42 protein-coding genes, 5 pseudogenes and 1 riboswitch are annotated in these 47,728 nt (G+C 70.7%); of the genes and pseudogenes, 17 read left to right on the top strand and 30 right to left on the bottom strand.

Features of this window, described 5'->3' with window-relative positions; genetic code table 11:
- Positions 1-354 precede the first annotated feature (354 nt).
- The gene (locus AB0P35_RS19595) at positions 355-1,413 is read left to right on the top strand and encodes a DUF3048 domain-containing protein (RefSeq protein WP_363512123.1); all 1,059 of its coding nucleotides are present in this window, start codon (positions 355-357) and stop codon (positions 1,411-1,413) included.
- A 48-nt stretch (positions 1,414-1,461) separates the two neighbouring features.
- Here the strand turns inward: AB0P35_RS19595 and AB0P35_RS19590 are convergent.
- The 3 genes and pseudogenes from AB0P35_RS19590 to AB0P35_RS19580 form a co-directional block, all read right to left on the bottom strand.
- Positions 1,462-1,572, bottom strand: a pseudogene (locus tag AB0P35_RS19590) (VOC family protein); the annotation flags it as partial.
- 54 nt (positions 1,573-1,626) lie between these two features.
- Positions 1,627-1,746, bottom strand: a pseudogene (locus AB0P35_RS19585) (family 1 glycosylhydrolase); the annotation flags it as partial.
- Between the two features lie 44 nt (positions 1,747-1,790).
- Positions 1,791-2,342, bottom strand: coding sequence for a very short patch repair endonuclease (locus AB0P35_RS19580; RefSeq protein WP_363512141.1), 552 nt, complete (start codon positions 2,340-2,342; stop codon positions 1,791-1,793).
- A gap of 437 nt (positions 2,343-2,779) precedes the next feature.
- Here AB0P35_RS19580 and AB0P35_RS19575 point away from each other — a divergent pair, with 437 nt between their 5' ends.
- Entirely contained in the window at positions 2,780-3,784 is a 1,005-nt protein-coding gene (locus AB0P35_RS19575) for a hypothetical protein (RefSeq protein ID WP_363512121.1), read from the top strand.
- Positions 3,785-3,800: 16 nt separating this feature from the next.
- Here AB0P35_RS19575 and AB0P35_RS19570 read toward each other — a convergent pair whose 3' ends face one another.
- Positions 3,801-4,409 (bottom strand): hypothetical protein, encoded by a 609-nt coding sequence (locus AB0P35_RS19570; RefSeq protein ID WP_363512119.1) that lies wholly within the window; start codon positions 4,407-4,409, stop codon positions 3,801-3,803.
- Positions 4,410-4,868: 459 nt separating this feature from the next.
- On the opposite strand from AB0P35_RS19570, the gene AB0P35_RS19565 reads away from it, so the two are divergent.
- The 3 genes from AB0P35_RS19565 to AB0P35_RS19555 all read left to right on the top strand — a co-directional run bounded on the left by AB0P35_RS19565 (position 4,869) and on the right by AB0P35_RS19555 (position 9,330).
- Entirely contained in the window at positions 4,869-5,075 is a 207-nt protein-coding gene (locus tag AB0P35_RS19565; protein WP_363512117.1) for a hypothetical protein, read from the top strand.
- 317 nt (positions 5,076-5,392) lie between these two features.
- Positions 5,393-7,501: an FAD-dependent oxidoreductase gene (locus AB0P35_RS19560; RefSeq protein WP_363512115.1), complete on the top strand. Its 2,109-nt coding sequence runs from the start codon at positions 5,393-5,395 to the stop codon at positions 7,499-7,501.
- Positions 7,498-9,330 carry a thiamine pyrophosphate-binding protein gene (locus AB0P35_RS19555; RefSeq protein WP_363512113.1) on the top strand — a complete coding sequence of 611 codons (1,833 nt, stop codon included), beginning with the start codon at positions 7,498-7,500 and terminating at the stop codon, positions 9,328-9,330. The genes AB0P35_RS19560 and AB0P35_RS19555 overlap by 4 nt, the downstream gene beginning before the upstream one ends.
- Here the strand turns inward: AB0P35_RS19555 and AB0P35_RS19550 are convergent.
- From AB0P35_RS19550 to AB0P35_RS19530, 5 genes and pseudogenes are all read right to left on the bottom strand, one after another.
- A pseudogene (locus AB0P35_RS19550) lies at positions 9,285-9,557 on the bottom strand (family 1 glycosylhydrolase); the annotation flags it as partial. The gene AB0P35_RS19555 and the pseudogene AB0P35_RS19550 sit on opposite strands and share 46 nt — an antisense overlap.
- The gene (locus AB0P35_RS19545; protein ID WP_363512139.1) at positions 9,553-9,894 is read right to left on the bottom strand and encodes a DUF3050 domain-containing protein; all 342 of its coding nucleotides are present in this window, start codon (positions 9,892-9,894) and stop codon (positions 9,553-9,555) included. The gene AB0P35_RS19545 and the pseudogene AB0P35_RS19550, both read right to left, overlap by 5 nt.
- Positions 9,895-9,957: 63 nt before the next feature.
- On the bottom strand, positions 9,958-10,617 hold the full coding sequence (locus tag AB0P35_RS19540) for a response regulator transcription factor (protein ID WP_363512111.1): 660 nt from the start codon (positions 10,615-10,617) through the stop codon (positions 9,958-9,960).
- The gene (locus AB0P35_RS19535) at positions 10,614-11,801 is read right to left on the bottom strand and encodes a histidine kinase (protein WP_363512109.1); all 1,188 of its coding nucleotides are present in this window, start codon (positions 11,799-11,801) and stop codon (positions 10,614-10,616) included. Before AB0P35_RS19535 ends, AB0P35_RS19540 begins: the two co-directional genes overlap by 4 nt.
- Positions 11,801-12,634, bottom strand: coding sequence for a CPBP family intramembrane glutamic endopeptidase (locus tag AB0P35_RS19530; RefSeq protein WP_363512107.1), 834 nt, complete (start codon positions 12,632-12,634; stop codon positions 11,801-11,803). The genes AB0P35_RS19535 and AB0P35_RS19530 overlap by 1 nt, the downstream gene beginning before the upstream one ends.
- A 181-nt stretch (positions 12,635-12,815) precedes the next feature.
- Here AB0P35_RS19530 and AB0P35_RS19525 point away from each other — a divergent pair, with 181 nt between their 5' ends.
- A complete protein-coding gene (locus tag AB0P35_RS19525) occupies positions 12,816-13,481 on the top strand; it encodes a DUF899 family protein (protein WP_363512105.1) in 666 nt (221 codons plus the stop codon).
- Here the strand turns inward: AB0P35_RS19525 and AB0P35_RS19520 are convergent.
- The 3 genes from AB0P35_RS19520 to AB0P35_RS19510 all read right to left on the bottom strand — a co-directional run bounded on the left by AB0P35_RS19520 (position 13,418) and on the right by AB0P35_RS19510 (position 16,840).
- On the bottom strand, positions 13,418-14,314 hold the full coding sequence (locus AB0P35_RS19520) for a hypothetical protein (protein ID WP_363512103.1): 897 nt from the start codon (positions 14,312-14,314) through the stop codon (positions 13,418-13,420). The two genes, AB0P35_RS19525 and AB0P35_RS19520, sit on opposite strands and share 64 nt — an antisense overlap.
- A 59-nt stretch (positions 14,315-14,373) precedes the next feature.
- Complete coding sequence (locus AB0P35_RS19515) at positions 14,374-15,495, bottom strand: Gfo/Idh/MocA family oxidoreductase (protein WP_363512101.1); 1,122 nt, start codon at positions 15,493-15,495, stop codon at positions 14,374-14,376.
- Positions 15,496-15,808: 313 nt separating this feature from the next.
- Positions 15,809-16,840: an aldo/keto reductase gene (locus AB0P35_RS19510; RefSeq protein ID WP_363512099.1), complete on the bottom strand. Its 1,032-nt coding sequence runs from the start codon at positions 16,838-16,840 to the stop codon at positions 15,809-15,811.
- A gap of 149 nt (positions 16,841-16,989) precedes the next feature.
- On the opposite strand from AB0P35_RS19510, the gene AB0P35_RS19505 reads away from it, so the two are divergent.
- Complete coding sequence (locus AB0P35_RS19505) at positions 16,990-17,403, top strand: MarR family winged helix-turn-helix transcriptional regulator (RefSeq protein WP_363512137.1); 414 nt, start codon at positions 16,990-16,992, stop codon at positions 17,401-17,403.
- 37 nt (positions 17,404-17,440) lie between these two features.
- Here the strand turns inward: AB0P35_RS19505 and AB0P35_RS19500 are convergent, their stop codons facing one another.
- From AB0P35_RS19500 to kdpF, 8 genes are all read right to left on the bottom strand, one after another.
- Complete coding sequence (locus AB0P35_RS19500; protein WP_363512097.1) at positions 17,441-17,734, bottom strand: hypothetical protein; 294 nt, start codon at positions 17,732-17,734, stop codon at positions 17,441-17,443.
- Between the two features lie 416 nt (positions 17,735-18,150).
- On the bottom strand, positions 18,151-19,506 hold the full coding sequence (locus AB0P35_RS19495; RefSeq protein WP_363512095.1) for a GH1 family beta-glucosidase: 1,356 nt from the start codon (positions 19,504-19,506) through the stop codon (positions 18,151-18,153).
- A gap of 104 nt (positions 19,507-19,610) precedes the next feature.
- Positions 19,611-20,018 carry a response regulator gene (locus tag AB0P35_RS19490; protein ID WP_363512093.1) on the bottom strand — a complete coding sequence of 136 codons (408 nt, stop codon included), beginning with the start codon at positions 20,016-20,018 and terminating at the stop codon, positions 19,611-19,613.
- Positions 20,015-22,594, bottom strand: coding sequence for an ATP-binding protein (locus tag AB0P35_RS19485; protein WP_363512091.1), 2,580 nt, complete (start codon positions 22,592-22,594; stop codon positions 20,015-20,017). Before AB0P35_RS19485 ends, AB0P35_RS19490 begins: the two co-directional genes overlap by 4 nt.
- 170 nt (positions 22,595-22,764) lie before the next feature.
- On the bottom strand, positions 22,765-23,373 hold the full coding sequence (gene kdpC / locus AB0P35_RS19480) for a potassium-transporting ATPase subunit KdpC (protein WP_363512089.1): 609 nt from the start codon (positions 23,371-23,373) through the stop codon (positions 22,765-22,767).
- A gap of 16 nt (positions 23,374-23,389) precedes the next feature.
- The gene (gene kdpB, locus AB0P35_RS19475; protein WP_363512087.1) at positions 23,390-25,501 is read right to left on the bottom strand and encodes a potassium-transporting ATPase subunit KdpB; all 2,112 of its coding nucleotides are present in this window, start codon (positions 25,499-25,501) and stop codon (positions 23,390-23,392) included.
- A complete protein-coding gene (gene kdpA / locus AB0P35_RS19470; protein ID WP_363512085.1) occupies positions 25,501-27,162 on the bottom strand; it encodes a potassium-transporting ATPase subunit KdpA in 1,662 nt (553 codons plus the stop codon). Before kdpA ends, kdpB begins: the two co-directional genes overlap by 1 nt.
- A gap of 2 nt (positions 27,163-27,164) precedes the next feature.
- Entirely contained in the window at positions 27,165-27,254 is a 90-nt protein-coding gene (kdpF, locus tag AB0P35_RS19465) for a K(+)-transporting ATPase subunit F (RefSeq protein WP_363512083.1), read from the bottom strand.
- A 483-nt stretch (positions 27,255-27,737) separates the two neighbouring features.
- On the opposite strand from kdpF, the gene AB0P35_RS19460 reads away from it, so the two are divergent.
- Complete coding sequence (locus tag AB0P35_RS19460; protein WP_363512081.1) at positions 27,738-28,742, top strand: magnesium and cobalt transport protein CorA; 1,005 nt, start codon at positions 27,738-27,740, stop codon at positions 28,740-28,742.
- A 159-nt stretch (positions 28,743-28,901) separates the two neighbouring features.
- On the opposite strand, the gene AB0P35_RS19455 is transcribed toward AB0P35_RS19460, so the two are convergent.
- From AB0P35_RS19455 to AB0P35_RS19445, 3 genes are all read right to left on the bottom strand, one after another.
- Positions 28,902-30,227, bottom strand: coding sequence for a divalent metal cation transporter (locus tag AB0P35_RS19455; protein WP_363512079.1), 1,326 nt, complete (start codon positions 30,225-30,227; stop codon positions 28,902-28,904).
- The gene (locus tag AB0P35_RS19450) at positions 30,224-31,591 is read right to left on the bottom strand and encodes a CBS domain-containing protein (RefSeq protein ID WP_363512077.1); all 1,368 of its coding nucleotides are present in this window, start codon (positions 31,589-31,591) and stop codon (positions 30,224-30,226) included. Before AB0P35_RS19450 ends, AB0P35_RS19455 begins: the two co-directional genes overlap by 4 nt.
- Before the next feature lie 306 nt (positions 31,592-31,897).
- A riboswitch (M-box (ykoK) riboswitch) is annotated at positions 31,898-32,073 on the bottom strand.
- Positions 32,074-32,185: 112 nt separating this feature from the next.
- A complete protein-coding gene (locus AB0P35_RS19445) occupies positions 32,186-32,536 on the bottom strand; it encodes a hypothetical protein (RefSeq protein ID WP_363512075.1) in 351 nt (116 codons plus the stop codon).
- A 64-nt stretch (positions 32,537-32,600) separates the two neighbouring features.
- On the opposite strand from AB0P35_RS19445, the gene AB0P35_RS19440 reads away from it, so the two are divergent.
- Together AB0P35_RS19440 and AB0P35_RS19435 are read left to right on the top strand one after the other, a co-directional pair.
- The gene (locus tag AB0P35_RS19440) at positions 32,601-32,813 is read left to right on the top strand and encodes a hypothetical protein (protein ID WP_363512145.1); all 213 of its coding nucleotides are present in this window, start codon (positions 32,601-32,603) and stop codon (positions 32,811-32,813) included.
- Positions 32,814-33,056: 243 nt separating this feature from the next.
- Positions 33,057-35,042, top strand: coding sequence for an APC family permease (locus AB0P35_RS19435; RefSeq protein ID WP_363512135.1), 1,986 nt, complete (start codon positions 33,057-33,059; stop codon positions 35,040-35,042).
- Positions 35,043-35,087: 45 nt separating this feature from the next.
- Here AB0P35_RS19435 and AB0P35_RS19430 read toward each other — a convergent pair whose 3' ends face one another.
- From AB0P35_RS19430 to AB0P35_RS19420, 3 genes are all read right to left on the bottom strand, one after another.
- Complete coding sequence (locus AB0P35_RS19430; protein WP_363512073.1) at positions 35,088-35,504, bottom strand: DUF3592 domain-containing protein; 417 nt, start codon at positions 35,502-35,504, stop codon at positions 35,088-35,090.
- A gap of 181 nt (positions 35,505-35,685) precedes the next feature.
- Positions 35,686-37,623: a potassium transporter Kup gene (locus tag AB0P35_RS19425; RefSeq protein WP_363512071.1), complete on the bottom strand. Its 1,938-nt coding sequence runs from the start codon at positions 37,621-37,623 to the stop codon at positions 35,686-35,688.
- Between the two features lie 494 nt (positions 37,624-38,117).
- On the bottom strand, positions 38,118-39,044 hold the full coding sequence (locus AB0P35_RS19420; RefSeq protein WP_363512069.1) for a helix-turn-helix transcriptional regulator: 927 nt from the start codon (positions 39,042-39,044) through the stop codon (positions 38,118-38,120).
- 258 nt (positions 39,045-39,302) lie between these two features.
- Between AB0P35_RS19420 and AB0P35_RS19415 the strand changes: the two genes are divergently transcribed.
- Both AB0P35_RS19415 and AB0P35_RS19410 read left to right on the top strand, forming a co-directional pair.
- Positions 39,303-40,280 (top strand): aldo/keto reductase, encoded by a 978-nt coding sequence (locus AB0P35_RS19415; protein ID WP_363512067.1) that lies wholly within the window; start codon positions 39,303-39,305, stop codon positions 40,278-40,280.
- Positions 40,281-40,355: 75 nt separating this feature from the next.
- A complete protein-coding gene (locus tag AB0P35_RS19410) occupies positions 40,356-41,207 on the top strand; it encodes an aldo/keto reductase (RefSeq protein ID WP_363512065.1) in 852 nt (283 codons plus the stop codon).
- A 425-nt stretch (positions 41,208-41,632) separates the two neighbouring features.
- Here the strand turns inward: AB0P35_RS19410 and AB0P35_RS19405 are convergent, their stop codons facing one another.
- Both AB0P35_RS19405 and AB0P35_RS19400 read right to left on the bottom strand, forming a co-directional pair.
- The gene (locus AB0P35_RS19405) at positions 41,633-42,262 is read right to left on the bottom strand and encodes a class I SAM-dependent methyltransferase (RefSeq protein WP_363512133.1); all 630 of its coding nucleotides are present in this window, start codon (positions 42,260-42,262) and stop codon (positions 41,633-41,635) included.
- A gap of 924 nt (positions 42,263-43,186) precedes the next feature.
- Positions 43,187-43,336: a hypothetical protein gene (locus tag AB0P35_RS19400; RefSeq protein ID WP_363512143.1), complete on the bottom strand. Its 150-nt coding sequence runs from the start codon at positions 43,334-43,336 to the stop codon at positions 43,187-43,189.
- Between AB0P35_RS19400 and AB0P35_RS19395 the strand changes: the two are divergent.
- Positions 43,319-43,429 (top strand): annotated as a pseudogene (locus tag AB0P35_RS19395) (DNA-binding response regulator); the annotation flags it as partial. The gene AB0P35_RS19400 and the pseudogene AB0P35_RS19395 sit on opposite strands and share 18 nt — an antisense overlap.
- A gap of 181 nt (positions 43,430-43,610) precedes the next feature.
- Here the strand turns inward: AB0P35_RS19395 and AB0P35_RS19390 are convergent.
- Positions 43,611-44,207, bottom strand: coding sequence for a hypothetical protein (locus tag AB0P35_RS19390; protein ID WP_363512063.1), 597 nt, complete (start codon positions 44,205-44,207; stop codon positions 43,611-43,613).
- Positions 44,208-44,473: 266 nt separating this feature from the next.
- Positions 44,474-45,178: a hypothetical protein gene (locus AB0P35_RS19385; protein ID WP_363512061.1), complete on the bottom strand. Its 705-nt coding sequence runs from the start codon at positions 45,176-45,178 to the stop codon at positions 44,474-44,476.
- Positions 45,179-45,398: 220 nt separating this feature from the next.
- On the opposite strand from AB0P35_RS19385, the gene AB0P35_RS19380 reads away from it, so the two are divergent.
- The 4 genes and pseudogenes from AB0P35_RS19380 to AB0P35_RS19365 all read left to right on the top strand — a co-directional run.
- Positions 45,399-45,773 (top strand): hypothetical protein, encoded by a 375-nt coding sequence (locus AB0P35_RS19380; RefSeq protein WP_363512059.1) that lies wholly within the window; start codon positions 45,399-45,401, stop codon positions 45,771-45,773.
- A gap of 286 nt (positions 45,774-46,059) precedes the next feature.
- Positions 46,060-46,296 carry a hypothetical protein gene (locus AB0P35_RS19375; protein WP_363512057.1) on the top strand — a complete coding sequence of 79 codons (237 nt, stop codon included), beginning with the start codon at positions 46,060-46,062 and terminating at the stop codon, positions 46,294-46,296.
- A 92-nt stretch (positions 46,297-46,388) separates the two neighbouring features.
- Positions 46,389-46,601 (top strand): hypothetical protein, encoded by a 213-nt coding sequence (locus tag AB0P35_RS19370; RefSeq protein WP_363512055.1) that lies wholly within the window; start codon positions 46,389-46,391, stop codon positions 46,599-46,601.
- Positions 46,602-47,109: 508 nt separating this feature from the next.
- Positions 47,110-47,728, top strand: a pseudogene (locus AB0P35_RS19365) (hypothetical protein); the annotation flags it as partial.

The following is a 47,728-nucleotide window of genomic DNA, read 5'->3' as shown; positions in this document are numbered from 1 at the left end:
ACGAGAACACCGCCTTCCCCACGCAGACCAAACTCACCCTGGCGGTCGCAGCTTGACCCGCTAACCGCATCGGATGTCTTCGTCGCCGCCCTGGAATCCGGCTGCACCTCCTGGACCGGCCTGCTGGACGCGGTCCGGCTGGGACCGGCCGACGACGTCCTGTTCTGGCTGCTGCCACCGACCGCGTGGCGGGACGGCGGACCGGCGGGCAGCCCTGAGCGCACCCCCTGGGCCGGTGCCGGGAGTGGGGGGAAGGCTCGGGTTTCAGCGGGGCGGCGGAACTGCGCGGGCCGACCGACTCGTCTTCGTAGGTGCCGGAGTCTCTGATGCCCGGCTGCGCGGAGGTGAGCTCGGATGAAGACCTTCGAGCGTGAGCTGGGCTGGTGGAGGTCCCTACCTCCAGCCGCCCGCCGGATCGCCGCCGTCGCTGTCAGCGGCGGCGCCGTGCTGCTCGCGGCGCTGTTGGCGGTCGTGCTCACCATCGGCGGCGGGGGCTCGCCCGGTCGTACGGGGGCCGGCCCGCAGCCCACCCCGACCAGTCCCGGCAGCACGGGTGCTGTGTCGCCGCTCACCGGGCTCCCGGGGGAGGCGGGCAGGATCATCGCCGTCAAGGTCGACAACGCGGCCGCTGCCCGACCGCAGACGGGCGTGAACGCGGCCGACGTGGTCTACGCGATCGAGGTCGAGGGCGGCATCTCGCGGTTCCTGGCGATCTACGACTCGAACCACCTTCCCGCCGGCGACCGGATCGGCCCGGTGCGCAGCGCCCGGGAGAGCGATCTGCCGATCCTGCAGCAGTACGGGCGCGTGGACTTCGCCTACTCCGGGGCGCAGACCCGGTTCCTGCCGGTGCTCGCCCAGGCCGATGTGTTCAACTGCTCGCCGCAGCAGGACAATTCGTTCATCCGCGGGCAGTGGAACGTGCCGCCGTTCAACCTGTACGTGGTGCCGTCCGGGATTCTGCGCCACTTCCCGGACGCGGCCGCGGCCCGCGACGTCGGCTTCCGCTTCGGCGACGCGCCGACCGGGGGTGTGCCGACGGCCTCGTTCACCGCGCGGATGCCCGCGGCCTCGTTCACATTCACCTGGTCCGCCGCGGAGGGGAGGTACCTGGTGGCAGTGGACGGCAGGCCGGCCATGACGACGGACGCCGGGCAGATGGGTGCGCCGACGATCGTGGTGCAGAAGGTCGCCGAGACCACCTCGCCCCGCAGGCTCGTCGACTCCTCCGGTGCGCTTCTGCCCTTCGCGCCGACGGTCGGCAGCGGCGAGGCGGTGTTCCTTCGGGACGGCATGGCGTACCGGGGCAGCTGGTCGCGGCCCAGCGCTGCCGGCGGCACGGAGTTCAGCTACGCGGGGCAGCGGATGGCGTTCCACCCCGGGCAGGTCTGGGTCGTCCTCGAACCCGCCTGACGCCGGCCGTCGGGTCGCGGGCGGCCCCGCGACCACCGGCGCCCAGGGTCAGGCCGCGGGCGGGGTCTCGACCGGGGTGAGCAGGACGAAGTCCGCGCCGTTCGGGTCGACGCAGACGGCGAAGCGGCCGACGCCCTCGGCGTCCACGGGGCCCATCTGCCGAAGTGCCTCTGCAAGGCCGTGATGAGCCTGGACCCGACTGGTCAATGCCAACTACGCCTTCCGGATGGCTCGCTGATTGGCAATCATGTCGCGGTACCAGGCGTACGAGGCCTTGGGTGTCCGCCGCTGCGTCTCGAAGTCGACGTGGACGAGGCCGAAGCGCTGGTGGTAGCCCTCAGCTCGTCGAACAGGGTGTCATCGTGCGGGCCAGTGGGTCACTCCTGCCGGGACCGCGCCTCTTCTCGGGAACCATGCTCCCTGGGGCTGCACGGACCCGTTGCATTCAGCGCTACCGCGGTGCTTCGCCCAGAACTCCGATGCAGCCGCCGTGCGCGGGGATGCCCCTGATGGGCGAGCAACTCCACCACCTTGTCGACCGCGGCCCCGACGACCTCGTGCTCCCAGACCCTCAACGGAAGCCAACCCAGCCGAACGAGGCGTGCATCGGTGTCCTTGTCGCGGCGTACGTTGTCGTCGAGCTTCCGCCACCACCACTCGGCATTGTGCTTCGGCGCGTGCAGGTGCTCGGGGCACGCATGCCAGAAGCAACCCTGCACGAACACTGCGGTGCGCCAGCGCACGAACGTGATGTCCGCCCTCCGGCGCCTCATGCTGGGAAGAGGCATGTTCACTCGGTAACGGAAGCCCAGTGCATGCAGTGCCCGCCGGAGGGCGAGTTCGGGTCTCGTGTTCACGCCGCGCTGCGCCCGCATCACCCGGCGGGCATGGGCGTCCCTCGGTCGCGGGAACGCCCTCCTGACACCCATCTCTTCCATGCTCCGATCAACTCCGGTCGAGGCACGGTGGTCACTGGGACCGGGTCACCCATCTGGCTGGCGGTCAACACGACGCGCCTCCGAGACCTCGGGCATCGAGCCCCTGCGCCCGCCGAGCATGGTGTGCTCCTGGCCAACTCCCGCCTCCTCGCACGTGATTGTCGCCACCAGGAGTGTCGGTCCGCTCCGTACACTGGAGTCGCGAGTACGTCGTCGAGTGTTTCCGCCGATTCGAAGGCGAGGCCATGTCCGACTCCTCCAGCCCGCTCCCCCCTCCCCGCACATCCGCCCGACGTCCGACGGCCCGTGCCACCTCCCAAGCCCGTTTCGACCAGCCCGAGTTGCTCACCGACCGGTTGCTGATCCAGGTGGACGCCTCCCGAGTGGGGTTCGTACGGGACCAGCTCGATCCCGTCCGGAGCGGGCTCGTGATCAGTGGGCCGAAGGCCCTCAGGAAGGCATCGGAGCTCCGGTACGAGGACTTCTCGGGTGTGCTCATCGCCGACCCGGCGCTCTACGAGGACGGCGTCGCGACGGCGGAGGAGCCCTTCCTGTCGCGCTCCGACGAGCTGCCCGCCGCAGATCCCCTCGGCCAGGCGGTCCAGGACCAACTCGCCGTCGGCGCGACGGCGGCACTCACGCCGACCGGGTACCTCCGCGCCGGGGACACGGCCGCGGTACGAGCTGCTGTGCGCGACGTGGCGGCGCGCGAGGACCTCCGGATCGTGCTCGCTCTCCCGATCGACGTCGGCTGGCTGCGCAGCGACCTGGTCGGCCGTCTCGTCGAAGAACTGGGCCCGGCACCCGGCATGAAGGCCATCATGCTCGGCGGCCAGCTGGACCCACTGGCGAGCTTCCCCGAGGCCCTCACCGGGCTGGCGCGGGTACTGGCCCAGGTGCCCGGAACCGCGCTGCTGCGGGCCGATCTCGCGGCGTTCGGCGCGCTGGCACGGGGTGCGGCGTTCGCCGCCTACGGGCTGTCCGGGCGCTTCCGGCACGTCGTGCCGCCCGGTGAGCCCGCGAAGAGCTCGGGGTTCGCCGACTCCCCGGCCGTGCTGTTCCCCGAGCTGATGGCCCTGTTCCTCGGCAAGACCCTCGCACGCCGCTTCGCCGCGGCGCACGCACCCGTGTGCGAATGCGCTGCCTGCGGACGCCGGACGTTGGACAGCTTCCCGAGCAACCGCGACGTCCGGCCGGCAGCGCAGCACAACACGGCGGTACTGATGTCCTGGCAGCAGACGTTGCAGTCCCTGGCGGCCGGGCCCGCCCGCCAGCGGCGGTGGCAGGAGTGCTGCCGTGCCGCAGTGGAGCGGTACGCGCTGGTCAATGCCGCCATCCGGCAGCCGAACGGCTTCAAGGTACAGCCACAGCTGCTGAGATGGTCCCTCCTCGACGCGGCCGACTCGGCACCGGCCGGCGCGGGAGCCGACTGACGGGCGGACCGGCGGCTCAGACCAGTCGTCCGTACAGCTCCTCGACGAAGTGCCAGGCCGCGGCGGTGTGCCGCTGCGGCCGGTACGCCTCGGGTTCCAGGGCGATCCGGATCCCGTCCGGCTCATCGACGAGCACGCCGATGCCGTAGAAGGAGGCCTCCGCCAAGGTTTCGTCCCATCCTGCGCGCGGGACCTCGTCGAGCAGGACGGCCCGGCGGCAGAAGGGTGCGAACCGGCCGGCGCGCTCCAGACCCGTCCGCCATCCGGCGGCCCGCACGACCGCGAGGTCAACGGCGAGCGGCCGAACCGCCCGGCGCGTCACCAGATCCGCGTCCCACTCGACCGCTCCTCGCGGGAGGTCACGGACCTCGGCCTGCTCCGGCAAGGAACCAACCGGAACCGGAAGGCCGACCGGAAGGCCGAGCAGGCGCTCCAGCGCCGGGATGCTGTCCAGCCGCTCGGAACCGGCCGCCTGCCGCCTGCGGTGCTCGGTCTCATCGACCCGGTACAGCAGGAGGGCACGGGTACCCAGGACCGAGAGCATGACGCCTTCGCTCTCCGACGACACCTGCGGCAGCACCTCGCGCACCGAGCGCCACGCCACGGGATTCGCCACAGTCGCCACGGGCCTACCCTGCCCTACCGGCCGGCGCGACGGCCAGGCGCCCCTCCGCCCGCGCCCCGTACGAGTCCGCCAGTGGACGTCGCTGACGGGCCGGCACCCGGAGGCCGGATCCCGGGAGCCGTGGGGCCCCTCCGGGCTGACCAGCAGTGGCCCTGAACCGCGCCCTCATGCATGACACTCACCGAGGTCCGCGTTGTGGAACACCCTGCCTCGTCACCTCCGCCAGCGCGGCGCCTTCGGCGTGCGCACCCGGGTCTCGGAGTCGAGGTGCACCGGGCCGAAGCGCCTCGGTCGGAGTCGTCCGTGTCCCCGCCCGGCCGAAGGTCCGACGGTCGGGCCGTCGCCTGTCGAACCCGCCCGGTGACACTGCGTGAGCCTGCTGGGAGGCCCGCCTCCGGTTGACAGGACACTCGACGACGAGGCTACGTTGGGTGTCGAGGCAGTCTCACTTTGTGATCGGTGCTGCCTGTCACCCACCGTGAGGAACCCGAGCGTGACCACGGCCCCCACCCGTCCCCCCGGATCGCCCACCTCCGCCGCACCCACCCGCGCACCTTCGCCGGCATCGTCGACGACAAGCCGAAGAGCCACCGTCTGATGCGCCGGGGCATCCCGTACGGCCGGAGTTCTTGCGCGGAGCGGACGACGGCAAGGGCCGCGGGCTGAGGTTCGGCCGCCGCGGCGCCTCACTGGAGGAGCAGTTCTGGCCGGTCCGACAGCACTGGTCCAACCCCCGAGTCCAGCGCCGGAGACCCGAAGTCCCCCGCACACGTCCCCAACGGCTTCGACAGGGCCGGGACCGGACTCGCGGACGGCACCTCCGGCACCGTCGACATGAAGCCCTTCGTCCGCACGACGGGGGCGTCTACGCCTCGACCGCCTCGACCCCCCTCGATCACCACGCTGCGAGCCCTCGCCGAGGGCGAGGACCCTCCCCAACGAGCCGGCCGGTTCCCGACCGCCGAGCGCCCCGAGGAGACACCATGGAGAACCCTGTCATCGAAGGAACGGCTGGCGACCGCGCCCGCTGGCAGACCTGCCGCCAGCTGGCGCGCGAGCTGCTGCTGGTCGGTCCGGACGACAAGGACCTGAAGCTCCGCTACCTCGATGTTCTGATCAAGGACGGCATCCCGGAGACCGACGAGCCCAAGGACGTGCTGATCATCGGCGCGGGCATCGCGGGCCTGGTCGCCGGCAAGCTGCTCAAGGACGCCGGACACAACGTCACCATTCTGGAGGCCAACGCCAGCCGGGTGGGCGGGCGGATCAAGACCTTCCGGTCCACCGACGACACGGCCGACGGACCGTTCCGCGACCCGGAGCAGTACGCGGAGGCCGGGGCCATGCGGCTGCCCAGCTTCCACCCGCTCACCCTCGCGCTGGTCGACAGCCTCGGCCTGCGCCGGCAGCTGTTCTACAACGTCGACGTCGATCCGGACACCGGAAACCAGCACGCACCCGCCCCGCCGGTGGTCTACGAGTCGTTCGAGCCCGGCAAGGTCTGGAAGTACGGCGCGGACAGCCCGGACTTCCGCGAACCGGTCAAGCGCTTCAACTCCTGGATCCGCACCAACCGGGTCCAGGCCCGCCGCAAGGACTACGCCGCCGATCCGAGCTGCGTCAACGAGGGCTTCCACCTCACCGGAGACGAGGTGCGGATCACCGCCGCCGACATGGTCAACCAAGCCCTGGAGCCGGTCCGCGACTACTACTCGGTCATCAGGGACGGCAAGCGGGTGAACAAGCCGTTCGCCGAGTGGCTGGACGGCTGGGCCCGGGTGATCCGCGACTTCGACGGCTACTCGATGGGCCGCTTCCTGCGCGAGTACGCGGGCTTCAGCGACGAGGCGATCGAGGCGATCGGCACGATCGAGAACATGACCTCGCGGCTGCACCTGGCCTTCTTCCACACCTTCCTGGGCCGCAGCGACATCAACCCGAACGCCACGTACTGGGAGATCGAGGGCGGCAGCTGGAAGCTGCCCGACGCGCTCGCCGAGGAGCTCCGGGAGGAACTGCAGATGGGCCGGCGCATGGTCCGGATGGAGTACTGGGACCCGCGCCGGGACGGCGGGGGAGCCCGGAGCGTCGGCCCGGTCGGGCCGCAGGTCGCCGTCGAGACCGTCCCCGAGGACGACCCGGAGGCCGAACCCACCGTCTGGAAGGGCGACTTCGCGATCGTCACGGTCCCGTTCTCCGCCCTGCGGTTCGTCCAGGTGACGCCGCCGTTCTCCTACAAGAAGCGCCGGGCGATCATCGAGACCCACTACGACCAGGCCACCAAGGTGCTGCTGGAGTTCTCCCGCCGGTGGTGGGAGTTCACCGAGGCGGACTGGAAGGTCGAACTCGACTCCATCGCACCCGGCCTGTACGAGTACTACCAGCGGGCGGGCGAGGACGACGCCGAGGCGGCCGTGGCCGCCGCCCAGAACGGCCACCGTCCCCCGCGGAACCTGCCCGAGATGCTGCTCGGCGCGCACGCGAGCGTGGACGAGCGCCGGATCAGCCAGGCCCAGCGGGAGGTGTACCTGCACACCCCGCTGCTCCGGGCCAGCGTGCGCCCCGCCACCAACTGCTTCGGCGGCGGCTCGACCACCGACAACCCGAACCGCTTCATGTACTACCCCTCGCACCCGGTGCCCGGCGCCGACGGCGGCGGGGTGGTGCTGGCCAGCTACAGCTGGTCGGACGACGCGGTGCGCTGGGACTCGATGGAGGACGACGAGCGGTACGTCTACGCGCTGCGCAACCTCCAGTCGGTGCACGGCCGGCGGATCGAGGTGTTCTACACCGGCTACGGGAAGACCCAGAGCTGGCTGCGCGACCCGTACGCCTTCGGCGAGGCGGCGGTGTACACCCCGCACCAGATGACCAGCTTCCACCTCGACGTGGTCAAACCGGAGGGCCCGGTGCACTTCGCCGGCGAGCACGCCTCGCTGAAGCACGCCTGGATCGAGGGCGCGGTGGAGACCGCCGTCCGGGCAGCCATCGCCGTGCACGAGGCGCCACCGCCGCCGGCCCAGGCGGAACCGGAGATCCGGCCCGAGGTCCGGCTCGGGCGGGAGAGCCGACAGGAGGCCCTGCGCGGATGAGCGGCGACGGCGAATGGACGGTGGCCCGCTACCTGGCCACCAGGCTCGAACAGTTGGGCATCCGGCACCTGTTCGGGGTACCCGGGGACTTCCTCGGACCGTTCCTGACGATCATGCAGGCCACCACAGCCGTGCGCTGGATCGGCACCCCGACCGAGATGGGCGGCGGCTACGCCGCGGATGCCTACGCCAGGGTGCGGGCCGCCGACGCCGCCCCGGACGATCCCGAACAGGGCGTCGGAGCCGTTGCGGTGACCTACGGGGTGGGCGCGTTCAGCCTCCTCAACAGCATCGGCGGCGCCTACGTCGAGGACGTACCACTGATCGCGATCAACGCGGCGCCGTCCTACGAACAGTGGCTCAACCACCAGGCGGTCGGCCTGCTCACCTCGCACATGAGCTCGCGCCGGGAGAGCAACCTGGAGGTCTACCGGCAGGTCACGGTGGACGCACAGGTGCTCTCCAATCCGGGACTCGCACCCTCGCAGATCGACAGCGCGATCACCGCGTGCCTGACCGAGCGCAAGCCGGTCTACCTGGAGGTCATGGAGGACCTCTGGCACGCACCGTGCGAGCCTCCGCAGGGCGAACTCCGTGCCCACGAGCGGCCGTTCACTCGGCGGAACGAGGAGATGCTGGAGAAGGCCGTCACGGCAGCGGTGGAGCTGATCGGGAAATTCGGCACACCGATCGTCTGGGCCGGCGAGGAACTGGTCCGCCAGCGGCTGGAGAACGAGCTGCTGGACTTCGTCCAGACCACCCGGATGCAGTTCTGCACCACGGTCGGCGCGAAGTCCGTGGTGTCCGAACGGCACCCGCTGTTCGCCGGCGTCTACAACGGCAGGGCGAGCCTGCCGGAGATCCGGACGACCTTCAAGAACGCCGGGTGCCGGATCGGCCTGGGGACCTGGTCCACCTCCAAGAACCTCGGCGGCGAGCAGTCGATCGGCGACGACTGGATCGTGGCGGCACGCGACGGCGTCAGCGTCGGTGCCGGATACTTCCCCGATGTCCGACTCGGCCGGTTCATCACGGCGCTGCGCGACGCGCTGGCGGGACGGACATTCCCGGCCGATCACTTCGCGCTGGCGCACGCGGCAGGCCTGGACGTCCCGGCCAGCACGGCCGAGTTCCTGGACTCGCTGAGCACCGACCACTACCCGCCCGAGCTGACCTACGACAGCTTCTTCCAGCACATCAACTTCTTCCTGGAGCACCAGGCCACCGGCGGGGAGCCACAGGCCCCCTCGCCGTTCACGGTGGTCTCGGACGCGGCGTTCGCGCTGCTGGGCTCGATGAACCTGCGGATCACCGAGCGGGCCGGGTTCCTGGCGCAGAACAGCTGGCTGTCCATCGGCTACTCCGTCGGCGCGGCCACAGGCGTGGCGCTGGGACGACAGCAACCGATGAAGCGCCCGCTCGTCTTCGTCGGGGACGGCTCGTTCCAGGAGATCTGCCAGGAGCTGTCCACCCACGTGCGTCACCATCTGAGGCCGGTGGTCTTCGTTCTGGACAACGAGGGCTTCTACGGCATCGAGCAGATGCTGGTCAGCCCCTGCTACTACAAGGAGAAGCCGTCCAACGGGGCCGACTTCTACAACGTGCTGCACCCGTGGCGCTACGAGAAGCTGGCCGAGGTCTTCGGCACGGACAAGGACCGGATGCACGGGTACGAGCTCACCACCCACACCGAGCTCGACTCACTGCTGCTGGACATCGCCGATCCCGGCAACGACCTCAACCACGCACCGATCCTGGCCCGCGTCCGGCTCAGCCGGCACGACTACCCGAAGGCGCTCCAGTACAAGATCGACGAGAAGTGCACGTAGCCGCCCGGATCCACCGGCCCCCGTCCCCGACGGGGGCCGGTGCGCGCCGAACGGCGCGGTGGCCCTCCGCCCGTCGCAGCCGGCCGGTCGCTACGGGGTCGTGCTGCGGTTCCGGACGGCTCGATGAGCAGCAATCCGCGGTACCACGCGTACGACGCCTTCGGGGTGCGCACCTGCGTCTCGAAGTCCACGTGCACCAGCCCGAAGCGCTGGTGGAACCCTTCAGCGCGTCGAACAGACTGTCATTCTACCCAGGAGCCGCCTCCGGCCTTCCCCTCGTGGCGTAGAGGCCGTGACTGAAGGGGTAGTTGGGAGTAATGGCGGAGAAGAGGCGGAAGTTCGACGTGGAGTTCCGCGGGGAGCTGTGCGGACCGCGGCTGGACAGTCGCGCCCGGCGCGCCTGGCCACGACGATCTCGTTGATCAGTCGTCTGCTCGCGGTCGGACCGGTGGGCACCCACGGCAGCTCCACGCGGGTCAGCTGCCGCTGCAGGCACTGGAGCAGTGACATGAAGTCCCAGACCGCGAAGACGTGGTGCTCCTGGAAGACCCGGACCCGCTCGATGGAGTTGATTCCGGCCCTCGCACAGCGGAACCTGCGCCTCCGGACCGGGGACGGAATGCCCGGTCAGGTGACCAGGCCGTGACGGTAGGCATAGATGACGGCCTGGACCCGGTCGCGGAGTTGAAGTTTGGTGAGGATGCGCGAGACGAAGGTCTTGACGGTCTCATGGCTGATGACGAGGGTTGCGGCGATCTCGCTGTTGGAGAGGCCGTCGGCGATGAGGCGGAGAACCTCCAGTTCGCGAGGAGTGAGCGGGATGTCTCGGTGGGTCTTCTCGGCGGGGCGGATGCGGGCGGCGTAGCGCCCGACGAGGCGGCGTGTCACGTCGGGGTCGAGGAGGGCCGCGCCGGTGGCCACGGTCCGGATGCCGTGGAGCAGTCGGTCGGGAGGGGCGTCCTTGAGGAGGAAGCCGCAGGCGCCGACGCGCAGTGCCTCGTAGACGTACTCGTCCAGGTTGAACGTGGTCACCACGAGGACTTTGACGGGGTGGGGCACTCCGACGCCGGCCAGCAGGCGGGTGGCTTCGAGGCCGTCGAGGACCGGCATGCGGATGTCCATCACGACGACGTCGGGGCGTACCTTGCGGGCGAGGTCGACCCCGGTCCGTCCGTCTCCGCACTCGCCCGCCACCTCCATGTCGGGCTGGGCACCGATGATGGTGACCAGGCCGGTGCGGACCAGCATCTGGTCGTCGCAGACCAGGACCCGGATCGGTGCGCTCACGAGGTGCCGTCGGCGGGGATGCGTGCCCGGACGGTGAAGCCGCCGTCCGGGCCGCAGCCGGCGCTGAAGTCGCCGCCCAGAACGTCGACGCGCTCGCGCAGGCCCGCCAGGCCCCGTCCGCTGCCGGCGGCGACGGCGGTGGCGCGTGAGCCGGTTCCGTCCGTGCTGACCTCCACGGTGATCTCCATCTCGCCGCGCTGAACCTGCACGGAAGTGCGGCTGCCGTGAGCGTACTTGAGGGCGTTGGTCAGTGCTTCCTGCACCACCCGGTAGGCAACGAGGTCGGCGCTGCCGGTCGATGCCGGCGGTGTGCCCCGCTCGGTGAAGTCCACGGGCTGTCCGGCCCGGCGGGTCTGCTCGACGAGCGTGAGGACCCTGCCGACTGCCGGTGTCCTGGCCTGGGTGGCCTCCGCCGGGCCGACGCCGTGGTCGGTGTCGTGACCGGGGTTGAGCAGGTCCAGCAGGTGACGCAGGTCGGTGAGGGCGCGGCGGCCGGTGTCGCTGACAGCGGTCAGGGACTGCTCCAGCCGCTCGGGTGCGGCGGTCAGGTAGCGGGCGGCTTCGGCCTGGACGACCATCGCGGTCACGTGGTGGGTCACCACGTCGTGCAACTCGCGGGCGATGCGGATGCGTTCGGCAGTGCGGGTCTCGGAAGCCACACGCTCGCGGCGTGCAACCTCCGCGGCCCGTGTGGAACGCAGCCACGCCCCGGCTCCCCAGGCCAGGGCGAGCGTCAGGTAGAACGTCACGAACTCCGTCGCCGTCTCGCCGCCCGAACCGAGCCGGGCAAGCGCGATCGCCAGAGGCACGTACGCCACGGACAGAAGGACCACGGTGGTGCGCCGGCGCTGTTCCAGATGGAGGCCGGCGCTGATCAGCGCGACGGGCAGGGTGGTCCCGGCGGCCGAGTGGTAGCCGCACAACTGGTCAAGGGCGAAGCCGCTCGCCACCAGCCCGAGACAGATGACCGGCCACCGCCGGCGCACCACGAGGGAGAGGCATTCGAGCGCGAGGGCCACGACGGCCAGCGCGTCGAAGGGGCGGGTCGGCAGGTCCCCGACCTGCGTCCCGTGGCCGCGCAGTCCCGGCAGGAACGACGCGACCAGGAACAGTGTCCCGAGAGGGAGGTCGCGGAGGGTGACGTCCAGCCGGCGCCACACCTGAGCGGCCCCCTGAAGGCTCATCACCGGGCGAGTGTAGCGAGGGCGTCGACGCGCTCGGCACGCCGGCGGGGGACGATGTGGCCGCGCCGACGGGCCAGCCACAGGAAGACGACCGTGAGCAGCGCGCCGGACAGCGTCGCGTACACGCTGGCCTCCGGGCCGAACTCGCCGCCGGTGATCAGCTCGGCCCCCGACGTCGAGGCGTCCAGCAGTCCGTGTGTGTCGCCGTTGCCCGATACCTCGGTGCCGAAGATGCCGGACTCCGCGAAGTTCCAGCCGAAGTGCAGGCCGATCGGCAGCCACAGGGAGCGGGTGGCGGCGTACGCGGCGGCGAGCATGCCGCCGGCCTCGATGGCGATGGCGACGCCGCCCAGCAGGGTGGCGTCCTTGTTGAGCAGGTGGGACGCACCGAACATGGTGCCGGACAGGGCCAGCGCGATGTACGTTCCGAGGCCGCGCTCCACGAGCCGGAAGAGCAGACCGCGGAACATCAGTTCCTCCGTGACGGCGGCGCCCGCCATGAAGCCGACCAGCCCGATCGCCCCGGTCGGCGAGCCGAAGCCGTGGACCTTGTAGTCCCCGAGGAAGTAGATGTTCGCAATGACAGCTCCGAACATCGCGACCCCGACCACCAGGCCCCGCAGGAGCGACCCGGACGCTCCCTCGCGGGCCAGTTCCGTGACCGGGCGCCGCTCGGTACGCCCCACGACCCATCGGTAGACGAGCACCGAGAGCACGACCGTCACGCTGCCCACGAGGAGCGAGAGCCACGGGTTGTCCTGGACCGCGGTGGCACCTCGACCGCCGACCGCACAGGCCAGGACCACGGCCAGGACCTGCCACACCAGTTTCATGACGACTCCTTCTTCGGTTCCGTTTCCCGTTCCCGTTCCCGGTCCGGTCCGCGACCGAGGCGCCGCGGCTGAACTGAACGCTAGGAAAATGGTGATGAGGAATCGTCACCTCACCGAGGACACCTGCACGTAGCTCTCACGGGGGACAGAAGCCCCAGCCACTCCTCCATCGGCCCGCCCGGTGCCGAACCTGCAGCCGATCCGCCCGGCCCTGGTCGGCATCGGCGGTCGGCTCCGCGACGACTGTCTCGACCTGTTCGGCGACGACGACACCACCGGCAGGTCCACCGACGCCGACCTCCGCGCGGGCCGCCGCAGCTACGCCGTGAGCGCCCTGCTCGCCGCTGCGGACGAGACGCAGCGGGCCGTGGTGGAGTCCGCGCTCGGTGACCCGTACTGCCCCGCCGACACGATCGAGCACATCCGCGAGCCGGCCCGGCTGCCGGGCGTGGACGGGAAGCTCTGCTCCGGCCCGCCGCCGCACTCGTACGGTGGGTGTATGGCTGGACGGGTAGCCGGTTGGCCGGTGGCAGGCGCTGTCGGCATGCCCGAGCACAGGATCGGCACGCAGGAGGAGTTCGAGGCGGCCCGGGAGGAGCTGCCGGCGGAGGAGAAGAAGCTCACCCGCCGAAGTGACGAGCTCGCGCGGAAGCGGCGGGAGCTTCCCTGGGTGCCGGTCGAGAAGGACTACCGTTTCGAGACCGCGGACGGCACCAAGTCGCTCGCGGACCTCTTCGGCGGGCGCTCGCAGCTGCTCGTTCACCACGTCATGTTCGGCCCGCCCTACGAGGCCGGATGCCCGGCCACAACCTCGACACCGGCCGCGAGCATGTTGGCGGCGATCTGATCCGCCAGCGCGTCGTGGCAGATCAGCAGGTCCATCGGTGGGTCGCCCTTCATGACGATCCGGTAGCCGCTGCTCGTCCGCTCGAGTTGCCAGTCGTGCCGCCCGGTGGTCCACATGTCCTCGTAGCAGGCGAGGTCCGGCGCGCTGGTGCCGGCCGCAGTGTGCACGCCGGTCCTGGGCGGTGGCTCGGCCTGGAACGAGACCCCGGGAAGATAGCCGCCCGGCACGGCGGTCTGGAAGTGGAGCTCGGGGTATCGGTCGTCTCCGAGCGCCTCCAGCACCTCGGCCGCTGGGTAGCCGAACAGGTCGATGTCGTCGAGTACGACGGGGACGGCGGCCGGACCGCGCCACGCGGGCCCCGGCGCACCACGTCCGACCACGCCCCGGCCGGGAATCGGCCTTCGCGGGTGCCCGGCCCGGCTCAGCACGACGTACGCCATCAGCAGGTCGCCAGGTTCCGGGTCGTGCTGGTCACCCCTCGCGCAGGCGGTCAGCTCAAGATCGCCCCACTGGACGGTGAAGATCCACGTCGCATCGAGACCCCCCGGACCCCGGACCTGGCCGAGGCCGGCCAAGGTCCTCCGCGTGGCGACATCGTCCATTCCGAAGCGGAGCGTTCCCGCACCGTCCGGCAGAAGGACTCCGATCCCCGGCAGCAGTTCGAACATCCGCTGATCGTGGCGGCTCACGGCCCATCGCGGCAAGCGAGTTCGTCGCCGGTAACGACGCCGTGCCGGATGCGAGCGCGCGCCGGACAGACAACGCGGCCTTCCCCGCGAGGTGGGCGTGGGCAGCCAGAACCATTGGCGGTGGCCTCCGGACTTGTTGAACACCCTGTCCCTTGCGCAGTGTCCGGGGCGCAACTGCTGCAGGCCGAGGCCGGCACGTCCGGTCAGGCTGTCGTCATGGCGGATTCGATGCTGCGGTGCCGGGCGGCGCCGTGCGCGAAATCGGGCACCGCTGACGTGCCCTCGCGCAGGTCGTCCAGGAACTGCTGGTAGGCGTGAGCGACCGCGTAGAGCGGCGCGTCGGCTCGGGGGTCCAGTTGCGGGACGTGAACATACGATTCCGGGACCGTCAGGGGAGCGAGTCCGGGGGAGGTTCCGCGGCCGCCTTCGAGGGTGACCGGGCTGAGCTGGAGATGGCCGATCGGGGCGGTGAGGACGAGGTCGCCCTCGGTGCCGTTGATCTCCCAGCGGAAGTTGGTGCCCCGGGACGTGCCTCCGCGGTAGTGGAAGGTGACCACCGCGCCGCCCGGCAGCCGTCCCGAGGCCACCACCTGGTCTGCGGCGGTCATGGGCACGGGCTGTCCGCTCTCGGTGTCCACAGCCGACGTACGCCGCGACACCAGTTGGATCCGCAGTTCCTCGGGCTCTCCCAGGACGGACGCGAGTCCGTCGAGGGTGTGGCTGAAAGGAATGGTCAGCAGCGTCGCGCCGTTGGCGGCGTCGAGCACGTAGTGATCGCCGGGGCCGACGGTGGCGCCCCAGGCACCGCCGGAGCCGACGACCGTAGTGGACAGCACCTCCCCCACGTAGCCGTCGGCCACGAGATCCCGTGCATAAGCCAGGGCCGGATGCGACCGTGCCTGGAGTCCGACGACGGTCGGCACAGCGCGGCTGCGCGCTTGCTGCGCCATGTCCTCGGCCTCCGCGAGCCCGTTGCCCAGCGGCCACTCGCACAGCACGCTCTTGCCGGCGCTCAGCGCCGTCTGCACCAGTTCCCGGTGACGCGGCACCTTCACTGCCACGACCACGAGGTCCACCTCTTCGCAGGCAGTCAGTTCGGCCGCCGTCCCGAAGGTTAGAGAGACACCGTGCTTCTGTCCGGCGCGCTCCGCCGACTGTTTCGAACTCGCGCTCAAGGCCTTCAGCTCGTAGCCCGGGACGGTGCGCAGGGCCGGCAGGTGAGAGCGCTCGGCCCAACTACCGTGCGCCCCGAGTCCGATGATCCCTACTCCGATCGGCTTCTCGGACCGGACCAGTTCGGTGAGCAGTGACTCAGATGTGTTCACGATTCGCAGCCTGTTCTCTGTATAGATGGGGCACCGGCGTCGCTCACAGTGGCCATGGACCCAGTGAGGGAGTGACCGACCACAGGGCCCCGTCATAGGAAGCAGGGCCATGTGTCGAGCAGGGCGCCGAGGCAGGAGATCCGCGCCCGGTGGGCACGGGATCGGAGTGCGTGGGTCAGCGGGTGATGCCGCAGATGGGCGTGAAGGACACGGTGGTGTTGCAGGTGACGCGGAACTTCTGGCCCGGTTTCACCGAGCATGCCGACGGAGACCATGTCGGTGGAGGCCGCGAAGTCCGGCCGGCCGTCGGCGGTCAGTTCCGTGCGCTTGCAGACGAAGTCGGGCCGCGTTCGTTGTCCAGCAGTGCCATGAGGGGTGCGGCGTAGCGGGTTCCAGCCACCGCATCGGCCGGGATGGCCTCGTCGATCGTGCGGAGGTCTGCGTCGGTCAGGGCGACGTCGGTCGCGGCCAGGGCCTCCGTGACGCGGTGGGGTCGGCGGGTGCCCAGTACGGCCACGATGGTGCCGCGCTCACGGCTCTGGGCGACGACCCAGGCGGTGGCGAGTTGCGCGACGCTGATGCCGCGCGCGTCGGCAAGCGGCCGCAGCCGTTCGACGAGGGTGAGGTTCGTGGCAAGGTTGTCGGGGTGGAAGCGGGGCAACCAGTGGGCGCGCGGGTCACCTCCGGTGGGTTGCCGGTAGGTGCCGGTGAGCAGGCCGTGTGCGAGGACCCCGTAGGCGGTGACGCCGATCCCCAACTCGCGGCAGGTGTCGAGGATGCCATCGGCCTCGGGATCACGGCTGAACAGGGAGTACTCGATCTGCACATCGCAGATCGGGTGCACGGCGTGGGCACGGCGGATGGTCTCAGGCCCCACCTCGGAGAGCCCGATGTGCCGCACGTACCCGGCCTGGACCAGCTCGGAGATGGCGCCGATCGTGTCCTCGATCGGGGTGTCGGGGGCGAGGCGGGCGGAGCGGTAGATGTCGACGTGGTCGGTGTCGAGGCGGCGCAGCGAGTAGGCGAGCGCGTTCTTCACGTGGGCGGGACGGCCCTCGATGCCGACGAAGGATCCGTCGGGGCCGCGCAGACCGCCGAACTTGACGCTCAGCAGCGCCTTTTCGCGATCGCCGGCGCGCAGGGCGCGGCGGATGAGGTCCTCGTTGTGGCCCATGCCGTAGAAGTCGGCAGTATCGAGGAGGGTGACGCCGGCGTCGAGGGCCGTGCGGATCGTGGCGATGGCGTCGGCCTCGTCGGCGGGGGCGGTGTGGTCGGACATGCCGGCGCAGCCCAGTGCGAGAGGGGGGACCTGCGGGCCGCCGGCTCCAAGGGGTCGGGTCTGCACGGTGCCTCCTGCGGGGCGAGAAGGGTGGACGCGGCCGACAGGGGGCTGCTGAGGGCGCAGCCACCTGTTAGCGTTGACATCTCAACACTAAGAAAAGGCGCGTTGATATGTCAACACCGAACGGAGAGGCCGCCGCGCCGGGCGAGGCCATGACCGACGCCGCGTGCGAGCCCGTCGACTTCTGGAGCGCCTTCAAGCGCGCCCACGAGGTCGTCCGAGCCCGCGTGATCGCGGACACCGCCGAGGCGGCGGGCCTGTCCGAACCGGACCTGACGATCCTCGCCAACCTCAACAAGGCGGGAGGCAGCCTGCGCCAGAGCGAGCTCGCCGCGTCACTCGGTTGGGACCGCACACGCATCTCCCACCAGCTCACCCGCATGGGCAAGCGTGGACTCGTCACCCGCGAACGCGCCGGCGGTGTCACCGTCACCCTCACCGACCCCGGACGTACGGCCATCACCGCCGTACACCCCGGCCTGGACACCGCGGTACGCCGCCACCTCACCGACAAGCTCTCCGCGCAGGAGATCGAAACACTGATCTCCGTGTTCCGCCGGCTGTAGGCGCCGGAACAGGGCCGGTCCAGCCAACGGCTCCGTCTCACATGCACTGGTGACGGAGGGCGACGTCAGCCCAGCAGGTCAGGGCAGCGGTCACGGCGTCCCCGTCCAGCTCGAGGCCGCATGTGAAGGCGTACAGGCGGGGCAGGTCGACTGCCTGGGCTTCGACGATCCAGGCGGTCAGGAGCTCGGCGTTCCCGTCCGCCGGTGTCAGCAGGGCGGCGAAGGAGCGAACGAGGCTGGCGAGGACGGTCGTCTCCGGACCCAGGATGCGCTCCTCCTTGAGCCGTAGCGGATGGCCTGCGCGTAGGCGCCGGAGGAGCGTTCCCGGCAAACGATCTCTGGCCGGGGCGGCCGGTGTGCCGCAAAACCGTTGCGCCCCCGTTGAGGAGATCCCGAGGTTCAAGGCCCCGCCGTACGTGGGCGCTACCTCTCTCGGCCGACGGTCACACAGCCGAGCGCGGCCGGGCAGACGGTGGGGGGCCTGCCCGGCCGCGCCGTCCTCGACGCCTGCGCGGTCAGCGGCACCGGCCCCGGCCCAACGCGGCGAGCAGCCGCGCCCACCAGGCGGACGCCCCGCGGCGAGTACTCCCGGTCGGGACGGACGAACCGTTGGCGATGCCCTCTGTGCTCGTCGAACACCATGTCTTCGCCCCTCGCGACGGCGCACTGCCTTCGAACGTCCTCCATCACCAAGGCGGCTGATCGGCATCGAACCCGACTTGGGCAAGTTCCTGCGCGGATGCCCAACTACCCGTGCTGCAGCGCCCGATGGGCAGCGATCAGGTCGCGGTACCAGGCGTACGAGGCCTTCGGGGTGCGCTTCTGCGTGTCGAAGTCGACGTGGACGAGGCCGAAGCGCTGGTGGTAGCCCTCCGCCCATTCGAAGTTGTCGAGGAGGGACCAGGTGTAGTAGCCGCGGACGTCGACACCTTCGGCGACTGCGGCGGCGAGGGCGTCGAGGTGGCCGGCGAGGTAGCTGATCCGGTCGGGGTCGCGGACGGTGCCGCCGGGGGCGGGTTCGTCGGCGACGGAGCAGCCGTTCTCGGTGATGGTGATGGGCGGGAGGGCGGCGCCGTAGCGGTCGCGGAGGCCGACGAGCAGTTCGCGGAGGCCGTCGGGGACGACGGGCCAGTCGAAGGCGGTGCGGGGGACGCCTTCGATCGGGGCCTCGCTGAAGGGGAGGCCGGGGTCGGTGGGGGCGGCGATGCGGGTGGGGTTGTAGTAGTTGACGCCGAGTCCGTCGAGGCCGGGGCCGGCGATGAGTTTCAGGTCCCCGGGGCGCACCGCGCCGCCGAGGTCCTCGGTGAGGCCGAACGCCGACAGGTCGGGGTAGTGCCCGAGCAGCAGCGGGTCGGTGAACAGCCGGTTGTGCAGGGCGTCGTAGGCGGTGGCGGCCGCCGCGTCCGCCGGGTCGGGGCCGGCGGTCCACACCGGGGTGAGGTTGTTCGCGATCATCACCCCCAGGCCGCGCTCGCGCAGCACCGCGGCGGCCAGCCCGTGGCCCAGCAGCTGGTGGTGGGCGGCGGGCAGGGCGTCGAGCATCAGCGCGCGGCCGGGGGCGTGGATGCCGAGGGCGTAGCCGTAGACCATGTGCACGAAGGGCTCGTTGAGGGTGATCCAGGTGGGCACCCGGTCGCCGAGGCGGTCCACGACCACCGAGGTGTACTCGGCGAAGCGGTACGCGGTGTCGCGGTCCAGCCAGCCACCCACGTCTTCCAGGGCCTGCGGGAGGTCCCAGTGGAAAAGGGTGGGCAGCGGGGTGATGCCGGACTCCAGTAGGGCGTCGACGAGGCGGTCGTAGAAGGCGAGCCCTTCCGGGTTGACCGGACCGGCGCCGGTGGGCTGGATGCGCGGCCAGGCGATCGAGAACCGGTAGCCGTCGAGGCCGAGGCCCTGCATCAGGGCGATGTCCTCCGGGTAGCGGTGGTAGTGGTCGCAGGCCACCGCCCCGGTGTGGCCGTCCCGGACGGCGCCGGGGCGGGCGGCGAACACGTCCCAGACGGACGGCCCGCGCCCGTCCTCCGCCACCGCTCCCTCGATCTGGTACGCCGCGGTGGAGGCTCCCCAGCGAAAGTCGGACGGGAGGTCGAGTCGGTTCGGCACAGCCTGACTCCCTGCTCACGGCAGCGACGGATGAACGGCAGTAACATGAGTTGAGCTCATGTTACTGCAATGTCGCGAAAACACACCAGCACCACGGGACCGGTTCAGGGCTGGTAGCGGTAGCCGATGAGGACGTGGGGCGGCGCCACGACGGTGGAGCGCCGGAGTACGGCCCGGAGTCCGGCGAACAGCTCGTCCACCGCAAACGGTTTCGTGAGGTGGTCGTCGGCCCCGGCGTCGAGTGCGCGGATCCGCTCGTCGACCTCGGCACGGCCCGACAGGACGATGATCGGTACGGAGAGCGAGGCACGCAGGCCCCGGATGACGTCCATGCCGTCGAAGTCGGGCAGTCCGAGGTCCAGCACGACGGCGTCCGGGCTGTTCCGGCCGACGGAGTCGAGGGCCTCCTGTCCGGTCGCGGCGGTCAGCACGGAGTAGCGCCGGGCATGCAGGTTGATCTTCAGCGCGCGCAGCAGTGCCGGTTCGTCGTCCACCACCAGGATGTGGCTCATTCCGTCTCGCCTCCGTCCGTCGGAACCGGATCCGCCGGGACGGTCTCGGCCGGGAAGGTCGCCGCCGCGGGGAGGGTGAGCAGCATGGTGGTGCCGCCGCCGGGGGTGTCCTCGACGTCGAGGGAGCCGCCCATGGCCTCGGCGAGGCCGCGGGAGAGGGCGAGGCCGAGGCCGACGCCGGTGGTGTTGTCGGTGTCGCCGAGGCGCTGGAAGGGCACGAAGACGCGGTCGCGGTCCTCGGGCCGGATGCCGGGGCCGCGGTCGATCACGCGGATCTCGACCCGGTCCTGGTGGTGGCTGGCGGCGACCAGGACCGGTGCGCCCGGGGCGTTGTAGCGCAGGGCGTTGGTGATGACGTTGGCCAGGACGCGTTCGAGCAGCGGCGGGTCGGCGAGCACCGCGGGAACGGTGTCCAGGTCCAGGGGCTGGACGGCGGCGTCCGGCCTGGCGAGGGAGTCCACGGCGCCCCGCAGCACGTCGTCGAGGCCGGTGGGTTCCAGGTGGAGGGTGAGGGCGCCGGCCTGAAGGCGGCTCATGTCGAGCAGGTTGTCCACCAGGCGGGTCAGCTTGACCAGCGACTCGTCCGCCATGTCGAGGAGTTCGGCCTGGTCCTCGGGGGCGAACTCGACCTCGGGACTGCGCAGCGATCCGACGGCGGCCATGGCGGCGGCCAGCGGGGTGCGCAGGTCGTGGCTGACGGCGGCGAGGAGCGCGGTGCGCATCCTGTCGGCGGCCTTGATCGGTTCGATCTCGGCGGCGACGGTGGCGAGCCGGTCGCGTTCCAGCGCGGCGGCGACGTGCGCGGTGAACGCGGCGAGCACGCGCTGGTCGGCGGCGGGCAGCCGGCGTCCGGCCAGGACCAGCAGGGTGTCGGTGCCGACCGGGACTTCGGTGACCACCCGGTCGGCGGCCGGGGTGTCGCCGTCGGCGTCGCTGCGCGCGAGGGCCTCGCCGCTCGCGCGGTCGAGCAGGGCGACGGAGTCCATGCCGAACGCCGTGCGGGTCTTGTCCAGCAGGGCAGGTACGGCGTCGGCGCCGCGCAGCACGCTGCCGGCGAGGGTGGAGAGCGTCTCGGCCTCGGCGGTGGCGCGGGCTGCGCGGGCGGTGAGCCTGGTGGCGTGGTCGACGACGGTGGAGACGGTGAGCGCGACGACGGCGAAGACCACCAGGGCGATGACGTTGTTGGGTTCGCCGATGGTGAAGGTGTGGACGGGTGGGATGAAGTAGTAGTTGAGCAGCAGGGAGGCGACCAGCGAGGCCAGCAGGGCGGAGGTCGCGCCGCCGAGCAGGGCGACCGCGACGACGCCGAGCTGGAAGATCAGCGCCTCGGTGGTGAGGTTCAGGGTCCCGGTGAGCTGGGAGAGGACCATGGTGAGCAGGACGGGGAGCACCAGGCCGGCGGCGTAGCCGGCGACCGTCCGCCGCCGGGAGTGCCGCCGTCCGAGGGTGGGGAGGCGGCCGCGTCCGGTGAACTCGTGGGTGACCATGTGGACGTCGATGTCCTCGGACAGGTCGACGATGGTCTGGCCGTTGCCTGGCCCGGTCAGGAAGCGGTTGAGCCGGCCGCGTCGGCTGGTGCCGAGGACGAGCTGGGTGGCGTCGTGGGCGCGGGCGAAGGCGAGCAGAGAGCTGGGGATGTCGTCGCCGACGACGACGTGGTAGCTGCCGCCGAGGGTCTCCACCAGCTGCCGCTGCTCGGCCAGTGCCCCGGGGGACGCGCCCGCCAGGCCGTCGCTGCGGGTGACGTGCACGGCGAGCAGTTCGCCGCCGGCGGTGCGGTCGGCGATCCGGGCGGCCCGCCGGATGATGGTCTCGCCCTCGGGGCCGCCGGTGAGTGCGACGACGACGCGTTCGCGGGTCTCCCAGACGCGGTCGATGTTGTGGGTGGCGCGGTAGTCGCGCAGGCCTTCGTCGACCCGTCCGGCGACCCACAGCAGGGCGACTTCGCGCAGCGCGGTGAGGTTGCCGACGCGGAAGTAGTTGGAGAGCGCGGCGTCCACCTTCTCCGCCTTGTAGACGTTTCCGTGCGCCATGCGGCGGCGAAGGGCCTGCGGGGCCATGTCCACCAGTTCGATCTGGTCGGCGCGGCGGACGACCTCGTCCGGGACGGTCTCGCGCTGCGGGATTCCGGTGATCTTCTGGACGACGTCGTTCAGCGACTCGAGGTGCTGCACGTTGACCGTGGTGATCACGTCGATGCCGGCGGCGAGGAGTTCCTCGACGTCCTGCCAGCGCTTGGCGTGCCGCCCGCCGGGGATGTTGGTGTGCGCCAGCTCGTCGACCAGGGCGACCTGCGGGCGGCGGGCGAGGATCGCGTCGAGGTCCATCTCCTGGAAGTCGGTGCCCCGGTAGCCGCGGGTCAGCCGGGGGACGAGTTCCAGGCCCTGGAGCAGGTTCTCGGTGTGCCGTCGGCCGTGGCACTCGATGAAGCCGACGACCACGTCCGCGCCCCGGTCGAGCCGTCTGTGCGCCTCGTCCAGCATCCGGTACGTCTTGCCGACACCGGGAGCCGATCCGAGGTAGACCCTCAGTTGCCCTCGGCGGACACCGGTGCCGGGGGTGAGGTCACGGGACATGGGCGCTGCTCTTTCCATGCGAAGGGCGGCCGGAATCGATGGTGAGCTCTCCATGCACGACGCCGATCGGGTGCCTTGCTCCTGCCGTCGGGTGCAGCACACGGGCGACCGACCCGGGTGCTGGGGATCCCAGCACACGGGTCGGTCCGGTCGTTTGCGCTGCCGCGCCATCACTTTGCTTGGCTCACAGCCTTGTTGAGCAGGACGACGTTGACTCCGTCCTGGCCGAGGAAGCCGAGCGAGCGGCCCTCGGTGTACTTCTCGATCAGCCGGTTCAGCGTCTCGACGGGGATGCCGCGGGTCTTGGCCACCCGGGCGACCTGCTCCTTGGCGTAGGCCACGGAGATGTGCGGGTCGAGACCGGAGCCGGAGGCGGTGACCGCGTCGACCGGGACGCTCGCCGGGTCTACGCCGTCGAAGGCGGCGATCGCGGCCCGGCGCTCCTGGACGGCCTTCAGCAGGTCCTCGCTGTTCGGGCCGAGGTTGGAAGCGCCGGAGGCCTTCGGGTCGTACGAGCCGGCGGAGAAGCGCGGCTGGAACCACTTCGGGTCCGGCTGCGCCTGCTCGTCCGGGTTCTTCTTCGGCAGGTCGTAGCTCTGGCCGATCAGGCTGGACCCGATCTCCTTGCCGTCGGACTTCACGATCGACCCGTTGGCCTTGTCGGCGAAGGCGACCTGGCTGACCCCGGTGACCAGCAGCGGATAGGCGAGGCCGAGGATGACGGTCATCACCAGCAGCATCCGCAGCGCGGTCAGGTGGGTTCGCAGAATGGTGGGCATGGTGTTCTGGCCTCTCTCAGCTCAGGCCGGGGATGAACTGGACGATGAGGTCGATGAGTTTGATGCCGACGAACGGCACGATGAGGCCGCCGAGGCCGTACACCCCGAGATTCCGGGAGAGCAGCGAACTCGCGTTCGACGGCCGGTACTTGACGCCGCGCAGGGCGAGCGGGATCAGGCCGATGATGACCAGGGCGTTGAAGATGATCGCCGAGGTGATCGCCGACTCGGGGCTGTGCAGGCCCATGACGTTCAGGTGCCGCAGGCCCGGGTACACCCCGGCGAACATCGCGGGGATGATCGCGAAGTACTTCGCGACATCGTTGGCGATCGAGAACGTGGTCAACGCGCCCCGGGTGATCAGCAGTTGCTTGCCGATCTCGACGATCTCGATCAGCTTGGTCGGGTTGGAGTCCAGGTCGACCATGTTGCCGGCCTCCTTGGCCGCCATGGTCCCGGTGTTCATCGCGACACCGACGTCAGCCTGCGCCAGCGCCGGGGCGTCGTTGGTGCCGTCGCCGGTCATCGCGACGAGCTTGCCGCCGGCCTGCTCCTTCTTGATCAGGGCCATCTTGTCCTCGGGGGTGGCCTCGGCGAGGAAGTCGTCCACGCCCGCCTCCTCCGCGATCGCCTTCGCGGTCAGCGGATTGTCGCCCGTGATCATGATGGTCTTGATGCCCATCCGGCGCAGCTCGTCGAAGCGCTCGCGCATGCCCGCCTTGACGACGTCCTTGAGGTGGATGACACCCAGGGCGCGGGGAGCGGCGCTGCCGATCCGGGAGGCGACGACCAGCGGGGTGCCGCCGGCCGCGGAGATCTGCTGGACCAGGTCCGTCACGTCCGTGCCCACGGTGCCGCCGTTGGAGCTCACCCACTCGGCAACCGAGTTGGAGGCACCCTTGCGGACCTGGTGGACACCGCCGGCCTCGTCCAGGTCGACGCCGGACATGCGGGTCTGGGCGGTGAACGGAACCCAGGTGGCGTGCGCCAACTCGCCCTGCGCGCGGGCCCGCAGGCCGTACCCGGTCTTGGCGAGGACGACGATCGAGCGGCCCTCGGGGGTCTCGTCGGCCAGCGACGACAGCTGGGCGGCGTCGGCCAGCTCGTCGACCGTCACACCCGTCGCGGGGAGGAACTCGGCGGCCTGCCGGTTGCCCAGGGTGATGGTGCCGGTCTTGTCCAGCAGCAGGGTGTTGACGTCGCCCGCGGCCTCGACCGCGCGGCCCGACATGGCGAGCACGTTGCGCTGCACCAGCCGGTCCATGCCGGCGATGCCGATCGCCGAGAGCAGCGCGCCGATGGTGGTCGGGATCAGCGCGACGATCAGCGCGACCAGCACCACCATCGACTGCGGAGCGCCAGCGTAGGTCGCCATCGGCTGCAGGGTCACCACCGCGATCAGGAACACGATCGTCAGCGACGCCAGCAGGATGTTCAGCGCGATCTCGTTCGGCGTCTTCTGCCGGGACGCGCCCTCGACCAGCGCGATCATCCGGTCGATGAAGGTCTTGCCCGGCTCCGAGCTGATCCTCACCACGATCCGGTCCGACAGCACCCGGGTGCCACCCGTGACCGCCGAGCGGTCGCCGCCGGACTCGCGGATGACGGGCGCGGACTCGCCGGTGATCGCCGACTCGTCGACGCTCGCGACGCCCTCGACGACGTCACCGTCGCCGGGGATGATCTGCCCGGCCTCGACCACCACGTGGTCGCCGAGCCGCAGCGCGGTGCCGGACACCTCCTCCTCGGCCTGCGAGGCAGGCCAGCCGACCAGGCGACGGGCCATGGTGTCACTCTTGGTCTTGCGCAGGGTGTCGGCCTGCGCCTTACCGCGGCCCTCGGCGACGGCCTCGGCGAGGTTCGCGAAAACGACGGTCAGCCACAGCCAGGCCGTGAGCGCCCAGGCGAACACCGACGGGTCGGCGATCGCCGCGACGGTCGTGACCACCGAGCCGACCTCGACCACGAACATCACGGGGTTCTTGACCATGACGCGCGGGTCGAGCTTCTTCACCGCGTCCGGCAGCGAGGCGACGATCAACTTGGGGTCGAGCAGCCCGGCGGCGACTCTGTGCGGTGCCTCGCTGTTCTCGACCGGTGTGGGGGCGGGGGTGAGCGTGGTGGACATCAGTGGAGACCTTCTGCGATCGGCCCGAGGGCCAGGGCCGGGAAGTAGGTGAGGCCGACGACGATCAGCACCACACCGGAGAGCAGGCCGACGAACAGCGGCTTGTGCGTGGGCAGCGTGCCCGCGCTCGCCGGCACCGGCTGCTGCTGCGCGAGCGAACCCGCCAGCGCCAGCACGAACACCATCGGCAGGAACCGGCCGAACGCCATCGCCAGGCCGAGCGCCGTGTCGTACCACTCGGTGTTGACGGTGATGCCGGCGAACGCCGAGCCGTTGTTGTTCGCGGCGGAGGTGAACGCGTACAGCACCTCGGAGAAGCCATGCGGGCCGCTGTTGAGCATGCTCGCCCTCTCACCCGGCAGCGCCATCGCGATTCCACTGCCGATCAGCACGATCGCCGGCGTGGTCAGGATGTAGAGCGAGGCGAACTTCATCTCCCGGCCGCCGAGCTTCTTGCCCAGGTACTCCGGGGTGCGGCCGACCATCAGACCGGCCACGAACACCGCGACGATCGCCAGGATCAGCATGCCGTACAGGCCCGAGCCGGTTCCGCCGGGCGCGATCTCACCCAACATCATGTTGAAGATCGTCAACCCGCCGCCGAACGGCGTGAACGAATCGTGGAAGGAGTTCACCGCACCGGTCGACGTCAACGTCGTCGACGCCGCGAACAGCGAGCTGGCCGCGATGCCGAACCGCTGCTCCTTGCCCTCCATCGCCCCGCCTGCGGCCTGCAGCGCCGTGCCCGAGTGCTGGGACTCGGCGAAGGTGATCAGCGCGGCCGAAGCCACCCAGAAGATCGCCATGACCGCGACGATCGCGTAGCCCTGGCGGTTGTCGCCCACCATCTTGCCGAAGGTGCGCGGCAGCGAGAACGAGATCACCAGCAGCAGGAAGATCTCCAGCCAGTTGGTGAAGCCGTTCGGACTCTCGAAGGGGTGGGCGGAGTTGGCGTTGAAGAAGCCGCCGCCGTTGGTGCCCAGCTCCTTGATGACCTCCTGCGAGGCCACCGGACCGCCGGGTATCGCCTGCGCGTTGCCGGTGAGCGTGGTCACCTCGTGGAAGCCGTGGAAGTTCTGCACCACGCCGTTGGCGACCAGCACCAGCGCGAAGACGATCGACAGCGGCAGCAGCAGGCGCAGCACGATGCGGGTCAGGTCCACCCAGAAGTTGCCGACCCGGTCGGTGCGGTTGCGCGTGAAGCCCCGGATCAGCGCGGCCACGATCGCGATACCCACCGCGGCCGAGACGAAGTTCTGCACCGCCAGGCCCGCCATCTGCACCAGGTGCCCCATCGCGGACTCGCCGCTGTAGGACTGCCAGTTGGTGTTGGTGGTGAACGAGACCGCGGTGTTCCACGCCTGATGGGCCTCCATCTCCGGCACACCCAGCGACAGCAGCAGGTGCGTCTGGAGCCGGATCAGGCCGTAGAGGAAGAGGATCGACAGGGCGGAGAAGGCCAGGACCGAACGCAGGTACACCGGCCAGCGCTGGTCGGCGTCACCGTCCACACCGATGACCTTGTAGAGGCCGCGTTCGACTCTCAGGTGTTCGGCGGAGGTGAGGAGCTTGGCGATGTAGTCGCCCAGGGGTCGGTAGCACAGGGCCAGGGCGCCCACCAGGGCGAGGGCCTGAAGCCACCCGGCAGCAGTGGAGCTCATGATCAGAACTTCTCCGGGTGGATCAGCGCGACGACGAGGTAGCCGACCAGCGCGACGGCGACGATGAGACCTGCGATGTTGTCGGCACTCACAGCTTCTCCACCCCCTTCGCGATCAGGGCGATGACGGCGAACACGGCGACCGTGACACCGACGAAGACGAGATCCAGCATGGGCTCCACCAACAGGTGCGGACGTTGGCCGCAGGCTCCCCCGGAGTCCCTGGCGGCACCGGCGGCAGGCCGGCGAGAGCAGCAAACCAGCGGATCCGCGCCGTTCCGCGGTCCCTGACACCGTCCATACGGGTGGGTCCGGATTATTGACACGGCCTTGACGGCCACGTCACTCCACCGAGACCACGACTTGGCCAGAACGTGTCGCCGGTCCTCGGCCGGAGCGCCGGCGGAGGGGCTGGACCGACGGTCTCGGATCACATCCGCGGCCACATCGCCCGTGGTGTGGCCGGGAGCCCGGGCTGGGCGATCTGCCGGTCTCTTCGGCGGGCGCGCCCCAACGGGTAGGTTTACCTGCCGTTGAGGGCGCCGGGCGCCGTGGCTTGGGAAAGCGGTGTGGGGAATGGTTGCACGGGCCGTTGTGGACTGCGCGCTGTACGAGGACGGGCTTCGCCTGCCGGAGCAGGTGGACCTGTCGGAGGTACTGCAGCGGATAGGTGAGAAGGACGGCCGGTTCGTGTGGATCGGCCTCTACCAGCCGGCCGCCGAGCAGTTCGCCGAGATCGCCGCAGCATTCGACCTGCATCCGCTGGCGGTCGAGGACGCGGTGCGCGCCCATCAGCGACCGAAGCTGGAGCGCTACGGTGACACGCTGTTCCTGGTGCTGAAGACGATCACCTACGTCGAGCACGACAAGGTGACGGCGACCAGCGAGATCGTCGACACCGGCGAGATCATGGTCTTCGCCGGCCCCGGCTTCGCGATCGTGGTCCGCCACGGCAGCGCCCCGCCGCTCGCGGCCGTACGGCGCGATCTGGAGGCCGCACCGGAGCTGATGGCCCTGGGCCCGACGGCGGTGCTCCACGCGGTGGCCGACCATGTCGTCGACCGGTACCTGGAGGTCGCCGACGCCTTCGAGCGGGACGTGGAGGAGCTGGAGACGGCGGTGTTCTCGCACGAGCGCACCGACGATGCGGGCCGGATCTACCAGCTGAAGCGCGAGCTGCTGGAGTTCAAGCGGGCGGTCGTGCCGTTGGGCGTACCGCTGCAACGGCTGGCCGACGGCACGCTGCCGCTCGTGCCGGCCGCGATAGCCGCCTATCTGCGGGACGCCGCGGACCACCACGCGCAGGCGAAGGAGCGGATCCTTGCCTTCGACGAGCTGATCTCCAGCATCCTGGCCGCGAGCATGGCGCGGCTGTCGATGCAGCAGAACACGGACATGCGCCGGATCAGTGCCTGGGCCGCGCTGGCGGCGGTGCCGACCATGACGGCGGGCGTGTACGGCATGAACTTCGACCACATGCCGGAACTGCGCTGGACGTTCGGCTACCCGGCGGTCCTGGCGTTGACGGCTACCGTCTGCGTGCTCATCTTCCGGGCGTTCCGCCGCAACGACTGGTTGTGACCGGTGCCGGCCCTGCGGGCCGGCACCGGGGTTCACCGGTCGTGGTGGATCCATGCGGCGACGAACGCGATCCAGGTGAACAGAGCCGAAAAGGTCAGCAGCGGGGCGAGGCGGCGCATGGTGGTTTCCTCCCTGGGGTTCATGTGGTGAGGGGCCGGGTCAGGCCAGGCCGAGCCAGCCGAGGACGGTCTGGGCGAGCAGGATGGTGGACATGGCCGCGACGCCTACGACCACGGCGGCGGCCGCGATGCGGTAGCGGGGACCGTTGGCCGCATCGCCCAGGACGGAACGGCGATTGGTGAGGACGAGGAGGTAGACCAGGACGATCGGGCTGATCAGGCCCTGGAGGACCTGGGTGCCGATCAGGAGCTGGATGACGTCCACGGGGGTGAGTGCGACGATCGCGCCGAGGGCGATCTGGGCGGTGAACAGGCCGAGGAACAGCGGGGCGTCGCGGAAGCTGCGGGACACCGAGCGCTCCACGCCGGCGGCCTCGCCGATCGCGTAGCTCGCGGAGAGCGGCACGACGGCTCCGGCCAGGGCGGAGGCGCCGATCAGGCCGAAGGCGAACAGCAGCTCCGCGCTCTGCCCGGCGACCGGCTTGAGAGCCTCGGCGGCCTGGGCGGCGGACTCCAGCGGGCCGGTGCCGCCGATCACGGAGGCGGTGGCGATGATGATCGTCAGGCTGATCAGGCAGGCGAAGACGGCTCCGAGGACCGCGTCGGCGCGGATCAGTCTGTAGTCGGCCGGTTTGACGCCGCGGTCGACGACGCCGGCAGCGGCATAGAACTGCATGTAGGGGCTGACGGTGGTGCCGATCAGGGCGACCGCGAGCAGGACGAAGTCCTTGCTCGGCTCGATGTGCGGAATCGCCAGGTGGCCGCCGACCTGTCCCCAGTCGGGGTGGCCGAGGATCATGGCGACGGGGTAGGCGAAGAACGCCAGCGACATGATGAGGAAGATGCGTTCGGCCCACTTGTACGAGCCGAACAGTACGAGTGACCACAGGAGGACGGCGGCGGGTGGGATGACCGCCCACTTGGGGACGCCGAGGAGCTCGAACGCGGCGCCGATCCCGGCGAACTCGCTGACGACAAGTCCGGTGTTGGCCAGCAGCAGGCAGAAGACGGCGAGCGCGGTCAGGCGGAGGCTGAACTGTTCGCGGATCAACGCTCCGAGGCCCTTGCCGGTGTGGGCACCGAGCCGGACCGCCATCTCCTGGACCATGACCAGGGCGATGGTGACCAGCACCATGAAGAACAGCGTGCCGTAGGTGAACTGGGAACCGGCGCTCGCGTAGGTGGCGATGCCGGCGGCGTCGTTGCCGGCATTGGCGGCGACCAGTCCTGGTCCGGCGACCATCGCGACGGCCCCGATGCGCCGCCATCCCCGACGGCGGGCGGCGGGTGCAGCCGGCGCCGGGAGTACGGCGGCCGGGGAGACGGTCGTGGTGGGCGCGGTTGGGGCGTTGACGTCGCGGGTCACTTGAGGAGCCTCCGGAAGTGCAGGCGGCCGCGCTCGGGCAGCAGGGCGTCGAGGATGTCGTCGGCGAGGATCCGGCCGAGCGGGCGGCCGGCGTCGTCGACCACGAGGAGGGAGCTGGCGCGGGCGGCCACCAGATGGTCGGCGGCCTCGGCCAGGCGGGAGTCCGGGCGCACGGTGACCGGCGGTGCGAACTGGGCCAGCCATTCCACCAGGTCCCCGACCAGCGCGGTGTCCTCGGCCACCGCCAGGTCGAACAGCGGAACGTCGCCGGCCAGGCGGCCGTCCTCGTCGATCACGGCGATCGCGTCGATCTCGGTGCGGTGCTCGGCCTGCGCGGCCAGCTCCGCCCGCACCTGGGCGATCGTCTGATCGGGGCGCGCGGTCACCAGCACGGTGGTCATCGCGCCGCCGGCCGTGCCCTCGCGGTGGGTGAGCAGGGTGCGCAACTCGGCGGCCTCGCCGGCGGGCATGCGGGTCAGCAGTGCTTCGCGCTCGCCCGGGTCGAGGTCGCGCAGGGCGTCGGCGGCCTCGTCCGGTTCCATCTCGTCGAGCAGCCGGGCGGCGTGCTCGGGTGCCGCTTCGCGGAGCAGGTTCTCCAGTTCGGCCGGTTCCATCTCCTCCAGGGCGTCTGCGGCGTGCTCGGGCTCCAGCCAGCCGAGCAGCTGCTGGCGTTCGTGGCGGCCGAGGTCCTCGAGGATGTCGGCGAGGTCGGCCGGGCGCAGCCGGTGCAGTGCGGACCGGGAGGCGCGCAGCCTCACTTCGGCGGGCCCGTGGGTGGCCTGCTCGCCGAACGGGGCGACGGACTGCCAGTCCAGGACGCGGTCCGGGGTGGGCCGGACCTGCCAGCGGCGGGGGCCGAGGCGGCGCAGCAGGGTGGGCAGGGAGACGTCCACGCCGACCAGGACGGTGCGGTCGGCCAGCGGCGTCAGGTAGAGGTCGGCGGCGCGGGTGACCTGGATGCCGTCCACGTCGACGAGCTGGTGGTCCATCACGTCCCGTGCGAGCAGGACCTCGCCGGGCCGTCGGAGGTAGTCGCGGAGGTCGACGCGGGCGGTACGCAGCCGTACATGCCCGGCACCGACCGTGTCGACCGCGCTCGCGGCGAGGAAGGCCCGGCGCCGTCCGATCCGGATGATCAGGCCGGTGACCGGCGGATAGGGCTCGGGCCCGTAGAGGCGGGCGACCACGTCGACGACGCGGCCCACCTCCTCGCCGGACTGGTTGGCGACCGGGCCGCCGATCAGTCCGGCGAGGGACACCAGGGAGGCACGGACGGCGCGGGTCGCGGTGGTGCGGCGCGCCCCATCGGTCCTGCGATCGCGCAGCCGGGCCGTGGTGGACATGAGCAGAGTCGTGGCAGGCACGGGGAACACCCCCTCGCCTCGGTCGGGACGAGGCATCGGGCGGCCCGGGTCACGCCGCTGCATCCGCTGGCCGGCCGCGCGCCCGGACGCACGGCGGCGTATCCCGGCAGGGCAGCCGGGCGCGGGAATTCGCCGTGCGCAGGGTGGTCAGAGGAAGAGAGGTTGCCGCGGGTCGCTGAAGGACGGCGAGGACAACACGGTGGAGGGCCGACTATGGCCCGGACTACTGTCCATCTCGCCTCCTCACGATCCCGGCCACGAGGTGATGTCGCGGCGGCACGGCAAGGGGAAAGCCGGCAAAGACCCGGCACACCCCAACTCGTCAGAGCTTTGGCACTCCACGGCGTGTCTCCGCATCGAGCGGAGAAGCCACTTGGGGTCACCCCTTGGGCCGGGGAGACCTGTCCTGATCCGGAGCGTCTCTCGACGGGTGGGATCAGTGGCCTGTGTCCATGAAGACGCCTCACCGAACGAGGTGTCTGTTCAAACCTGCACAAGCATAGGGCCCCGTCGACCTGGCGACCCAATCCTTGACCGGACGTTGACCTCGTCCGCCCGGCGCCGACCTCGTGTCGGTCGCCGCCCGGCCTATGGTCAGGGTGTGCCGAGGGCGGCGTCCTCACGGTCGAGGTCGTACTGGAGGCGCCGGCGGGTGGTGTCGCCGATGCGGTGTTCGTCGTACAGACGGTGCAGTTCGATGCTCTGGACGGTGATGATCTCGTGCCGCAGCTGGCGGTACGCGGCGTCGGCGGTGTTGCCGTCCGGTCCTTCGGGACTGCGGTCGAGGCGGGCGCTCAGGCTTCTGCGCACCCGGTCGACTGCGGTCTCCAGCGCCGCAAGGTGTTCGACGTGGTCGAGGGCAGCGCGGTTGAGGGCGTCACGGGCGTCGTCCTCCTTGCGCACGGTGTGCTCGGGTTCGAGCGCGAGGCCGGAACGGTTGACCACCGCGGCCAGGGTCAGCCCTGGACGACCAGGGTGAAGACCACCACGGACGTGGTCAGGACCGCCGGTGCCGGCCGGCAGGTCGCGCACCAGCGCCGGCAGCGCCGGGCCGACGATGCTGAAGACGACGCTCTCCAGCCCGGATCACCGTCCTCATCCCGAAGTCGAACCCGCCCGACCCTGGCAGCGCCTGCCGCAGAACCGGCGCGGCGCCGTCATCGACCGCGCGCTGCGCCGCCACACGGGCGCCGTGGTCTGCCGTCTCCGGCTGCGCACCTGACGTGCCTGAAATGCTCCGTATGGCGCTTTCCGTATGCGGATATTGACGATCCCTTAACGGCCTCCTCGCGCACCCGAACCGGTGCCGAACAGGCTCCTCGACGCCCCTCACCTGCACAAACATCCGCCGAACGGGGCAACGGAAGGGGCCGTGCGGCAACGTGGCAACCAGGCTCCCGAGCCATACGCTCGATCAGTGTTCAACCTGCCCCAGGCGCTGAAGCGTCTCGTGATCGGCCGCGCGATGCGCAGCGAGGAACTCGGCGAGACGCTGCTGCCCAAGCGCCTGGCGCTGCCGATCTTCGCCTCCGACCCGCTGTCCTCCGTCGCGTACGCCACCGGCGAGATCCTGCTCGTCCTCACCGTCGGCGGCACGGCCTTCCTCTACCTGACGCCGTGGGTCGCCGCGGCGGTCGTCGTGCTGATGGCCGTCGTGGTGATGTCCTACCGCCAGGTCGTGCACGCCTACCCGAGCGGCGGCGGCTCCTACGAGGTGGTGTCGAAGAACCTCGGGGCGAACGCCGGACTGGTGGTCGCGGCCTCGCTCCTGGTCGACTACGTGATGACCGTTGCCGTGTCGGTGGCCTCGGGTGTGGACAACATCATCTCCGCCTTCCCGAGCCTGGCGGACTACCGGGTCGGCTTCGCGCTCGGCTTCGTCGTCCTGCTCACGGCGATGAACCTGCGGGGTGTCCGCGAGTCGGGACGGGCCTTCGCCGCGCCGACGTACCTGTTCATCACCGCGATCATGCTGATGATCGTCACGGGCGTGATCCGGGTGGCGTTCGGCGACACCCCGGTGGCCGAGAGCGCGGCATTCGGGATCGAGCCGGAGCCGGGCAAGGCGAACCTCGCCGGGCTGGCACTGTTGATCCTCGCCCTCCGGGCCTTCGCCTCCGGCTGTACGGCGCTGACCGGCGTGGAGGCGATCTCCAACGGCGTGCCGGCCTTCCGCAGGCCGAAGTCGAAGAACGCCGCCAGCACCTTGGCGGTGATGGGCCTGACCGCGGTCGTGATGTTCGTCGGCGTCACCTGGCTCGCCATGGTGGCCAAGGTCCACTACGTGGACGACGCCTGCCAGCTGACCGGCATCTCCGGTGACTGCGCGAACTACACCCAACCCACCGTGATCGCCCAGCTCGCCGCCTCCGTGTTCGGAGGCAGCGACAGCATCCCGTTCTACGTGGTCCAGGCCGCCACCGCACTCGTGCTGGTCCTCGCGGCCAACACCGCGTTCAACGGCTTCCCGCTGCTGGCGTCGATCCTCGCCCAGCACCGCTACCTGCCCCGGCAGTTGCACACCCGCGGCGACCGCCTCGCGTACTCCAACGGCATCCTCGCCCTGGCCGTGGTGGCCGGCGCCCTGCTGTGGTTCTACCGGGCGGACGTCACCAGCCTGATCCACCTGTACATCCTCGGCGTGTTCACCTCCTTCACCCTGTCGCAGTTCGGCATGGTCCGGCACTGGAACGACGTGCTGCGCACCGGCACCGACCCGGCGGTGCGCTCCTCGGCCCGGCGTTCACGGGTGATCAACGCGTTCGGCGGTGTGTTCACCGCCCTGGTGCTGGTGATCGTGCTGGCCACCAAGTTCACCCAGGGGGCCTGGCTGGCGGTCCTGGCCGCGGCGGTGCTGTGGCTGATGATGCGCGGCATCCGCCGCCACTACGACGCCGTCGCCGACGAACTGGCCATCGAGGACGCCCGGGCCGAGTCGGTGCGGCCGGCCAGGGTGCACGGCGTGGTGCTGGTCTCCAAACTGCACAAGGCCACCCTGCGTGCGCTCGGCTACGCCCAGGCGTTCCGGCCGGACAGCCTGGAGGCCCTGACCGTGGCGGTCGAGAAGGACGCCACCGAGGAGCTCGGCGCGCAGTGGAGCAGCTACGACGTCCAGGTGCCGTTGAAGGTGCTGGACTCGCCGTACCGGGAGATCACCAAGCCGGTCGTCCAGTACGTCCGCGAGTACCGGCGCAACCACCCGCACGAGGCGATCGCGGTGTTCATCCCGGAGTACGTGGTCGGGCACTGGTGGGAGCAACTGCTGCACAACCAGTCGGCGCTGTGGCTCAAGTCCCGGCTGCTGTTCACCCCGGGCGTGATGGTGATCAGCGTGCCGTGGCAGCTGTCCTCCGCGCCTCGCGCCGACCGTCCCGCGCGGCGGGCGCCCGGGGCGATGCGGCGCGGCGAGCCCGCTCCGGTACTCGACGTTCCGCAACCCGAGAAGCTCTGAGGCCGGCCGGCCCGCGGGCAGATCCGGGCACCGTGCCGGAAGCGGTCAGGCGAAGACTGCCAGCACGAGCGCCCCCAGCATGGCCGCGACACCCGATCCGACGAACAGACGCTCCAGCCACTGCCGCTCGCCTCCGTCCACCAGGACCTGGCCCGGATCGGCGGGGTCGTAGCGGAGCCGGACCTCCGCACCGTCCGCCAGAGGCAGCGCCCGACCGGCCGGCACCGGGGAGAACACCTCGACCACCTGGCCGGCCCCGGTGGAGAACTGCAGCAGCGGACGCCGGCCGGCCGAACCCTCCCCGGCGCCACCGGCCCGGTACCGAACCAGGGCAAGAGTCGGAGTGCCGACCCGCCGCAACCGGCGGATCTCGTGCAGACCCGCGAGACCGGCCAGGTACGCGACCAGGCCGCCCATCCCGAGGAACACCGCAAGAGCCATCGCCGCCGCTCCGCCGTTCATGGCCACCGACCTCCCGCCCGCGACCCCTCCGGCTTCCAGTCTGCGCCCCACGGCGCCCGGTGCCCACGACGGCCGGGAATCACGCGCCGTCAGAGATCCTTCAAGAGCGGGCGGCCCGCACGGCGCGGATCCTCGTCGTGAACCGCGGGAACCGGGGATCGTCCCTCCGGAGCCGGTGGACCTACACCTCGATGTGGGAGCCCATGATGACGGTGCGGTCGCGCGGGAGGCCGAAGTACTCCGCGGCGTCGGCGGTGATGTAGGAGGTGGCGATGAACAGCCGCTTGCGCCACGGTGCCATCGTCGGTTCCTTCCCGCGCCGGAGTTCGATCTTCGACAGGAAGTAGGTCGCTTGGTCGAGCTGCAGCTCGCCCTCGGTCGCAATCGGGTCGAGCAGCGCCAGCGTGCCGGGTACGTCGGGTGTCTCCATGTAGCCGAACCGGGCGGTGACGTGGATGATCCCGTCCTCCGCGTAGCCGAGGTCGTCGACGACGATCCGCTGTTCGGCCGCAACCCGGGGCACGGTCTCGGTCTGGATGGAGAGGATCACGACCTGGTCGTGCCGCACGTGGTTGTGCTCGACGTTGGCGCGCATCGCCAGTGGCGTGGTCTGCTTGCCCCGGTTGAGGAAGACCGCCGTGCCGGGGACCTTCAGCGCCCGCACCTGGCCGCTGTGGAGCCGGTCGACGAACTGGCGCAGGGGGCCTTCGTGGCGTTCCCGCTCCGCGGTGACGAGTTGGCGGCCGCGCTGCCAGGTCGTCATGACGGTGAACGCGGTGACGCCGATGAGCAGGGGCAGCCACGCGCCGTGGAAGAGCTTGGTCGCGTTGGCCGCCACGAACAGCAGGTCGACGAAGAGCAGCAGCGTCGCGCCGGTGGCGACCAGCCACACCGGTGTGCCCCACCTCGCGCGGGCCACGTAGAAGAACAGCAGGGTGGTGATGGTGATGGTGCCGGTCACGGCCATGCCGAACGCGAAGGCCAGTGCCGTGGAGCTGCGGAAGGCGAAGACGAGGGTGAGCACCGAGACCATCAGCAGCCAGTTGATCCAGGGCACGTAGATCTGGCCGATGGTGGACTCGGAGGTGTGCGCGATCCGAAGCCGCGGCAGGTAGCCGAGCTGCGCGGCCTGGGAGGCGACGGAGTACGCGCCGGTGATGACCGCCTGGGAGGCGATCACGGTCGCCGCGGTGGCCAGCACGACCATCGGCAGCCGTCCCCAGCCGGGGGCGAGCAGGAAGAACGGGCTGCTGATGTTGGCCGGGTCGTCGAGGATCAGCGCGCCCTGGCCGAGGTAGCTCAGGGTGCAGGCGGGGAAGACGAGGAACAGCCAGCCGCGGGTGATCGGGCGGCGTCCGAAGTGGCCCATGTCGGCGTACAGCGCCTCGGCGCCGGTGACGGCGAGCACGACCGCGGCCAGGGCGAAGAACGCGGTGCCGAAGTGGCCGAACAGGAAGCCCAGGGCGTAGCTCGGGGACAGCGCCTTGAGGATCTCCGGATGGTCGGCGATGCCGGAGATCCCGCAGGCCGCGATGGCCGTGAACCAGAGGATCATCACCGGGCCGAACAACCGGCCCACCGCGGCGGATCCCTTGCGTTGCACCAGGAACAGCACCACGATGATCGCGGCGGTGCCCGGCACGACCGCGTCCTCGAGCGACGGCTCGACGACCTTGAGCCCCTCGACCGCGGACAGCACCGAGATCGCCGGGGTGATCATGCTGTCGCCGAAGAACAGCGACGCGCCGAAGATGCCCAGCGCGGCCAGCACGGCCGTCGTCCGCCGGCTCTGCTGCGAGCCCCACCGGCGCAGCAGGGTGATCAGCGCCATGATGCCGCCCTCGCCGTCGTTGTCGGCGCGCATGGCCAGCAGCACGTAGGTGACCAGGACGATGACCACCACCGACCAGAACACCAGCGACACCACCCCGTACAGGTTCTCGGTGGAGACCGGTACGGGGTGCGGGTCCTCCGGGTTGAACACGGTCTGGAGGGTGTAGATCGGGCTGGTACCGATGTCGCCGAAGACCACGCCGAGCGCGCCGACCACCAGGGCGAGGCCCGCGCCGGCGGTCCGGCCCGGCTCCGGTGGGCGCACTGCGGAACCGTGCTCGGCCATGGTGGTCCTCCTCCGCGCGGGCTGCTCTGCCTCCCGGCTGGTTCACATGGAGCGGACAATACCGATCCCGTGGTGCAGCCCCCGGCAGGCGTGCGTCACCCGCCCCGAACGGCCGCCCGGGCCGTCGGTCCCGTTCTGCCATCCATGCGACGTAAGAATCGGCGGAGTGGGAGTCGAAGAGTCGTCAGGACCGCACCGGGGCCCTGACGGGCGGGAATGGCGTTTCTGTCGCACCAGGGCGCACCCACGCCCGATCGTCGTGTCCCGGACACCCGCCGTCGCCTCGTCCGGCGCAGGCGCTCACAGGGGTCCGGCCGAGGTGAGCCCAGAAGGGGCAATGGAGTGATCTCGGTTGAGCATGACGTGCAGCTGGACGACGACGAGTCCGCCGATGACCGACTTGCCGACTGCCGGGCCTGCGCCTGACGGGGCACTCTGTCGGCGCCCTCACGCTCACGGCCCGGACCACGGGCGATCCGGTGCGTTGGCGCAGTTCAGGACTGGTTGGACGACTGCTCCGGGGCCTTCTGCGGTGTGCGTGGGGCGTGCCGGGGTGCGGTCAGGTCCAGCAGGAGCAGCGCGTCGTGGTCGGGGGTCCCGGGTTCTGCGAGGTAGACGCCGAGGCGTTGGCCCGCGGTGCCCTCCAGGTTCATCGACTGGGCGGTGAGGGTGATCGTGCCGACGTCGGGGTGGTGGAAGGTCTTGTCCACCGACTTGCGGCCGGTCACGTCGTAGCGTTCCCAGAGCTTGGCGAAGTCGGGGCTCTTGAGGAGGAGTTCGCCGACGAGGTTGGTCAGGTCGGGGGCGTCGGGAGCGGTGCCGGCGACGGCGCGCAGCCGGGCGACACAGCCGGTGATCTGGCGGTCCCAGTCCGGGAACAGCTCGCGGGCGGCGGGGTGGAGGAAGAGGTAGCGGGCGAGGTTGCGGTGCTTGGCGGGCCAGTCGTCCAGGCCGGCGTACAGGGCGAGGCCGCCGGGGTTCCAGGCGAGCAGGTCCATGCTGCGGCTGACGATGTAGGCGGGGTTCGGGCGCAGCGATTCCAGCAGCAGCTTGAGGTGGGGGCGCACGGTGCGGCTGGGCGCCGGCGGCGGTTCGGGTGCGTAGCGGGCGGCGCGGGCGGCCAGTTCGCGCAGGTGCTGGTGTTCCTGGTCGTCCAGGTGCAGGGCGCGGGCGAGGGCGTCGAGGACGGAGGGGCTGGGGCGGGTCTCCTTGCCGCGTTCCAGGCGCACGTAGTAGTCGATGCTGATGCCGGCGAGGGTGGCCAGTTCCTCGCGGCGCAGTCCGGGGGTGCGGCGCAGTCCGGTGCCGACGGTGAGGCCGGCCTGCTGGGGGCTGGTCTGGGTGCGGCGGGCGCGCAGGAAGGTGCCGAGCTCCGCGCCCTCTCTGTTCGTCCGGTTGGTGGGGGTGCCCTCGGATGCCATGGCTTCAGTGTCACACCGCGCTGACCTGGGCGGCAGTGCGGTGGGGGCCCTGCCGTTACCCCTGAACGGCCCGCCCTGCCTGCGGAGGCGGAAACGCGCGAGGGTGGGTACACGGCGACCTGCGCCCGCCTCTTCGGGCAGCCGGCACTCCCGACCGGCGGATGAATCGCCGCTCGCGGCCGCGCGCTGCGATGAGCGGGCCCGGGGTGGCGTCCAGGGTGGACATCGCCGGAGAAGACGATGGAGCGGAGAGAGCGGATGCGGTACATCAAGTTGCGTGACCTGGACGTTTCCCGGATCGGACTGGGTGCGATGGGGATGACCCACGGCTACACCGGTTCCGGGACCGACGAGGCGCAGTCGGTTCGGACCCTGCACCGGGCACTGGAGCTGGGCGTCACGCTGGTCGACACCGCCGAGATCTACGGCCCCTACACCAACGAGGAACTTGTCGGCCGGGCGCTGAAGGGCCGCCGTGACCAGGTGGTGCTGGCGACGAAGTTCGGTCTCGTCTCACACGCGGGCCGGGGACCGTGGAACCTCGACAGCAGCCCGGCCAACATCCGCAGCGCCGTCGAGGGCTCGCTCAAGCGGCTGGGCACCGACCACATCGACCTGTACTACCAGCACCGGGTCGACCCGAACACGCCGATCGAGGAGACGGCCGGCGCGGTCGGCGAGCTGGTGGCCGCAGGCAAGGTCCGCGCGTTCGGCCTGTCCGAGGCAGGACCGGACACCATCCGCCGCGCCCACGCCGTCCACCCGGTCACCGCGGTGCAGTCGGAGTACTCCCTGTGGACCCGGGGCGTGGAGCAGCGGGTGCTGCCGGTGCTACGTGAGCTGAACATCGGCCTGGTGCCCTTCTCCCCCCTCGGACGCGGCTTCCTGACCGGCACGATCCGCTCCACCGACCAGTTCGACGAGGACGACTTCCGGCGAGACAACCCGCGCTTCACCGGTGAGAACTTCCAGCGCAACCTGGCGCTCGCCGACGAGGTCCAGGCCGTGGCCGCCGAGGCCGGCGCCACACCCGCGCAGGTCGCGCTCGCCTGGCTGCTCGCGCAGGGCGACGACATCGCGCCCATCCCCGGCACCAAGCACGTGGCCCGGGTCGAGGAGAACACCGCCGCCGACAGCGTCGAGCTGACTGCCGAACAGATCGACAAGCTCAGCAGCCTGCCCCCCGCCGCAGGCGACACCCACACCGAAGCCCAGGCGCGGATGCTCGAACGCTGACCGCTTCCCCCGGCGGCCCCTGACCGTGCGGCCGCCCCGACGACCCCGCACACCCGAGCGACAAGGAAGATCCTCATGCAGAGCGTCACCCTGAACAACGGCGTCGAGATGCCGATTCTCGGCTTCGGCGTCTACCAGATCCCGGCGGAACAGACCGAGCAGGCCGTCTCCGACGCCCTCGCCGCCGGCTACCGGCTGCTCGACACCGCGGCCGCCTACGGGAACGAGGAGGCGGTCGGCCGCGCCATCAAGGCCAGCGGCGTCCCGCGCGAGGAGCTGTTCGTCACCACGAAGCTGTGGGTCCAGAACGCCCCCGCCCAGGACAACGCCCGCCGTGCCTTCGAGACGTCGCTGAAGAAGCTGGGCCTGGACCACGTCGACCTGTACCTGATGCACCAGCCCTTCGGCGACGTCTACGGCCAGTGGCGCGCCATGGAGGCCGTCAACCGCGAGGGCCTGGCCAAGGCGATCGGCGTCGCCAACTTCTACCCCGACCGGCTCCTCGACCTGATCCTCAACAACGAGGTCACCCCGGCGGTCAACCAGATCGAGACCCACCCGTTCTTCCAGCGCCCGGCAGACCACGACCTCATGCGCGAGCACGGCGTCCAGCACCAGGCGTGGGGCGGCTTCGCCGAAGGCAGGAACAACCTGTTCACCCACCCCGTCCTCGCCGGCATCGGCGAGACGCACGGCAAGTCCGCCGCCCAGGTCGTACTCCGCTGGCTGATCCAGCGCGGCATCGTCACCATCCCCAAGTCGGTCAACCCCGACCGGATGGCGCAGAACTTCGACGTCTTCGACTTCGACCTCACCGACGACCAGATGGTCCGGATCGCCGCCCTCGACACCGGCGCCACGCTGTTCTTCGACCACCACGACCCCGAGATGGTCGCCTGGCTCAGCAAGCGCCGCCTGGACGACTGACCCGGCGAGGGTGTCGGCATACCCACCCAGAGGGTGCCGGGGCTGATCCCGAGGCGCTTGGCGATCGAGGTGCTCGGGGTTGGGCAGCATGTCGCGGGCGGCCAGGACGATGTCCGGGTTGACGACGGTGGGCCGGCCGCCGACCTTGCCGCGGGCGCGGGCGGCGGCCAGGCCCTCGCGGGTGCCGGAGACGATCAGCTCCCGGATGAACTCCGCCAGTGCGGCGAAGACGTGGAACACCAGCCGCCCGCCGGGGGTGGTGGTGTCGAGCCGTTCGTGCAGCTAGGTGAAGCCGATCTCCCGGCGACGTAGCTCGGCGACCATGGTGATCAGGTCCTGCAGGAGCGGCCGTAGCGGTCGAGGGCCGTCCGCCGCGGCCTACCACTAACGGCTACTCCATTGATCCAAGCGCGCAAATCCATGCTCTAGCGGAGGCGGGCCAGCAGGTGGGCATCGAGGAAGCCCCGCTCAGAGGCCGGGTCGTGGAGCAGCCGGGCGAACGTGACGAGCCCGGCCCCGGCCAGCAGCTCGACGAAGCGGTCCGCCGGCCAGCTGTAGGCGGGCGTCACCTTGTGGTCGAAGCGGACCGGCTCGGGTGCGTCGGTCGCGAAGAACGAGACCAGGAGCAGGCCACCTGGTGCCAGGACACGAGCCTGCTCGGCGAGCAGCGCGGAAAGTTCCTCAGGAGGGGTGTGGATCATCGAGTAGTGGGCCAGCACGCCACCGAGCGCGCCGTCCTCGACTGGCATGGCCTCCATCCGCGCCTCGTCGAACTGCAGCGCCGGATGGGCCCGCCGGGCGTGGTCGACCATGGCTGGGGAGAGGTCGAGCCCGAAGGCGTCCAGCCCCAGGCCGTGCAGCATGGCCGTCAGATGTCCGGGCCCGCAGCCGACATCGGCTGCCCGCAGGTTCCCCGTCGCGCGCACCAGCTCGGCAAAGATGCCGATCATGTTCCGCGAGAACGGCCGCGTCTCCAGCCGATCGGTGAACATCGACGCATACAGCTCGACGACCCCGTCGTAGGCCGCCCTGGTCTCGTCCTGGTGCTCCACCACGGGAAGGAAGTTAACACCCGCCGTTCGCAGCTCTTCTCCCGCCCCGTACCGAATCCCGCGCCCGTCGTCGCGGACGCTCTCGGCCACCACGACAAGACCACCATCCGGCTCCGCAACGAGGCCGGTGGGACCTGGAGCCGATGCGCCACTGGCGGCCACAGTCGGGGCGGCCCGGTGGCCGATCGTGTCGATGCCGTCCCGCGCACCGGCCAGCACCGAGGCGACGGCCCCGCCGAGGCCGAGCACGCAGGCCAGGCAGAGCGCGGTGAGTGCCCGGACCAGGCGGGGGTGTTCCAGGTGGAGCGGTCGGCGAGCCGTCGAACGGCGGCGGCCGCGGCGAGGGGAGCGCGCGGACGGGGTGGTCCGGCAACCGCCCCCGGGCCCGTCACCTCCGGCGAGCCCGGCTTCCCGGATCCGCTCGTCGCGTGCAGTGCACCTGGTGCCATGACCGCGCGTCCCCTCCCCCTGTCCGTGGGCCTCCGGAGCCCCTCCCCCGGTGTGTCCGTCCGGGGATCGGAGCTCCGGCACGGCCCCGCGCTCCTTCCGCACGAAGGTGCGCGAGGCCGTTCGGCGCAGCTCACGCTAGGGTTCGACGGGTCGCGACCAGCCGCTCCCTGACGCCCCCTTGACGCCCGGAGCAGCGTTCTTGACGGATCGTTGACGAGCGAAGTCACGGTCGCCGGCAGCAGACGCCGACGTGCAGACACTCCCTGCTCACGGCGGCGCCGGAGGAAGGGACAGGGAGATGAGGCGCTCTCATTGCGCCGCCCTGGAGGCGCGCACCGGATATCGCAGGTGCCGAAGGGGCCGTCACCACCCGGAACGGACAGGACGGATGGGACGATCACCGCGTCGCCGCCCTCCGCCGCCGATCTCGCTTCAGGCCAGTTATTAACACGATGATCCGATGATCAGGCAGCGGGCTCACATGTCGCGGTGCCGCACCGCGAGGGCGACCGCGGTCAGCGGCCAGAGCGCGTACACCAGCCAGGATCCGGGGACGGTGGCGGTGTGGCCCAGGGAGCCGAGGTCCTGCTCCCAGCTTTGGACAGAGTGGCCACCGCCAAGTCGCACGTGTCACGGTTGCTCGCCAAGCTCGGCGCCCGCGACCGCGTCCACCTCGTGATCACCGCCTACGAGACGGGGCTCGTCACGCCGCCGCGCTGACCGCATCCGCCCCGCCCGGGACAGGCCCGCGTCCCGGGCGACAGGACGCGCACCGCCAGGCCCGTCCCGTCACGCGCAGGTGAGAGCAGCGTGGGCGGCGGGCCTGGGCCGCCAGTGTCCAGCAAATCGGCGAGTTCCCCGTCGGTCATCCCCGTCGGCTCGCACGCGAACGGTCGGGCGGCTACGACGCGGGGCTCGGCCGGTCCGCGGGCGGGGCGGGCGGACCGGAGGGCGTCGGCGGTGCGTAGGGCGGAACCGGCGGTGGAGCGAAGGGCCCGCCGTAGCCGGGGCCCGGCCGTGGCGTGCGCGTGGCGACCGCGACGACCGCAACGGCGGCGGCCACGCCGAGCGCGAGGTACGGCTGCAGCATGATGAACATCGCGTCGAGCGGCAGGTCGAGAATGCCGTCCAACCGCCCGTTGGTCAGCTGGAAGAAGAGCTGCTGGCCGGCGGCGGAGAGGGTCGTCACCACGAGGAGCACCGCCGCGGTGGGCCGCACCCAGGACACCCCCCTGAACGCCAGGACGGCGAGCACCGACGTCGAGACCAGGGTGGCCGCGAGCGGCGTGAAGTAGACGGCGATGGCCAGCCAGGGCAGGTCGGCATTCTTGTCGGCCATTGCGATCAGGTAGTTGTAGTTGCCCTGGGTGATGCTGATGACCAGGGCGATCGCGAAGATCCCGAGGTACACCAGCAACAGCACCCCGATGGCGGTCAGTCCGCCCCCGGATCCCTTCTGCGGACCGTTTGCCGGCAGCGCGTCCCCGCCGTACGCCATGAGCCCCACCCCTCGTCGACGTTCCTGGCGAGAGGGTAGCGCCCTGGGGTGACAGCCGGGGCGGATTGGACCCGCCCGGAGCGCGCGGGTGTTCGACTGCGTCAGGTTCGGGTGGGACCGGACGCGCACGGCTCGGCCATCGGGAGCTCGCCGACATCCGCCCCGGCGCTGCTGCGGCGGCTCCTCTCACCGGGCGGGGACCGCATCGGCGCCACCCACCGCGGTCCGCTGGAGTGCATCGCCCTCGGCTGACCGGCGACGGTCGGTCAGCCGGCCGGGACCGCTCGGTGGATGGCGGGGAGGGCGGCCCGGGCGGTGGCACCCAGGCGGTCGAAGAGGTCGGCGGTGGATGCGGCGTCCCATGGGCGGCCCCGGGCGGCGAGGACGCGGACGCTGATCCGCAGGTTGTCGTGCCGGACGGTGAGCGCGAGGACGGCCTGGGTCTCGTTGCTCATGGTATCGACGATCCGGTAGCCCTCGCTGCCGATGCCCGTCTGCGGCTCGTACCGGCCGTCCTTCGCGGTGTCCTTGACGTCTTCGTCCCGGCCCGCCTCGAACTGCTGCTTCGCCGTGGCGCTGTCGGGCCAGACGGTGATGTAGGTGCGGACGGCCCCGCCGGGGCCGCTCTCGGCCCCCGCGCCGAGCTTCTGCCCGCAGGAGGCCGTCCGACCCGAGGACGGGTCGGGGCTCTTCTCCTCGGCCTGCGGGACGCCGGCGGCCTTGCCCAGCACCGGCGCGAGGGGTGCGTAGTCGAGCAGCCTGCAGAGGCCGGCCACGTCGATCGGGGTGCCGTAGGTGGTCGGCCCGGCCGCGGCATCGGCCGCGCTGCCGGGCGTGCCGGCCCCGGAGGGGGCCGCGACGGTCTGGTGCGGCGGCCGGGACTGCACATCCGGGGGTGTGCTGGTGCAGGCCCCGGCCGTGCCGGCTAGTACGAGCAGGAGCACCGCGGGGGCATGTCGTCGAATCCGCATGGTCCGGAGCCTAACCAGGGGATCCGACAGCGGCGCCCGAAATCCCCTCCCCCGCCGAGCGAGTGACGGCATGTCCGGTGGCGAAACCACAGCCCCCGGCACCTGCCACTAGCGGAACAACGGCCGATGAGCCGGGCACCGTGACCCGTCCGACGGATAATGGCCGGGGCCACAGGCCGGCTGCGTCGGCGGCACCGATCGATGGAGAGGCAGAGGACGGATGACCCTGGAGGCAGGCCTGCGTGTCAGGTTGGCAGAGGACCTCGGGATCGGTGAGGCAGTCGCCGGGGAGCCCGGGGCCGTCGTCGGGTTCCTCTCGCTGGGAGCCGGGATCGAGGGCACCGTCGAGCGGGTGGACGGGGAACTCCCGGAGAGCGACGAGGTCCGCGAGTACCAGCGGCTCAAAGCGCTGTTCGAGGACTACGGGCACACCATGCCGGAGGCGAGCCGGAAGCGGCTGGAGGCGGAGATCGCCGCGCTGGAGCCGCAGTGGGCCGCGCACCGGGAGCGGGGGAACCTGGTGACGGTCCGGGTCCGGTTGGACAACGGCTTCGTCCTCGACGGGGCGCACCAGGACATCCTCACCCCACTGTGAAGCCGTTCGCCCTCCCGCCGGCCAGCTGATCCACCCCGCCCGTCGGCAATGGATTCCCGCCGTCGAACGGGCGGGGCGCCGCCCGGTGAGACAGGCGCGCACGAAGCGCTCCAGGCCGCTCCGGGGGCGCAGGTGGACGCGGCGGTCGGCGGCCTCGATCTGCGGGGCATCCGAGGGAGTTCACCAACGCGGCGGGGATCTGGGCGGCAGGTAGGGTGCTCCCGTCCTGGCGGATGGTCAGGGCCGGGGCATCGTCCCGGACTTCCCGGACCGCCCGACCGCCCGTGTGCCGACCAACCACAACAACACCCACCGGCAATTGACCTCGCCGGGGCGATTCCACGCGGACGAGCTGATCACGACCGCGATGGTCGCCGACAGCGCGGCCGACGTCGCGCGCCATGCCCGCTCGCGCCACCCCGAGCAATGGGGACTTTCGCCGTCCAGCAGCGGGAAGACCGATTTTTTTTCCCCACCAGGGAACTTCTACCGTCCATTGACACTCGTTCTGAGCGCTCAATGACGAGCATCGTTCGCGCCACTGCCTGCTGCGCGCCGGCCGCGTGGGAGCTCCGCTCTGGGCAATAGGGCCTGGCGGGACATGCAATTGGGGAGGTGATTCTCGTGAAGTTGAATGACGAGATCACCTCACCGGCGGTTGGGGCTGCAGCGGCAACTGCCATGGTGGCGCCCGCGACCACGGCTCACGCGCTCAAGGCCAACCACCTTCGGGTCGGTGTGCCGGTGGTGGCTCCGTTCAACGAGCGGTTCCCGGCCGAGTCCCGCCTCGGTGGACGGATCGGGCCAGGGCCGCTTTCGTCCGCCTAGAAGCCCTTCCACCGGTCCTGATCAGGCGCGAAGCTAGTACTCGCCAGCAGGGAACACCGCCCGGCGGCGAACCGGACGAGGCGTCAACTGTGCGACGCGCGAACGGTTCCGCCCCTTCAGCTCACATCTCCCAGAGGACCACTGTCATGCTTCGCAGTCTCGTCGCCAAGGCCACCGTGTCGCAGCTCTCGCCGCTCGTGTCCCGGCACTTGCCGCGCTGAGCGCTCCCACGGTCGCCACCACGACCACCGCCTGGAAAAGGCGCACTGCGGGAACCACAGCCTGGGAGTAATCAGTCGGCCCGCGCCCCCGCCCACCGACTTTGTCGGCTTTATCGGCGCACCAGCGCTTTTCGCCGGCTCCGGCGGCCCACCCCTGCCTCCACCGGGCCCGCGAGTCCTCACTCGCTCTATCCGGGTGCATTCCGACCGCTGCCCCCGCACGGCAGCCATCACGGCCGCACCCGCCTCCATTCCTCTCCTTTTCTCAATGATTCCGGAGCACTTCTGTGTCTGCCAACGCTTCCAAGCTGACCCGATTCGTCCTTGCCGCCGCTATCGCCGCTTCCGGTGCGATCGCCACCACGGCCTTCACCGCAACCGCCGCCCACGCGGTGGGAACGTCAGCGGTCGGTGGTCAGATCAGCCGCTCCGAGGTCCTCGCCCGGGCTCAGTCCTGGGTCGACGAAGCGGTTCCGTACAGCCAGAGCGCGTACAAGACCGACAGCAACGGCACGTACCGGCAGGACTGTTCGGGTCTGGTGTCGATGGCCTGGCACATCGACACGACCGGAACCAACATGGGATTCACCACTACGTCGATGGGGCAGTACGCGACGCAGTTGGGGAGCCTGGACGATCTGCAGCCGGGTGATGCCATCAATAACATCACCAGCCACACGGTGTTGTTCGGCCGTTGGACGGACTCCGGTCACACCGCGGCCGTGATCTACGAAGAGGCCCACACCGGGACGGACGCGCGGAGCCGCACCATGTACCGGTCCGAGATGACGGGCGACGGCTTCAAGCCGTTCCGCTACAACAAGGTCATCGACGATGTGCCGGCCTCCGGTCAGGTCGTGATCACGGGCGTCGGGGACCTCAACAACAACGGTGTGGCCGACCTCA

This window comes from Kitasatospora sp. NPDC085879 (assembly GCF_040686255.1).
Classification (GTDB): domain Bacteria; phylum Actinomycetota; class Actinomycetes; order Streptomycetales; family Streptomycetaceae; genus Kitasatospora.
Note: the sequence above shows the minus strand (reverse complement) of the source record. Positions and strands in the feature narration are given on the sequence as shown.

What these genes read in the sequence shown, in the direction of transcription:
- AB0P35_RS19595 (WP_363512123.1), top strand. Translation starts at nt 355, where the DNA reads ATGAAGACCTTCGAGCGTGAGCTGGGCTGGTGGAGGTCCCTACCTCCA.
- AB0P35_RS19580 (WP_363512141.1), bottom strand. Translation starts at nt 2,342, where the DNA reads ATGGGTGTCAGGAGGGCGTTCCCGCGACCGAGGGACGCCCATGCCCGC.
- AB0P35_RS19560 (WP_363512115.1), top strand. Translation starts at nt 5,393, where the DNA reads ATGGAGAACCCTGTCATCGAAGGAACGGCTGGCGACCGCGCCCGCTGG.
- AB0P35_RS19555 (WP_363512113.1), top strand. Translation starts at nt 7,498, where the DNA reads ATGAGCGGCGACGGCGAATGGACGGTGGCCCGCTACCTGGCCACCAGG.
- AB0P35_RS19535 (WP_363512109.1), bottom strand. Translation starts at nt 11,801, where the DNA reads ATGAGCCTTCAGGGGGCCGCTCAGGTGTGGCGCCGGCTGGACGTCACC.
- AB0P35_RS19530 (WP_363512107.1), bottom strand. Translation starts at nt 12,634, where the DNA reads ATGAAACTGGTGTGGCAGGTCCTGGCCGTGGTCCTGGCCTGTGCGGTC.
- AB0P35_RS19505 (WP_363512137.1), top strand. Translation starts at nt 16,990, where the DNA reads ATGACCGACGCCGCGTGCGAGCCCGTCGACTTCTGGAGCGCCTTCAAG.
- AB0P35_RS19490 (WP_363512093.1), bottom strand. Translation starts at nt 20,018, where the DNA reads ATGAGCCACATCCTGGTGGTGGACGACGAACCGGCACTGCTGCGCGCG.
- AB0P35_RS19485 (WP_363512091.1), bottom strand. Translation starts at nt 22,594, where the DNA reads ATGTCCCGTGACCTCACCCCCGGCACCGGTGTCCGCCGAGGGCAACTG.
- kdpC (WP_363512089.1), bottom strand. Translation starts at nt 23,373, where the DNA reads ATGCCCACCATTCTGCGAACCCACCTGACCGCGCTGCGGATGCTGCTG.
- kdpB (WP_363512087.1), bottom strand. Translation starts at nt 25,501, where the DNA reads ATGTCCACCACGCTCACCCCCGCCCCCACACCGGTCGAGAACAGCGAG.
- kdpA (WP_363512085.1), bottom strand. Translation starts at nt 27,162, where the DNA reads ATGAGCTCCACTGCTGCCGGGTGGCTTCAGGCCCTCGCCCTGGTGGGC.
- AB0P35_RS19460 (WP_363512081.1), top strand. Translation starts at nt 27,738, where the DNA reads ATGGTTGCACGGGCCGTTGTGGACTGCGCGCTGTACGAGGACGGGCTT.
- AB0P35_RS19435 (WP_363512135.1), top strand. Translation starts at nt 33,057, where the DNA reads ATGCGCAGCGAGGAACTCGGCGAGACGCTGCTGCCCAAGCGCCTGGCG.
- AB0P35_RS19430 (WP_363512073.1), bottom strand. Translation starts at nt 35,504, where the DNA reads ATGAACGGCGGAGCGGCGGCGATGGCTCTTGCGGTGTTCCTCGGGATG.
- AB0P35_RS19425 (WP_363512071.1), bottom strand. Translation starts at nt 37,623, where the DNA reads ATGGCCGAGCACGGTTCCGCAGTGCGCCCACCGGAGCCGGGCCGGACC.
- AB0P35_RS19420 (WP_363512069.1), bottom strand. Translation starts at nt 39,044, where the DNA reads ATGGCATCCGAGGGCACCCCCACCAACCGGACGAACAGAGAGGGCGCG.
- AB0P35_RS19415 (WP_363512067.1), top strand. Translation starts at nt 39,303, where the DNA reads ATGCGGTACATCAAGTTGCGTGACCTGGACGTTTCCCGGATCGGACTG.
- AB0P35_RS19410 (WP_363512065.1), top strand. Translation starts at nt 40,356, where the DNA reads ATGCAGAGCGTCACCCTGAACAACGGCGTCGAGATGCCGATTCTCGGC.
- AB0P35_RS19390 (WP_363512063.1), bottom strand. Translation starts at nt 44,207, where the DNA reads ATGGCGTACGGCGGGGACGCGCTGCCGGCAAACGGTCCGCAGAAGGGA.
- AB0P35_RS19385 (WP_363512061.1), bottom strand. Translation starts at nt 45,178, where the DNA reads ATGCGGATTCGACGACATGCCCCCGCGGTGCTCCTGCTCGTACTAGCC.
- AB0P35_RS19380 (WP_363512059.1), top strand. Translation starts at nt 45,399, where the DNA reads ATGACCCTGGAGGCAGGCCTGCGTGTCAGGTTGGCAGAGGACCTCGGG.